The organism is Vibrio sp. Isolate22 (genome assembly GCF_022398115.1).
GTDB lineage: Bacteria > Pseudomonadota > Gammaproteobacteria > Enterobacterales > Vibrionaceae > Vibrio.
The window spans coordinates 57,672-115,342 of the sequence record NZ_JAKEUW010000008.1; the positions used below are offsets into that span (position 1 = coordinate 57,672).

The 57,671-nt window shown below is 45.6% G+C and carries 42 protein-coding genes and 1 other annotated feature (2 of these 43 cut by a window edge); of the genes, 28 read left to right on the plus strand and 14 right to left on the minus strand.

Going from position 1 to position 57,671, the window contains the following annotated elements; translation table 11 throughout:
• From murE to L1D55_RS07235, 17 genes are all read left to right on the plus strand, one after another.
• On the plus strand, window positions 1-405 hold the end of the coding sequence (gene murE, locus L1D55_RS07155; protein WP_239916978.1) for a UDP-N-acetylmuramoyl-L-alanyl-D-glutamate--2,6-diaminopimelate ligase. It extends 1,080 nt beyond the left edge of the window; only the last 405 of its 1,485 coding nucleotides appear in the window; its start codon lies beyond the left edge, outside the window; its stop codon occupies window positions 403-405.
• Window positions 405-1,778, plus strand: coding sequence for a UDP-N-acetylmuramoyl-tripeptide--D-alanyl-D-alanine ligase (gene murF / locus L1D55_RS07160; RefSeq protein WP_239916979.1), 1,374 nt, complete (start codon window positions 405-407; stop codon window positions 1,776-1,778). The genes murE and murF overlap by 1 nt, the downstream gene beginning before the upstream one ends.
• The gene (mraY, locus tag L1D55_RS07165) at window positions 1,775-2,857 is read left to right on the plus strand and encodes a phospho-N-acetylmuramoyl-pentapeptide-transferase (protein WP_008223690.1); all 1,083 of its coding nucleotides are present in this window, start codon (window positions 1,775-1,777) and stop codon (window positions 2,855-2,857) included. Before murF ends, mraY begins: the two co-directional genes overlap by 4 nt.
• A gap of 58 nt (window positions 2,858-2,915) precedes the next feature.
• Entirely contained in the window at window positions 2,916-4,232 is a 1,317-nt protein-coding gene (gene murD, locus L1D55_RS07170; protein WP_239916980.1) for a UDP-N-acetylmuramoyl-L-alanine--D-glutamate ligase, read from the plus strand.
• Between the two features lie 22 nt (window positions 4,233-4,254).
• Window positions 4,255-5,451: a cell division protein FtsW gene (ftsW, locus tag L1D55_RS07175; protein ID WP_239916981.1), complete on the plus strand. Its 1,197-nt coding sequence runs from the start codon at window positions 4,255-4,257 to the stop codon at window positions 5,449-5,451.
• A 12-nt stretch (window positions 5,452-5,463) separates the two neighbouring features.
• Entirely contained in the window at window positions 5,464-6,525 is a 1,062-nt protein-coding gene (gene murG, locus L1D55_RS07180; RefSeq protein ID WP_239916982.1) for an undecaprenyldiphospho-muramoylpentapeptide beta-N-acetylglucosaminyltransferase, read from the plus strand.
• Between the two features lie 13 nt (window positions 6,526-6,538).
• Window positions 6,539-7,999: a UDP-N-acetylmuramate--L-alanine ligase gene (murC, locus tag L1D55_RS07185; RefSeq protein ID WP_239916983.1), complete on the plus strand. Its 1,461-nt coding sequence runs from the start codon at window positions 6,539-6,541 to the stop codon at window positions 7,997-7,999.
• Between the two features lie 191 nt (window positions 8,000-8,190).
• Window positions 8,191-8,970, plus strand: a complete 780-nt coding sequence (locus tag L1D55_RS07190; protein ID WP_128162018.1) for a cell division protein FtsQ/DivIB — start codon at window positions 8,191-8,193, stop codon at window positions 8,968-8,970.
• The gene (ftsA, locus tag L1D55_RS07195; protein ID WP_004740737.1) at window positions 8,963-10,231 is read left to right on the plus strand and encodes a cell division protein FtsA; all 1,269 of its coding nucleotides are present in this window, start codon (window positions 8,963-8,965) and stop codon (window positions 10,229-10,231) included. The genes L1D55_RS07190 and ftsA overlap by 8 nt, the downstream gene beginning before the upstream one ends.
• Before the next feature lie 31 nt (window positions 10,232-10,262).
• Window positions 10,263-11,492 (plus strand): cell division protein FtsZ, encoded by a 1,230-nt coding sequence (ftsZ, locus tag L1D55_RS07200; protein WP_239916984.1) that lies wholly within the window; start codon window positions 10,263-10,265, stop codon window positions 11,490-11,492.
• A gap of 96 nt (window positions 11,493-11,588) precedes the next feature.
• Window positions 11,589-12,506, plus strand: a complete 918-nt coding sequence (lpxC, locus tag L1D55_RS07205; RefSeq protein ID WP_239916985.1) for a UDP-3-O-acyl-N-acetylglucosamine deacetylase — start codon at window positions 11,589-11,591, stop codon at window positions 12,504-12,506.
• A gap of 388 nt (window positions 12,507-12,894) precedes the next feature.
• Entirely contained in the window at window positions 12,895-15,621 is a 2,727-nt protein-coding gene (secA, locus tag L1D55_RS07210; protein ID WP_239916986.1) for a preprotein translocase subunit SecA, read from the plus strand.
• A 297-nt stretch (window positions 15,622-15,918) separates the two neighbouring features.
• A complete protein-coding gene (gene mutT, locus L1D55_RS07215; protein WP_004740733.1) occupies window positions 15,919-16,317 on the plus strand; it encodes an 8-oxo-dGTP diphosphatase MutT in 399 nt (132 codons plus the stop codon).
• A gap of 92 nt (window positions 16,318-16,409) precedes the next feature.
• Entirely contained in the window at window positions 16,410-17,234 is an 825-nt protein-coding gene (dapB, locus tag L1D55_RS07220; RefSeq protein ID WP_239916987.1) for a 4-hydroxy-tetrahydrodipicolinate reductase, read from the plus strand.
• Window positions 17,235-17,736: 502 nt separating this feature from the next.
• Window positions 17,737-18,876, plus strand: a complete 1,140-nt coding sequence (gene carA, locus L1D55_RS07225) for a glutamine-hydrolyzing carbamoyl-phosphate synthase small subunit (protein ID WP_239916988.1) — start codon at window positions 17,737-17,739, stop codon at window positions 18,874-18,876.
• Window positions 18,877-18,892: 16 nt separating this feature from the next.
• Entirely contained in the window at window positions 18,893-22,123 is a 3,231-nt protein-coding gene (gene carB, locus L1D55_RS07230; protein ID WP_239916989.1) for a carbamoyl-phosphate synthase large subunit, read from the plus strand.
• A 199-nt stretch (window positions 22,124-22,322) separates the two neighbouring features.
• A complete protein-coding gene (locus L1D55_RS07235) occupies window positions 22,323-23,102 on the plus strand; it encodes a TSUP family transporter (protein ID WP_239916990.1) in 780 nt (259 codons plus the stop codon).
• Here L1D55_RS07235 and L1D55_RS07240 read toward each other — a convergent pair.
• From L1D55_RS07240 to gltB (L1D55_RS07280), 9 genes are all read right to left on the minus strand, one after another.
• Window positions 23,053-23,898 (minus strand): LysR family transcriptional regulator, encoded by an 846-nt coding sequence (locus tag L1D55_RS07240; protein ID WP_128162008.1) that lies wholly within the window; start codon window positions 23,896-23,898, stop codon window positions 23,053-23,055. The two genes, L1D55_RS07235 and L1D55_RS07240, sit on opposite strands and share 50 nt — an antisense overlap.
• 62 nt (window positions 23,899-23,960) lie before the next feature.
• The gene (locus tag L1D55_RS07245) at window positions 23,961-24,542 is read right to left on the minus strand and encodes a flavodoxin family protein (protein ID WP_239916991.1); all 582 of its coding nucleotides are present in this window, start codon (window positions 24,540-24,542) and stop codon (window positions 23,961-23,963) included.
• A 208-nt stretch (window positions 24,543-24,750) separates the two neighbouring features.
• Window positions 24,751-25,368, minus strand: a complete 618-nt coding sequence (locus L1D55_RS07250; RefSeq protein WP_061033370.1) for a TRIC cation channel family protein — start codon at window positions 25,366-25,368, stop codon at window positions 24,751-24,753.
• Window positions 25,369-25,442: 74 nt separating this feature from the next.
• Window positions 25,443-26,297: a vitamin B12 ABC transporter substrate-binding protein BtuF gene (btuF, locus tag L1D55_RS07255; protein ID WP_239916992.1), complete on the minus strand. Its 855-nt coding sequence runs from the start codon at window positions 26,295-26,297 to the stop codon at window positions 25,443-25,445.
• A gap of 1 nt (window position 26,298) precedes the next feature.
• Entirely contained in the window at window positions 26,299-27,252 is a 954-nt protein-coding gene (locus L1D55_RS07260; protein WP_239916993.1) for a cobalamin biosynthesis family protein, read from the minus strand.
• 10 nt (window positions 27,253-27,262) lie between these two features.
• Complete coding sequence (gene mtnN / locus L1D55_RS07265; RefSeq protein ID WP_239916994.1) at window positions 27,263-27,958, minus strand: 5'-methylthioadenosine/S-adenosylhomocysteine nucleosidase; 696 nt, start codon at window positions 27,956-27,958, stop codon at window positions 27,263-27,265.
• Between the two features lie 126 nt (window positions 27,959-28,084).
• Window positions 28,085-28,513, minus strand: a complete 429-nt coding sequence (locus L1D55_RS07270) for a DUF1499 domain-containing protein (protein ID WP_239916995.1) — start codon at window positions 28,511-28,513, stop codon at window positions 28,085-28,087.
• Window positions 28,514-28,672: 159 nt separating this feature from the next.
• On the minus strand, window positions 28,673-30,085 hold the full coding sequence (locus L1D55_RS07275) for an FAD-dependent oxidoreductase (RefSeq protein WP_239916996.1): 1,413 nt from the start codon (window positions 30,083-30,085) through the stop codon (window positions 28,673-28,675).
• A gap of 16 nt (window positions 30,086-30,101) precedes the next feature.
• Window positions 30,102-34,565, minus strand: a complete 4,464-nt coding sequence (gene gltB, locus L1D55_RS07280) for a glutamate synthase large subunit (RefSeq protein WP_239916997.1) — start codon at window positions 34,563-34,565, stop codon at window positions 30,102-30,104.
• A gap of 411 nt (window positions 34,566-34,976) precedes the next feature.
• On the opposite strand from gltB (L1D55_RS07280), the gene L1D55_RS07285 reads away from it, so the two are divergent.
• Window positions 34,977-35,291 carry a transposase gene (locus tag L1D55_RS07285; RefSeq protein WP_239916998.1) on the plus strand — a complete coding sequence of 105 codons (315 nt, stop codon included), beginning with the start codon at window positions 34,977-34,979 and terminating at the stop codon, window positions 35,289-35,291.
• 194 nt (window positions 35,292-35,485) lie between these two features.
• Here the strand turns inward: L1D55_RS07285 and L1D55_RS07290 are convergent, their stop codons facing one another.
• Both L1D55_RS07290 and gltB (L1D55_RS07295) read right to left on the minus strand, forming a co-directional pair.
• Window positions 35,486-36,955 (minus strand): glutamate synthase subunit beta, encoded by a 1,470-nt coding sequence (locus tag L1D55_RS07290; RefSeq protein WP_102425685.1) that lies wholly within the window; start codon window positions 36,953-36,955, stop codon window positions 35,486-35,488.
• Complete coding sequence (gene gltB, locus L1D55_RS07295) at window positions 36,955-41,502, minus strand: glutamate synthase large subunit (protein ID WP_239916999.1); 4,548 nt, start codon at window positions 41,500-41,502, stop codon at window positions 36,955-36,957. Before gltB (L1D55_RS07295) ends, L1D55_RS07290 begins: the two co-directional genes overlap by 1 nt.
• A 529-nt stretch (window positions 41,503-42,031) precedes the next feature.
• Here gltB (L1D55_RS07295) and L1D55_RS07300 point away from each other — a divergent pair.
• The 4 genes from L1D55_RS07300 (at window position 42,032) to L1D55_RS07315 (ending at window position 47,781) form a co-directional block, all read left to right on the plus strand.
• Window positions 42,032-42,985 carry a TIGR01212 family radical SAM protein gene (locus tag L1D55_RS07300; protein ID WP_239917000.1) on the plus strand — a complete coding sequence of 318 codons (954 nt, stop codon included), beginning with the start codon at window positions 42,032-42,034 and terminating at the stop codon, window positions 42,983-42,985.
• A gap of 91 nt (window positions 42,986-43,076) precedes the next feature.
• On the plus strand, window positions 43,077-44,828 hold the full coding sequence (locus tag L1D55_RS07305; protein ID WP_239917001.1) for a diguanylate cyclase: 1,752 nt from the start codon (window positions 43,077-43,079) through the stop codon (window positions 44,826-44,828).
• A gap of 150 nt (window positions 44,829-44,978) precedes the next feature.
• Window positions 44,979-47,330, plus strand: a complete 2,352-nt coding sequence (gene arcB / locus L1D55_RS07310) for an aerobic respiration two-component sensor histidine kinase ArcB (protein WP_239917002.1) — start codon at window positions 44,979-44,981, stop codon at window positions 47,328-47,330.
• 7 nt (window positions 47,331-47,337) lie between these two features.
• Window positions 47,338-47,781 carry a hypothetical protein gene (locus L1D55_RS07315; protein ID WP_239917003.1) on the plus strand — a complete coding sequence of 148 codons (444 nt, stop codon included), beginning with the start codon at window positions 47,338-47,340 and terminating at the stop codon, window positions 47,779-47,781.
• Between the two features lie 126 nt (window positions 47,782-47,907).
• Here L1D55_RS07315 and arcA read toward each other — a convergent pair whose 3' ends face one another.
• Entirely contained in the window at window positions 47,908-48,624 is a 717-nt protein-coding gene (gene arcA / locus L1D55_RS07320; RefSeq protein ID WP_239917004.1) for a two-component system response regulator ArcA, read from the minus strand.
• Window positions 48,625-49,202: 578 nt separating this feature from the next.
• Between arcA and L1D55_RS07325 the strand changes: the two genes are divergently transcribed.
• Entirely contained in the window at window positions 49,203-49,688 is a 486-nt protein-coding gene (locus L1D55_RS07325; protein ID WP_008224339.1) for a putative 4-hydroxy-4-methyl-2-oxoglutarate aldolase, read from the plus strand.
• Window positions 49,689-49,716: 28 nt separating this feature from the next.
• On the opposite strand, the gene L1D55_RS07330 is transcribed toward L1D55_RS07325, so the two are convergent.
• The gene (locus L1D55_RS07330; protein WP_239917005.1) at window positions 49,717-50,175 is read right to left on the minus strand and encodes a ribonuclease regulator; all 459 of its coding nucleotides are present in this window, start codon (window positions 50,173-50,175) and stop codon (window positions 49,717-49,719) included.
• Between the two features lie 318 nt (window positions 50,176-50,493).
• Window positions 50,494-50,612 (plus strand) — a sequence feature (Thr leader region).
• 29 nt (window positions 50,613-50,641) lie between these two features.
• Between L1D55_RS07330 and thrA the strand changes: the two genes are divergently transcribed.
• The 4 genes from thrA (at window position 50,642) to L1D55_RS07350 (ending at window position 56,194) form a co-directional block, all read left to right on the plus strand.
• A complete protein-coding gene (gene thrA / locus L1D55_RS07335; RefSeq protein ID WP_239917006.1) occupies window positions 50,642-53,101 on the plus strand; it encodes a bifunctional aspartate kinase/homoserine dehydrogenase I in 2,460 nt (819 codons plus the stop codon).
• Between the two features lie 17 nt (window positions 53,102-53,118).
• On the plus strand, window positions 53,119-54,075 hold the full coding sequence (gene thrB / locus L1D55_RS07340; RefSeq protein WP_239917016.1) for a homoserine kinase: 957 nt from the start codon (window positions 53,119-53,121) through the stop codon (window positions 54,073-54,075).
• Window positions 54,072-55,358, plus strand: coding sequence for a threonine synthase (gene thrC / locus L1D55_RS07345; protein ID WP_102423582.1), 1,287 nt, complete (start codon window positions 54,072-54,074; stop codon window positions 55,356-55,358). Before thrB ends, thrC begins: the two co-directional genes overlap by 4 nt.
• A 176-nt stretch (window positions 55,359-55,534) precedes the next feature.
• A complete protein-coding gene (locus L1D55_RS07350; protein ID WP_239917007.1) occupies window positions 55,535-56,194 on the plus strand; it encodes an NAD(P)H-dependent oxidoreductase in 660 nt (219 codons plus the stop codon).
• Between the two features lie 95 nt (window positions 56,195-56,289).
• Here the strand turns inward: L1D55_RS07350 and grcA are convergent, their stop codons facing one another.
• Window positions 56,290-56,667 (minus strand): autonomous glycyl radical cofactor GrcA, encoded by a 378-nt coding sequence (gene grcA / locus L1D55_RS07355; protein ID WP_004739575.1) that lies wholly within the window; start codon window positions 56,665-56,667, stop codon window positions 56,290-56,292.
• 326 nt (window positions 56,668-56,993) lie between these two features.
• On the opposite strand from grcA, the gene nfo reads away from it, so the two are divergent.
• Window positions 56,994-57,671 carry the 5' portion of a deoxyribonuclease IV gene (gene nfo / locus L1D55_RS07360; protein WP_239917008.1) on the plus strand. It continues 231 nt past the right edge of the window, so only the first 678 of its 909 coding nucleotides appear in the window; its start codon is at window positions 56,994-56,996; its stop codon lies off the right edge, out of view.

Below are 57,671 nucleotides of genomic sequence, written 5' to 3' on the forward strand. Positions count from 1 at the left end.
ACACCAGACGCACTAGAGAAAGCATTAGCAGCACTGCGAGTTCACTGCTCTGGAAAACTATGGGCAATCTTTGGCTGCGGTGGTGATCGAGATACTGGCAAGCGTCCAATGATGGCGGTGACCGCAGAGCAGTTCGCCGACAACATTATTATTTCAGATGACAACCCTCGCAGCGAAGATCCTGCATTGATTGTTAAAGACATGCTGGCCGGCTTAAGTGAGCCTGAAGCCGCCTTTGTTGAACACGATCGCTATCAGGCGGTTAAGTTTGCTTTAGAGCAGGCGGGTAATAACGACATTATTCTTCTGGCAGGTAAAGGCCATGAGGATTACCAAGTACTGAAAGACAAAACGATCCACTATTCGGATCGAGAGTCTGCGCTACAACTTTTAGGTATTTCATAATGATTGATGTATCACTCGAGCAGATCTGCTCAGCGGTGAACGGTCAGCTGATAGAGGCTGGCAAATCGAGCAATAGTTTGATCAATGCGGTGTCTACCGACACTCGCACCGTTGAAGAAGGTGCGTTGTTTGTTGCTCTCGTTGGTGAACGTTTTGATGCGCATGATTTTTGCGGCCAGGCTGTTGAGGCCAATGCGAGTGCGTTATTAGTCCAACGAAAACTTGACCTAAATATTACTCAAGTTGTTGTTGAAGACACTAAACTTGCTTTAGGTCAGCTAAGTGCTTGGATTCACGAGCAATGTAATGTTCCAACTATGGCGATTACAGGCAGCTGCGGCAAGACAACTGCAAAAGAAATGGTTGCGAGCATTTTGCAGCAACGTGGCAAGGTGCTGTTTACAGCGGGTAACTTTAATAATGATATTGGGGTTCCGTTAACTCTGCTACGCAGTGAGCCAAGTGATGATTACGCGGTGATCGAATTAGGCGCCAATCACATCGGGGAAATTGCTTATACCACTCAGCTTGTTAAACCACAGGTTGCTTTGGTGAACAATGTCGCGGCGGCACACCTCGAAGGTTTTGGTTCTATTGATGGTGTGAAGCAAGCGAAAGGCGAAATCTTTCAGGGGCTTGCTGCTGCTGATACTGCTATTGTTAACCTAGAGAGCAATGGTGGTGACTTCTGGAAAGATGTGCTTGCAGATAAAAGCGTACTGACCTTTTCCGAAAGTGATGACACGGCAGATTACTTTGCGACGAATATTCGCATTAATGAGCAGGGTGAAGCTTGTTTTGATATGCAGACTCCGCAAGGTGCCATTGATGTCGAACTTGGCATTATCGGTCAGCACAATGTGGCAAACGCATTAGCGGCAGCTGCACTGAGCATTCAATTCGGTGCCACGCTTGCAGAAATTAAAAGCGGTTTAGCGAATCTTATCTCTGTGAAAGGCCGAGTTGAGGTTCAACAATTAAGTCAGAATATCAAGCTGATAGATGACAGTTATAACGCCAGCGTACCGGCAATGAAGGCTGCAGCTAAATTGCTGTCGAGCTTCAAAGGTCAGCGTTGGTTGATTCTAGGCAATATGGCTGAATTAGGCGATGAAAGCCTTGCACTTCACCGTCAAGTCGGTGAATATGCTGCCCCATTCGCTTTTGAGCATGTACTCACTTACGGTGATGATACCAAGGTGATTAGTGAAGTGTGTAACGGCACTCACTTTGCAACGCATGAAGCTATGATCGCGCACATAGAGCAGCACTTGAGCTTGCCAGAAAACGTGCCACATACCTTGTTGGTAAAAGGCGCCAATAGTGCAGGAATGAGTAAAATAGCCGCTGCTTTAAAGGAGAACTTTTCATGATAATTTGGCTTGCAGAGCTACTACAGCCACACTTTTCTTTTTTCCGTTTGTTCGAATACTTATCGTTTCGTGCAATCGCGAGCATTTTGACGGCTTTATGCCTGTCGCTGTGGATGGGACCTCGCTTAATTGAGCGTCTGCAAATGCTGCAAATTGGCCAAGTTGTTCGTAACGACGGCCCTGAGTCTCACTTCAGCAAACGTGGTACACCAACCATGGGTGGTGTGATGATCCTTGCTGCGATCATTATTACAGTATTGCTTTGGGCTGATTTATCAAACCCTTACGTTTGGGCCGTGCTTGTCGTGCTAGGCGGTTACGGTGCAGTTGGTTTTGTTGATGATTATCGTAAGGTTGTTCGTAAGAACACTGATGGTCTGATTGCTCGTTGGAAGTACTTCTGGCAGTCGGCGATTGCTTTAGTAGTGGCATTTGCTCTGTATGCTCATGGGCAAGACACTGCAGCAACACAATTAGTGGTGCCTTTCTTTAAAGATGTGATGCCACAACTTGGTTTACTGTACATTGTTCTAACTTACTTTGTTATTGTGGGTACCAGTAACGCAGTAAATCTAACTGATGGCCTAGATGGCTTGGCGATTATGCCAACGGTTATGGTTGCAGCGGGTTTTGCTGTTATCGCTTGGGCGACAGGTAACGTTAACTTCGCAGCATACCTACACATTCCATACATCCCATATACCTCTGAACTGGTTGTGGTATGTACTGCTATCGTTGGTGCTGGCCTTGGTTTTCTATGGTTCAACACATACCCAGCACAAGTATTCATGGGCGATGTTGGCTCTCTAGCACTGGGTGGTGCGTTAGGTGTGATTGCGGTACTTGTTCGTCAAGAGTTGGTATTAGTGATCATGGGTGGTGTGTTTGTAATGGAGACCTTGTCAGTAATCCTGCAAGTTGGCTCTTACAAATTACGTGGCCAACGTATTTTCCGTATGGCACCGATTCACCACCACTATGAACTGAAAGGTTGGCCGGAACCACGTGTTATCGTGCGCTTTTGGATCATCTCAATGGTGTTGGTACTGATTGGTTTAGCGACACTGAAAGTTCGTTAATCCTATGTGAGCCTCTGTTATAGGGGCTCTTTAAAACTATTAAGAGCATCTTGTTTAAATGGAACGTTGGCAAAATATTCAAAATATAGTGGTTGTGGGGCTCGGTATTACCGGGCTCTCTGTCGTTAAACATCTCGTAAAATATCAGCCTCATACGCATGTGAAGGTCATCGATACGCGAGAGCTGCCACCAGGAAAGGAATCTTTACCTGAATCGGTAGAGCTGCATTCTGGAAGTTGGAATAGCCAATGGCTAACTGAAGCTGACTTGGTAGTTGCTAACCCAGGCATTGCTTTAGCGACGCCGGAAATTCAAGATGTGCTTCAAGCAGGAACGCCTGTCGTTGGTGACATTGAGCTGTTTGGCTGGGCCGTCGATAAACCTGTTGTGGCGATCACTGGTTCAAACGGTAAGAGTACCGTGACGGATTTGACTGGTGTGCTTGCTAAAGCTGCTGGGCTTAATGTTGGTGTTGGCGGCAATATTGGTATTCCTGCCCTAGACCTCCTAGAACTTGATGCCGATTTATATGTTCTTGAACTTTCAAGTTTTCAGCTAGAGACGACATCGAATTTAAACCTTGCCGCTGCTGCATTCTTAAACCTGTCTGAAGATCATATGGATCGCTATCAAGGCATGGCTGATTATCGTGAGGCCAAGTTAAGAATCTTTAATAACGCGCAGTGTGCGATTGTAAATCGTGAAGACAAAGAGACTTATCCTGACCAAACAATGTCATTGGTAACTTTTGGCCTAGATAACCAAGAGTTTGGTGTATCAACGATTGATGGTAGTGAGTGGCTGGTCGATAACGGTAAACCTGTCCTTACTACTCAAGATTTAACATTGGTTGGACGTCACAATGTGGCAAATGCGTTAGTCTCACTTGCACTATTGAAGCAAGTTGGTATCGACTACAACACAAGTCTTGAGGCTTTGAAGGCCTATAACGGTTTGACGCATCGTTGCCATGTGGTGGCTGACAAGCGCGAAATTAAATGGGTTAATGACTCCAAAGCAACCAATGTAGCCAGCACATTGGCGGCTCTGTCTGGTTTGGAGTATCAAGGTACGTTATATCTTCTGGTTGGTGGAGTGGGTAAAGGTGCTGATTTTAGCGAGCTGGAACCAGTATTAGCGCAACTTGAACGTGTTCAATTGTGTTGTTTCGGTGAAGATGCAGATCAATTCATGCCACTATACCCATCGGCACAAAAGTTCGATACCATGCAGCAGATAATCGAATCCATCTCACCACAACTGGTGGCTGGAGATATGGTGATGCTGTCTCCGGCGTGCGCTAGCTTCGATCAATTTAATAATTTCATGGCAAGAGGTGATGCGTTCACTGAGCTTGCTCATGAGTATGCTTAACGTGTTGAAGGACTAACATTCAGTGCAAAGAGTCAAAGAGATTAATCAATCCATCTGGCAGTGGCTAAACCGTGCTACTCCTGAGGCGCTTTACGATCGTCAATTGGTATGGATTGCTCTTGGGCTAATGCTGACAGGTTTGGTGATGGTAACGTCTGCTTCGTTCCCAATCAGTGCTCGTTTAACCGATCAGCCGTTTCACTTTATGTTCCGTCACGCGATCTTCCTGTTGCTCGCATTGGGTGTATCCAGTGTGATATTGCAAATCCCGATGAAGCGCTGGTTTCAATACAGCATGTACCTGTTGGGTTTATCCTTCTTCTTGTTGGTCGTGGTACTAGCCGTCGGTAAGTCAGTTAACGGTGCATCTCGCTGGATACCTCTTGGGCTATTTAACTTACAGCCTGCCGAGGTCGCTAAGCTTTCCTTGTTTATCTTCATGGCGGGCTACTTGGTTCGTAAACAAGACGAAGTGAGAAAAACCTTTTTTGGTGGTTTTGCAAAACCCATCATGGTGTTTGGTGCTTTTGCTGTCTTGCTACTTGGTCAACCCGACTTAGGTACTGTAGTTGTAATGTTGGTGACCCTGTTTGGCATGCTGTTCATTGCTGGTGCCAAGTTGTCACAGTTTATTGCCTTGATGGTCGCTGGTATTGCCGCCGTCGTTGGTTTGATCGTAATTGAACCTTACCGTGTTCGACGTGTGACTTCATTCTGGGAACCATGGAATGATCCATTTGGTAGCGGCTACCAATTAACTCAATCGTTGATGGCATTCGGCCGTGGTGATTGGATGGGGCAAGGGCTTGGTAACTCGATTCAAAAACTCGAATACCTACCAGAAGCGCATACCGACTTTGTATTTGCGGTCTTGGCTGAAGAGCTTGGCTTTGTCGGTGTTACCTTAGTATTAATGTTGATCTTCAGCTTGGTGTTAAAAGCCATTCTGATTGGCAAAAAAGCCTTTGAACACGATCAAGTATTCAGTGGTTATCTGGCTTTTGGTATTGGTATTTGGTTTGCGTTTCAGACGCTTGTTAACGTAGGTGCTGCATCTGGCATCGTTCCGACCAAAGGTCTAACCCTACCGCTAATCAGTTATGGTGGCTCGAGTTTAATTGTTATGTCTGTGGCGGTATCAATGCTGCTGCGCATTGATCACGAATGCCGAATGCAACAAAAACAACAAGCTGATAATCAAAACGAATTAGTAGAATAAGAATCTAACGCGATGAAACAAAACAAAAAACTTTTAGTGATGGCTGGTGGTACTGGCGGTCACGTTTTCCCGGGGTTAGCAGTAGCTAAAAAGCTTCAGCAACAAGGTTGGGAAATTCGCTGGTTAGGCACAGCAGACAGAATGGAAGCGGATTTAGTGCCAAAGCATGGCATTGAGATCGACTTCATCAAAGTGAAAGGCCTGCGTGGTCAAGGCATTAGCAAGCTAATTAAAGCCCCATTCCAAATTATTAATGCCATACTTCAAGCAAAGCAGCATATCAAAGCGTGGCAGCCTGACGTGGTACTTGGCATGGGTGGCTATGTAAGTGGCCCGGGTGGTATTGCGGCATGGTTATCAGGCATTCCAGTGGTTTTGCATGAACAAAATGCAGTGGCGGGTTTAACCAACCAGTGGCTATCTAAGATTGCGAAAAAGGTTTTCCAAGCCTTCCCTGGTGCATTTCCTACTGCAGAGGTAGTGGGGAACCCAGTTCGTGAGGATGTGGTTGCTTTACCGGAGCCAGAGCAGCGCATGTCTGAGCGTGATGGCGATATCCGCATTTTAGTGATGGGGGGGAGCCAAGGGGCTAAAATCCTCAACGATACTTTACCTGTTGCGATGGCACAGCTTGGAGAAGGCTTCACTGTGATGCACCAAGCGGGTAAGAACAATCAACAGCAAGTGATTGAACAATATAAATCACATTCTGTAGATAATGTTCAAGTAACTGAATTTATTGATGATGTGGCGCAAGCTTATGAGTGGGCAGATCTACTAGTGTGTCGCTCCGGTGCGTTAACGGTATCAGAAGTGTCTGCAGCCGGTGTTGGTTCTATTTTTGTTCCGTTCATGCATAAAGACAGACAGCAAGCACTGAATGCCGACCATTTAGTTGAATGTGGTGCGGCGTTAATGATTGAACAGCCACAATTGACGGCTGAAAAGTTAGCGAACACCATCGCTGAGCTTGATAGAAATGAATTAAAAATGATGGCAACAAAAGCACGTAAAGCTGCCAAGCTTGATGCTGACGTTACCGTCGCTGAAGCGATTAAAGCTTTAGCAAAATAATGAGACTGAATTGATGACGATTGAACATACCCAAGACTTAGCGCAAATCCGTGCAATGGTGCCAGAGATGCGCCGTGTTAAATCTATCCACTTCATTGGTATTGGTGGTGCTGGAATGAGCGGGATTGCTGAAGTCTTGCTAAATGAAGGCTACCAGATCACTGGTTCTGATATTGCTCAAAACCCAGTGACAGAGCGTTTAGTTAGCAAGGGTGCGACCGTTTATATTGGTCACCAAGCAAGTAACGTTGCTGATGCAAGTGTGGTGGTGGTATCAACCGCTATCAACGAAGAGAACCCAGAGATTATTGCCGCTCGTGAAGCGCGCACGCCTATCGTTCGTCGTGCAGAAATGCTGGCTGAGCTGATGCGTTTTCGTCACGGTATTGCTGTGGCAGGTACGCACGGCAAGACAACAACGACTGCTTTGGTTACACAGATTTACTCTGAAGCTGGCCTAGATCCAACGTTTGTAAACGGTGGTTTGGTGAAAAGCGCTGGTACCAATGCACGCTTGGGTTCGAGCCGTATCTTGATTGCTGAAGCTGATGAGAGTGATGCATCATTCTTACACCTGCAACCTATGGTGAGTATCGTAACTAACATCGAAGCGGACCACATGGATACCTATGGCGGTGACTTCGAAACGCTAAAGCAGACGTTTATTGATTTCTTGCACAACCTACCATTCTATGGTCAGGCTGTGATGTGTGTGGATGATCCTGTTGTTCGTGAGCTAATTCCTCAAGTTAGCCGTCAAGTGATTACTTACGGTTTCTCAGAGGATGCGGATATCCGTATCGAGAACTACGTACAAGAAGGCCAGCAAGGTAAATTCACGGTGGTACGTGAAGGCAAAGCAAACCTTGATATCACGTTGAACATTCCAGGTCGTCACAATGCATTGAATGCATCGGCGGCGATTGCAGTGGCAACGGAAGATGACATCAGCGATGAAGCGATCCTAAAAGCGATGGCGGGAACCGAAGGTACTGGACGTCGTTTCGACCACCTTGGTGAGTACGAAACAGGTAACGGTGTTGCAATGTTGGTGGACGATTATGGTCATCACCCAACGGAAGTTGATGTAACAATTCAGGCTGCTCGTAGTGGCTGGGCTGATAAGCGTCTTGTGATGATTTTCCAACCACATCGTTATAGCCGAACGCGTGATCTATATGATGACTTTGCTAACGTTCTTGAGCAGGTTGATGTCTTAATCTTACTAGATGTTTATTCTGCTGGTGAGAAACCTATTGCAGGCGCAGACGGACGCTCGTTAAGTCGAACTATTCGTGGGCGTGGTAAGATTGACCCAATCTTTGTCGCTGATATTAATACTCTACCATCGGTTTTGGCTAACGTAATTCAAGGCGGCGACCTTGTACTGACGCAGGGTGCAGGCGATGTTGGTCGTGTTGCTAAGCAGCTAGAATCATTACAGTTAGACATTAATAAAATGAAGAACGTGTAGCAGAATACTGTCTACATACTGTGGTCAATCGCTCACTTCTTGCGATTGACCTAAAATTGACCAAAAATCTTATTATCAACGTTTGATAGTTTGATTTTGCTCAGTATAATTCATAGGTTAAAGTAAGTGCTTTTACCTCTATTACGAAGATAGGGAATAGAATTGCGAACCAACGACAGGGAAAGCGGGCTTTGGTAGAAAGTACTTTTAGCGAAAACCGCCACCTATTCAGTTTACCATCGCTCAAGAAACACGCTTTAGGCGGGTCTTTTTTTGTCATGGTATTGCTATTCATTGGGTTTCTTTTCTATACCACTCTGACTTGGATGTGGGACGATCAGCGATTGCCTCTCTCCAAAATAGTTATTCAAGGTGACTTAACTTATGTAACCGCTGGTGATGTTCAGCATGCTTTTGGCAAACTTGAGCATATTGGTACATTCATGTCGCAAGACATCGGTGTGTTGCAAGACAGTTTAGAAGCGTTGCCTTGGGTGTCAGTCGTCTCTATCCGTAAACAGTGGCCAGACACAATAAAAGTATTTTTGACTGAGTACCACGCAGCAGCAATCTGGAATGGCAACATGCTGTTGAATGATGATGGTCAGGTGTTTAATGGCGATATCGGCCTTCTGAAAGGCGATAGAGTTAAGCTTTACGGCCCAGATGGCACCAGCCAAGAAGTGATTGAAAAATGGCGACAGATAACCCCTTTGATTAACAGTCTTGGGTTAACCGTTACCTCGCTTGTTCTCAACGAGCGTCGCGCTTGGCAAATAATCCTAGATAACGGTATCCGTTTAGAGCTAGGTAAAGATTCTTTAGATGAGCGTGTTGAACGCTTCATTTCGCTTTACAACGAACTTGGTAGTAAGGCGAATCAAGTGAGCTACATCGACCTCAGGTATGATACGGGAGCCGCTGTAGGCTGGTTTCCAGAGCAAGAGTTAGAAGAGAGCACAGATGACTAAGACCGCAGATGACAACATAATCGTTGGTCTTGATATAGGCACTGCGACCATATCAGCTCTGGTTGGTGAAATACTGCCTGATGGTCAAATCAATATCATTGGCTCTGGGCAAAGCCCATCCAGAGGTATGGATAAAGGTGGTGTGAACGACCTAGAGTCGGTAGTTAAGTCGGTTCAGCGAGCGATTGATCAAGCAGAGTTGATGGCAGAATGCCAAATCAGCAATGTGTTTATCTCGCTGTCAGGCAAACATATCGCAAGCCGAATTGAAAAAGGCATGGGCACTATCTCTGATGAAGAGGTGTCTCAAGACGATATGGATCGAGCGATCCATACCGCGAAATCAATTAAAATAGGTGAAGAGCAGAGAATTCTGCACGTGATCCCACAAGAATTTACCATTGATTATCAAGAAGGGATTAAGAACCCACTTGGTCTGTCTGGTGTTCGAATGGAGGTGAGCGTTCATCTAATTTCTTGCCATAGCGACATGGCGAGAAACATTATTAAAGCTGTTGAACGATGTGGTCTCACAGTAGAACAAATCGTGTTTTCAGGACTTGCCTCAAGTAATGCGGTAATTACTGAAGATGAGCGAGAGCTCGGAGTGTGTGTGGTTGATATCGGCGCGGGTACAATGGATATTTCCATTTGGACTGGCGGTGCACTACGACACACAGAAGTCTTTTCCTACGCAGGAAATGCAGTAACCAGTGATATTGCCTTCGCTTTCGGTACGCCAGTGAGTGATGCCGAAGAGATAAAAGTAAACCATGGTTGCGCTCTGAGTGAGCTCGTTAGCAAGGATGACTCTGTTAACGTCCCAAGTGTTGGTGGTCGCCCATCGAGAAGTTTGCAACGACAAACTTTGTCGGAAGTGATTGAACCACGTTACACTGAACTTATGGGCCTCGTTAACCAAACTATCGATACGGTTCAATTACAGCTACGAGACGAAGGTATTAAACACCACCTTGCAGCTGGCGTCGTACTCACTGGTGGAGCGGCACAAATTGACGGGTTGGTAGAGTGTGCGGAACGTGTTTTCCGTAATCAAGTTCGAGTTGGTAAGCCATTAGAAGTTAGTGGCTTAACTGATTATGTTAAAGAGCCGTATCATTCTACGGCGGTTGGTTTACTTCATTACGCAAGAGATTGTCAGATCAGTGATGAAGGTGATTACAGCGAACCTAAGCGTTCAGCACCTTCGATGTCTGGTTTATTTGGTAAATTGCGTAATTGGATACAAAAAGAGTTTTAACCTGAGTTGCAGGAAAAAACGGAGATAACACATGTTTGAACCGATGATGGAAATGTCTGACGATGCAGTAATTAAAGTCGTTGGAGTTGGTGGCGGTGGCGGTAACGCTGTTGAGCACATGGTACGTGAATCAATCGAAGGCGTAGAATTCATCAGTGTTAACACTGATGCACAAGCACTTCGTAAAACAAGCGTGAGCAGCGTGATCCAAATTGGTGGTGATATCACTAAAGGTCTTGGCGCTGGTGCAAACCCACAAGTAGGCCGTGATGCAGCTCTCGAAGATCGAGAAAGAATTAAAGAAGTTCTAACTGGCGCCGATATGGTATTTATCGCAGCTGGTATGGGCGGTGGTACTGGTACAGGTGCTGCTCCAGTTATTGCTGAAGTTGCGAAAGAGTTAGGTGTGCTAACCGTTGCTGTTGTAACTAAGCCATTTAGCTTTGAAGGCAAAAAGCGTCTAGCGTTTGCTGAGCAAGGTATCGAAGAGCTTTCTAAACATGTGGATTCATTAATTACGATTCCAAATGAAAAGCTGCTTAAAGTACTAGGCCGCGGCGTTACACTGCTAGAAGCTTTTGCAAGTGCAAATGATGTACTTAAAAACGCTGTACAAGGTATCGCTGAGCTAATTACTCGCCCTGGTATGATCAACGTCGACTTCGCGGATGTTCGCACCGTAATGTCGGAAATGGGTCATGCAATGATGGGTAGCGGTATCGCAAAAGGTGAAGACCGTGCTGAAGAAGCTGCTGAAACGGCAATTTCTAGCCCACTACTAGAAGACATCGACCTAGCTGGTGCGCGTGGCGTTCTTGTGAACATCACAGCTGGCCTAGATATGCGTCTAGATGAATTCGAGACAGTAGGTAACACAGTTAAGGCATTCGCTTCTGATAACGCAACAGTTGTGATTGGTACTTCTCTAGACCCTGATATGACGGACGAAATCCGTGTAACTGTTGTTGCAACAGGTATCGGTACAGAGAGAAAGCCAGACATTACATTAGTTGCTGGTGGTAAAGCTAAGGTTGCACCAACTCCTCAACCACAAGTAGCGGCACAAGCTGCACCAAAAGTGGAAGATAAAGTGGCACAGCCATTGCAAGAAAAAACTGAGGTAAAACCTCAAGTTAAGCCGCAGCCAACAACGTCGCCTGTTTCTTCAGGTGCAGGCGCTAGCCAAAGTGCAGCACCTAAAGCTGAAAAAGAGAGCGGATACTTAGATATTCCAGCATTCTTACGACGTCAGGCTGATTAACAATTACCCAAAATTTGACTATCGTCGAATTAATGGTAAAATTCGCGGTCGGTAAATACTGACCGTGATTTGTAGCACTGATAACGAGGCAAGCAGATGATCAGACAACGTACTCTGAAAGAAATTGTGAAAACAACTGGTGTGGGTCTCCACTCTGGTCGTAAAGTCACACTTACTCTTCGCCCGGCAGCTGCAAATACAGGTATTGTTTATCGTCGTACTGATGTAAATCCACCTGTAGATTTTCCAGCTGATCCAGCATCAGTTCGTGACACTATGTTATGTACTGCTCTTGTGAATGACGAAGGCGTACGTATTTCTACAGTGGAACACCTTAACGCTGCTCTAGCGGGCATGGGCATCGACAACATTATTGTTGAAGTCGATGCACCAGAGATCCCAATTATGGATGGTAGCGCAAGCCCATTCGTATATTTGCTACAGCAAGCGGGTGTTGAAACACTGAATGCACCAAAACGTTTCATTCGCATCAAAAAGCCAGTTCGTTTTGAAGACGGTGATAAGTGGGCAGAGTTTGTACCATTTAACGGCTTCCGTATGGACTTTGAGATCGACTTTAACCACCCTGCAATTGAATCTGATGAGCAACGTTTGTTGTTTGATTTCTCTTCACAAGGTTTTGTGAAAGAGATCTCTCGAGCTCGTACTTTCGGTTTCATGCGTGATATTGAGTATCTACAATCTCAAAACCTAGTGCTTGGTGGTAGCTTCGATAATGCAATCGTACTAGACGAATACCGCATTCTTAATGAAGAAGGTCTACGTTTTGACAATGAGTTCGTAACTCATAAAGTCCTAGATGCGATTGGTGACCTATACATGTGTGGACACGCTATTATCGGTGAGTTCCGTGCATACAAATCAGGTCACGGTCTAAACAACCAACTACTACGTGCAGTACTTGCTGACGCAGAAGCTTGGGAATGGGCAACATTTGAAGAAGAAGCTGGCTCGCCAGTGGCTTTTGCTGAACCTGGAATGGTTCTAGCGTAATTGTTGTTTTCAACAATGTAAGATTTCGAAAACCAGGCTATCGGCCTGGTTTTTTTGTATCTATTTTCCAGATACAGTGTCATCAACATCCGAAAGTCATCGACTAATGGGCGCCAGTCTGGCTAATCCATCAGCAATTAGAAAGAAAAGTTCCAAGCACATCAAACAAATGGGGTTATAAATGGTCGTTGGTGTGAAAATTACTTACACTAAGGGGCATTAATTTTAACTCAAGCCTTGAAAACTCTACTCTCAAGTACAATATCAGAAATACTAGATTTATCTCAGTATCCTTGGTTAGTAACTGAAGACTGGTTCATCGCTAGTAGAGACTGACGGCATTTAAAATAGATCGCGGACGATCTGAGAACGAAGAGATTCCAAGCACATGATTACTAAGCTGCTGACAAAGGTAATTGGCAGTCGCAATGACAGAACACTGCGCCGCCTTAGAAAAATTGTAAAAGAAATTAATAACTACGAGCCAACGTTTGAAGCGCTTTCTGACGAAGAGCTAAAAGCGAAAACTGTTGAGTTTCGTGAGCGCTTAGATAAAGGTGAATCGCTAGACCAACTTCTACCGGAAGCATTTGCTACGGTACGTGAAGCGTCTAAGCGTGTTTACGGCATGCGTCACTTTGACGTGCAATTGATTGGTGGCATGGTTCTAAATGCTGGCCAAATTGCAGAGATGCGTACTGGTGAGGGTAAGACTCTTACAGCAACTCTACCAGCTTATCTTAACGCCCTACCAAGCAAAGGTGTTCACGTAGTAACGGTGAACGACTACCTAGCTAAGCGTGATGCGGAAACGAACCGCCCATTATTTGAATTCCTTGGTATGACTGTTGGCGTGAACGTGCCAAACATGGCTCCGCCAGAGAAAAAAGAAGCATACCAAGCGGATATCCTATACGGAACAAACAACGAGTTTGGTTTCGATTACCTACGTGACAACATGGCTTTCCGCGCTGAAGATCGTGTTCAACGCGAACGCTTCTTTGCTGTAGTCGATGAGGTTGACTCAATCTTAATCGATGAAGCGCGTACACCTCTTATTATCTCTGGCCCGGCTGAAGATAGCTCAGATCTTTACACGCGTATTAACACATTGATTCCTCATCTTGAGCGTCAAGATAAAGAAGATTCTGAAGAGTACCGTGGTGAAGGTCACTACACCATGGACGAAAAATCTAAGCAGGTTCACCTGACTGAAAACGGTCAAGAATTTGTTGAAGAGCTAATGGTGAAAAATGGCCTGATGGAAGAGGGCGATACGCTTTACTCTCCAACAAACATCAGCCTACTGCACCATGTTAATGCTGCACTTCGTGCACACGTATTGTTTGAGAAGAACGTAGACTACATCGTAACTGAAGAAGGCGAAGTGGTTATCGTTGACGAACATACTGGTCGTACAATGCCAGGTCGTCGTTGGTCTGAAGGTTTACACCAAGCTGTTGAAGCAAAAGAAGGTGTGAAGATTCAGAATGAAAACCAAACGCTAGCTTCAATTACCTTCCAAAACTTCTTCCGTCTGTACGAGAAACTGTCAGGTATGACAGGTACAGCCGATACTGAAGCTTTCGAATTCCAGTCTATCTATGGCCTAGAAACGGTTGTTATCCCAACTAACAAACCTATGGTTCGTAACGATATGCCAGATGTGGTTTATCGTACAGAAGAAGACAAATTCAATGCGATCATTGAAGACATTAAAGACCGTGTTGCTGCAGGTCAGCCATCATTGGTTGGTACGGTTTCTATCGAGAAATCAGAGCTACTGTCTAACGCACTGAAAAAAGCAAAAATTAAGCACAACGTACTTAACGCGAAATTCCACGAGAAAGAAGCGGAAATCGTAGCGCAAGCAGGTACACCTGGTGCAGTAACCATCGCAACTAACATGGCCGGTCGTGGTACCGATATCGTGTTAGGTGGTAGCTGGCAGTCTGAAGTTGAGAAACTACAAAACCCAACTCAAGAGCAGATCGACAAGATCAAAGCGGATTGGAAAGTGGTTCACGACAAAGTACTAGAGTCAGGTGGTCTACACATCATTGGTACAGAGCGTCACGAATCTCGTCGTATCGATAACCAGCTACGTGGTCGTTCTGGTCGTCAAGGTGATGCAGGTTCTTCACGTTTCTACCTATCTATGGAAGACTCGCTACTACGTATCTTCACATCTGATCGTATGGCTGGCCTTATCCAGAGTGGTATGGATGAAGGTGAAGCGATCGAATCTAAGATGCTATCTCGCTCTATCGAAAAAGCACAACGTAAAGTTGAAGGCCGTAACTTCGATATCCGTAAGCAGCTTCTAGAGTACGATGATGTAGCGAATGACCAACGTAAAGTGGTTTACGAGCTGCGTGATGAGCTAATGGGCTCTGACGACATCAGCGAAATGATCGAACACAACCGTGAAGACGTGTTTACGTCGGTTATCGATGAGTACATTGCTCCGCAATCTCTGGAAGATATGTGGGACATCGCTGGTCTACAAGATCGTCTGAAGAACGACTTCGACCTAGACTTTGATATCCAAGGTTGGTTGGACGAAGACGACAAGCTTTACGAAGAAGCACTACGTGAACGTATCCTAGGCATGGCTGTTGATGCTTACAAACAGAAAGAAGAAGTGGTTGGCGCGCAAGTGCTACGTAACTTCGAGAAGTCTGTAATGCTGCAAACGCTAGATGGTCTATGGAAAGAGCACTTGGCTGCGATGGATCACCTTCGTCAAGGTATCCACCTACGTGGTTACGCTCAGAAGAACCCGAAACAAGAGTACAAGCGCGAGTCGTTTGAACTGTTTGAAGGTCTACTGGATGTACTGAAGTCAGACGTTATTACTATCCTTTCGAAAGTTCGCGTTCAGCAACAAGAAGAAGTAGAAAAGATGGAAGCGCAGCGTCAGGCTCAAGCTGAAGAAGCAGTGCGTCGTGCACAAGCGCAACACGCAACAGCAGAAAACCAGCTAGGTGATGATGAAGCAGAAGCAGCGTCGCCACAAACTGTAGTTCGTGATGAGCGTAAAGTTGGTCGTAACGAGCCTTGCCCATGTGGTAGTGGCAAGAAGTACAAACAGTGCCACGGTAAAATTAATTGATGCTTTGCTGTAAAGGCTGATTACTGCGTCGGCGATGCTCATTTACACTTGTAAACTCCGCGTCGCCTCCTTGTTCTCAACTATTACAGCTTTGCCTAAATATAATTTTATTTATTCAAGAGTCGCTTAGGCGGCTCTTTTTTGTATGTGAAAACAATACGGTTTCGATAGCGTCATCCTTGAGAGTGAGGGACGAGCGAGTCGGGGATCTTTCGGACTAACAAAAGAGCAGATTCCCTATCTAATTCGTTCCTCATTGTAGGGAATGACGGTAGAGACATAGAAGGAACACCATCAATGAAAAGAATTCATATCGTAGCGGGTATCATCTTCAATCAAGATAAGTCACAGGTATTTATCACGAAGCGCCCAGATGATAAGCACAAGGGCGGTTTCTGGGAATTTCCAGGTGGCAAGGTTGAAGAGGGTGAAACTATTGAGCAAGCGATGACTCGCGAGCTTGATGAAGAGATCGGTATCAAGGTGACTGAGCAGTCTCTGTTTGAGCACCTTGAATTTGACTACACGGATAAGTCACTTAAGTTCGATTTTATTCTCGTGACTGATTTTGAAGAGCAGCCTTATGGCAAAGAAGGTCAGCAAGGTGAATGGGTCAGCCTTCAATCATTGAATCAGTACGCTTTCCCTGAAGCAAATGTGCCAATTTTAGAGCGAGTGGTAAAAGAGTTTTCTTAATTGCTAGCCTGAGTTTGAGATTGTTGTTAGTTTAAAGAGATTAATCGAATGAACGTTGCCACAAGAGAACTGTGGTGACGGAAACCAAAACAATGGAGATATTCGCAGTGGTAAGAATTGCAATAGCAGGAGCAGCGGGTCGTATGGGCCGCAACTTGGTGAAAGCCGCTCATCATAACTCAGAAGCTAGCGTTGGTGCTGGCTCTGAACGTCCTGAGTCATCATTAGTTGGCGTTGATGTTGGCGAGTTATGTGGGGAAGGTCGTTTTGATGTTGCTCTTGTGGATGACTTGTCTAAAGCCATCGAAGAGTTTGATGTGATCGTCGACTTTTCCGCACCTGTTAGCACGTTAGCGAATATTGAACTTTGTAAACGCCACGGTAAAAAACTCATCATCGGTACGACAGGCTTCTCTGAAGAAGAGAAGCTGGTGATTGATGCAGCCTCAAAAGAGATGCCTATCGTAATGGCACCAAACTACAGTGTAGGCGTTAACCTGGTATTTAAGCTGCTAGAAAAGGCCGCTAAAGTGATGGGTGATTACTGTGATGTTGAAATCGTTGAGGCTCACCACCGTCATAAAGTAGATGCACCATCAGGTACTGCTATTGGTATGGGCGAAGCGATCGCCGGTGCTATGGGTAATGAGCTGAATGATGTGGCGGTATGGTCACGTGAAGGCATCACGGGTGAACGTACGAAAGATGAGATTGGCTTCGCAACGATTCGTGCTGGTGACATCATTGGAGAGCATACTGCGATGTTTGCAGATATCGGTGAACGAGTAGAGATTACTCATAAAGCGACGGACCGAATGACCTTTGCGAATGGTGCGATCAAAGCAGCAGTTTGGCTCAATGACAAACCAGCGGGCTTTTATACCATGACAGATGTCCTTGGTTTGAATGACCTATAAATAGATAATTATGCGCTGGCGATTGCCGGCGCTTTCTTTATTTGCTACCTTTAACGCTGTATTCTTGTTTCTCATCCCTTTCTTAAATCTACCTTTTAACATCGTTTTTACCTCACTTTTCTTGTTGTTTTGTTCTTTTGGTCTTATTTTTGGCTTAGATCTTTAAATCTTCACGTTTTCTACTTGTATTTATCGATTGCTTTTTGTTGGTGATGTTTTTAGTACTTAAGGGCAGACAAAAGTAATGGGATAAAATTGGAAAATCTCAATATCGTGCTTAATTGACCATGAAAGTTGAACTTTTGGAGCTTTGGAAGGGTAAATTGAATTAGTGCGTACAAATCTTTAATTTCTTTTGCGTTAAATGTTGACACGTATCACGCACATCACTAAAATACCGCCAATTTGTCTAATTTCCATAAACACGCAGTTTCTGGTGTTACAGGAAGGTAGATTTGCAAATTAAATCAATTTTAATGCATATTTATTTCTGGAGGTTGTCTTGAAAAAGTCAGCACTACTTGTCCTAGAAGATGGGACAGTATTTCACGGTGAAGCCATTGGCGCTGTAGGTTCTGCAGTTGGTGAAGTCGTTTTTAATACCTCGATGACGGGGTACCAAGAAATCCTCACTGATCCTTCCTATTCTCAACAAATCGTTACCCTTACTTACCCTCACATTGGCAATACCGGAACCAATTCCGAAGACGAAGAATCCTCTTCAATCCACGCTCAAGGCCTTGTGATTCGCGATCTCCCTCTTATCGCTTCTAACTTCCGTAATGAACAATCCCTTTCTGATTACCTTAAATCGCAAAACGTTGTTGGTATCGCTGATATCGATACTCGTAAGCTGACGCGTATTCTTCGTGAAAAAGGCGCACAGAACGGTTGTATTGTAGCGGGTAACAACCTAGACGAAGCTTTGGCTCTAGCTAAAGCAAAAGAATTCCCTGGCCTGAAAGGTATGGACCTTGCGAAAGAAGTTACAACAAAAGAAGCGTATCAATGGAAACAAGGTTCGTGGACGCTCACGGGTGGACTTCCTGAAGCGAAAGCAGACTCAGAATTGCCATACCACGTTGTTGCTTATGACTTCGGTGCAAAACGAAACATCCTACGAATGCTCGTTGACCGCGGCTGCCGCCTAACGGTTGTTCCTGCTGAAATTTCTGCTGAAGAAGTGCTTGCACTAAACCCAGACGGTGTATTCCTTTCAAATGGCCCTGGTGACCCAGAACCATGTACTTACGCAATTGAAGCGACAAAAGTGTTCCTAGAAAAAGGCTTACCAATCTTCGGTATCTGTCTAGGCCACCAAATTCTTGCTCTTGCGTCAGGCGCTAAGACAGTGAAGATGAAGTTTGGTCACCACGGTGCAAACCACCCAGTTAAAGATTTAGATCGTGATGTTGTGATGATTACTTCGCAAAACCACGGCTTTGCTGCTGACGAATACACACTTCCTGAAAACCTACGTGCAACGCACAAGTCTCTATTTGATGGTTCTCTACAAGGTATCCACCGTACAGATAAACCAGCATTTAGCTTCCAAGGTCACCCAGAAGCAAGCCCAGGTCCAGAAGACGCAGCGCCGTTATTCGACCACTTCATTGAACTAATTAAAAAGCACACAGCGTAATTCGGAGTAGTAGACAATGCCAAAACGTACTGACATTAAAAGTATTCTAATTCTAGGTGCTGGCCCGATCGTTATCGGCCAAGCATGTGAGTTCGATTACTCTGGTGCTCAAGCTTGTAAAGCGCTTCGAGAAGAAGGTTACCGAGTTATTCTTGTAAACTCGAACCCAGCGACCATCATGACTGACCCTGATATGGCTGATGCAACTTACATCGAGCCTATCCAGTGGGAAGTTGTTCGCAACATCATTGCGAAAGAGAAGCCAGATGCAGTTCTACCTACAATGGGTGGCCAAACAGCACTTAACTGTGCACTAGACCTAGAGAAACACGGTGTTCTTGAAGAGTTCGGTGTAGAAATGATTGGTGCAACGGCTGACGCTATCGATAAAGCAGAAGACCGTTCTCGTTTCGATAAAGCGATGAAGTCTATCGGCCTTGAGTGTCCACGCGCTGATACTGCTAAAACAATGGAAGAAGCTTACGGCGTTCTAGATATGGTTGGCTTCCCATGTATCATCCGTCCATCATTTACTATGGGTGGTACTGGCGGTGGTATCGCATACAACAAAGAAGAATTTGAAGAAATCTGTCGTCGTGGTCTGGATCTATCTCCAACCAACGAGCTTCTAATCGATGAATCTCTTATCGGTTGGAAAGAGTACGAGATGGAAGTGGTTCGTGACAAAGCGGACAACTGTATCATCGTATGTGCGATTGAAAACTTTGACCCAATGGGCATCCACACGGGTGACTCAATCACAGTTGCACCAGCACAGACACTAACAGACAAAGAATACCAACTGATGCGTAACGCATCTCTAGCAGTACTGCGTGAGATTGGTGTTGAAACAGGTGGGTCAAACGTACAGTTTGGTATCAACCCGAAAGATGGCCGTATGGTTATCATCGAGATGAACCCACGTGTATCTCGTTCTTCTGCACTAGCGTCTAAAGCGACAGGTTTCCCAATCGCTAAGATTGCAGCGAAACTGGCTGTGGGTTACACATTAGATGAACTGCAAAATGACATCACGGGTGGCGCAACACCAGCATCATTCGAACCAACAATCGACTACGTAGTAACTAAGATTCCTCGTTTTAACTTCGAGAAATTTGTAGGTGCTAACGACCGTCTAACGACGCAAATGAAGTCTGTTGGTGAAGTTATGGCTATCGGCCGTAACCAGCAAGAGTCTCTACAAAAAGCACTTCGCGGCCTAGAAGTTGGCGCGACAGGCTTTGACGAAATGGTTGACCTAGATGCGCCTGACGCACTAACAACAATCCGTCACGAACTAAAAGAAGCTGGCGCAGAGCGTATTTGGTACATCGCGGATGCATTCCGTGCGGGTATGTCTGTAGATGGCGTATTCAACCTAACGCAAATCGACCGTTGGTTCCTAGTTCAAATCGAAGACATCGTTAAGCTTGAGCAAGAGCTTAAAGCGAAAGGCTTTGCTGGTCTGAACAAAGACGAGCTAAACAAGCTTAAGCGTAAAGGTTTTGCGGATGCACGCCTATCTAAGATTCTGGGTGTAGCAGAAAGCGAAATCCGTCGTCTACGTGACCAATACGATATCCACCCAGTGTACAAGCGCGTTGATACGTGTGCGGCTGAGTTCTCTTCAGATACGGCTTACATGTACTCATCTTACGATGACGAATGTGAAGCAAACCCAACAGACAAAGACAAGATCATGATTCTTGGTGGCGGTCCAAACCGTATCGGCCAAGGTATTGAATTTGACTACTGTTGTGTACACGCATCGCTAGCTCTACGTGAAGATGGCTATGAAACTATCATGGTTAACTGTAACCCTGAGACTGTTTCAACGGATTACGACACTTCTGACCGTCTGTACTTCGAACCAGTAACTCTGGAAGATGTACTAGCAATCGCTCGTGTTGAGAAGCCAAAAGGCGTTATCGTTCAGTACGGTGGTCAAACGCCACTTAAACTGGCTCGCGCACTTGAAGCGGCTGGCGTGCCAATCATCGGTACTAGCCCTGACGCAATCGACCGTGCAGAAGACCGTGAGCGTTTCCAAGTTGCTGTTGACCGTCTAGGTCTTCTACAACCAGAGAACGCGACAGTAACAACAATGGAACAAGCGGTAGAGAAATCTCGCGAAATCGGTTTCCCATTGGTTGTACGTCCTTCTTACGTGCTTGGTGGTCGTGCGATGGAAATCGTATACGACGAGCAAGACTTACGTCGCTACTTCAACGAAGCTGTAAGCGTATCGAACGAATCTCCAGTTCTTCTTGATAGCTTCCTAGATGACGCGGTTGAAGTGGATATCGATGCTATCTGTGACGGTGAGCGCGTAGTTATCGGCGGTATCATGGAGCACATCGAACAAGCGGGTGTTCACTCAGGTGACTCAGCATGTTCTCTTCCGGCTTACACGCTAAGCCAAGAAATCCAAGACGTAATGCGTGAGCAAGTTGAAAAGCTGGCGTTCGAGTTGGGTGTTCGTGGCCTGATGAACACGCAGTTTGCTGTGAAGAACAACCAAGTCTACCTAATCGAGGTTAACCCTCGTGCAGCACGTACGGTACCGTTCGTATCTAAAGCAACTGGCGCACCAATCGCTAAGATTGCAGCACGTGTAATGGCGGGTCAATCGCTAGAGTCTCAAGGCTTTACGAAAGAAATCATCCCACCTTACTACTCAGTGAAAGAAGTGGTACTTCCATTCAACAAGTTCCCAGGTGTTGACCCACTATTAGGCCCAGAAATGCGCTCTACTGGTGAAGTTATGGGTGTTGGTGCAACGTTCGCAGAAGCTTACTCTAAAGCTGAATTGGGTTGTGGCAACATCTACCCAGAAGGCGGTCGTGCACTTCTTTCTGTTCGCGAAGGCGACAAAGAGCGTGTTGTAGACCTAGCATCTAAGCTATCTAAGCTTGGCTACCAGCTAGACGCAACACACGGTACAGCAGTTATTCTTGGCGAAGCGGGCATCAACCCACGTCTAGTAAACAAGGTACACGAAGGCCGTCCTCATATTCTTGACCGTATCAAGAACAACGAGTACACCTACATCGTGAACACTGCAGCTGGCCGTCAAGCGATTGAAGATTCTAAAGTTCTTCGTCGTGGTGCACTTGCTGAGAAAGTGAACTACACAACAACGCTAAACGCAGCGTTTGCAACGTGTATGGCTCACACAGCTGACGCGAAGACGACAGTAACTTCTGTTCAAGAGCTACACGCTCAGGTGAAAGCTTCTCAAGCTTAATTTGTCTTAGCTAACTGAACTGAAGTTAGCGGATATAAATGCTCAAAGCCCACTCTTCGGAGTGGGCTTTTTTATGTCTGTGATACTGCGTTAGTTAAATGATGAATATTTGGAATAGGTTAAAATCTTGTGTTTCGTTATTGATCGCCTGCTCAGGATGGTAAGTTGTCGCTACACGAGACTTTGAGGCGTTGGGTATATGGAAATCACTCTGGAAATATTGGCTATCTTATTTGTTGTCGCAACGGCAGCAGGCTTTATCGATGCGATGGCTGGCGGTGGCGGGCTACTGACTTTGCCAGCATTACTCGCAGCGGGAGTTCCACCGACACAAGCCCTAGCAACTAACAAGCTTCAAAGCTCTTTTGGCAGTTTTTCCGCAAGCTGGTACTTCGTGCGTAACGGTATCGTTAGTATCAAGGAGATGCGTCTTGCCATTTTGTGTACCTTCGTTGGCTCGGCGATTGGTGCAGAACTCGTTCAGTTCATTGATGCGAGCTTATTGACCAGCGTGATCCCACTGCTGCTGATCGCTATCTCACTCTATTTCTTATTAGCACCACAAACTAAAGCCTCTGAAGGTAAACAGAAGATCTCTGAAGCCATGTTTGCTTTGTGTGTTGGCGGTGGTGTTGGCTTTTACGATGGCTTCTTTGGGCCAGGTACCGGCTCTATCTTCACTGTCTGCTTTGTCGCAATTGGTCATTTCTCATTAGTCGATGCGACTGCTCGTACTAAGGTGTTGAACTTCACCTCTAACATCGCTGCACTGATCTTCTTTATTTTGGCAGGCTTGCCAATTTGGGAACTCGGCTTAGTGATGGCAATTGGTGGCTTTATGGGGGCTCAGCTAGGCGCGAAAGTGGTGGTGACAAAAGGGCAGAAGTGGATTCGCCCCTTAGTGATTGTGATGTCGATGCTCATGGCGTTTAAACTGCTTTGGGAACAGCATCAACAATGGATTCTATCAGTGTTTTAACCCGTGGAGACTGGTAGCTATTTGGCCTCACGCAGATATGAATCGGTCGAATTAAGCCCGCTAATTCTGGGAAACTATACAGATATTGAGATTCAATATTGAGTGTTTTTACGATCGAGAGTGGGATCAAAGCAGGTCCTGTCCCACCTAATGCAAGCTGCGCCGCTGCGGTGTAAGCGTCCATTTCCATCAAAGGCTTAATGCCAAATTTTTCTAGTACTGAGAGCTGGTAAGAGTTGGCTGGATTAGTCATGTCATTCGTGATGACTTTGGGTGGAAGCCCGTTCAGCGGCAACTTACTTACAATGTAAAAGGGCTCGTCGAACAGGTGAAATGTCATCAACCCATGATGTGGCGGCAACAAGCCTGCGCATAAACCTAGGGTTGCCTTACCGGACTGAACTCGCTCGATGATTCTGGGCGTGTGGTTGGTGGTTATGGTGATGTATTTATCCTGTTGAATAAACTGCCCCATCATTTCACCTAAATAGCCGGCTATCAGAGACTTAGAGCTATCTAAGGTGATGAGAGTGGTATCTTCCAGTTCTTGCTGTTCATAAATAAGACCACGAAGTTCATTGAACGTAGGACCAATACTCTCGATCAGTGCTATCGCATCTGGCGTGAGTTTTATCTGACGACCGCTCGGCTCAATAAGCTTTTTACCCAACTTCTTTTCTAAGTTAGCAATCCGTTTGCTTACCGCTGATTGGCTGATATACAGCAAACTGCCAGTGCGGCTCATGGTTTTGGCTTTACTCAAAACCAAGAGAGTTTCGATTCCTTCGAGTAGCATTTGATGGTATTCATGAAAGTTGGGAATGATACCTCCAACTTATCTCAATCAAGGCCGTTGCTCTAGCTTTTGTTTATGAGTTCTTGAACCAAGCTGGCGATTCTTGAACCGTAGTATTGAGCAGTGAGCAAGTCATTGTGGTTAACGTTATCTTCACCATCATCGATACTAGACACTAAACCAATGTTTGAGCCAGTGCGGTTTAACCCTAAATTATCTGTGTGTCTTGATGCGTCTAAGCCAACCCAAAGCATTCCGTGCTGGCAAGCTAGAGTGAAAAAGCTAAGCAAGGTTTGTTGTTGCTCTCCATTAAGACTTCCGCCAGAGGTGAAGCCAGCAGCGAGCTTGTTTCGCCATAGCTTCTTGCAGTAGTTATCACTACTCGCATCCATAAAACTTTTAAACTGAGCGGCAGGTGAACCCATGTAGGTTGGAGCGCCAAAAACGATCGCATTACAACTGTCTAGGAGTTTGAGCTTTTTGTCATTGTCATATCGGCCTTCAATGATCTCCGAAGGCAGCACTTCGATGAGTAGGGCTGAGTCAGGTAGCTGTGTGTTTATGCCCTCTGCGAGCAGTTCGGCGACCTGCTTAGTTGCGCCGCATTTAGAAAAGAAAACAATTCCAATTTTATTACTGCTCATCCTAGAGCCCTCATTGTTAGTAAATGAATATGTTTATAAAGTCATTCGTTTACTAATATAGCTCGTCAATCAATTAAGTAAATAAAAAACATTACTAAGTTAAAGGTGGATATGTGGAAGTGACTTGAAGGGGAGAGGAAGGGCAAATGGCTGAGGTGGTAAGATTAAAAAGGCCCCTAAGCGGAGCCCTTTTCTTTTTAGCGATAGCTTATTTTATCGCGAAAGTTGGTAACGATAAGTGCCAACGAATGGCGCCAAGTCTGATCAACAATGTAGAGAATACGCCAGCTAGGAAGGCTGTCTCTGAATCGTGGCCCATGCGAATAGCCATAGTGTGGAATGCTCCGCCGATGATACAAGCGGTCGCGTAGACTTCGCTTCGCAGGATCATCGGTACTTCTCGGGCAAGTACGTCACGAATAATGCCGCCGCCACAGCCTGTAATTACGCCCATGATGATGGCAACCAATGCTGAGTCTTGATAAGCCAATGCTTTTTCAACACCAATACCAACGAACACGGCTAAACCTATGGCGTCACAGACGGGTAGGATCCACCATGCCAAACGCTTGGGGCGTCTCACGATGATCATAGTTAATAAACAGGTAACGATAATGACCCAAAGATAGGTGGTATCGGTTATCCAAAAAACAGGAGTAGCACCCAGTGCCATGTCTCGAATTGTACCTCCGCCAATAGCGGTTACACTGCCGAGAACGGCGACACCAAAAGGGTCCATTTTTAGGCGTCCAGCAACAAATACGCCTGAGATAGCAAAGATGGCAGTGCCAAATAAATCGATAATATAAAGCAGCATGGAGTCCATGATACTGGTGCTCTTATTGTTAAAATTGTAGGGACAGGTCGGTGGCGAATTGTACGAAAAAACAGACTAAAAAGTTAGTGATTTTCTCGGACTCTATCGAAGTAATCGCACACTTGCTGGATAGCTTGCAAAGTTCTTGTGGTTGGTCGGTTAATCCAGTCTGAATTGAGCGACCATATCTGATTTTTAGCGACGGCTGGGATCTCTTCCGCCCACGGTTGCCACATGGTTCCATTCTCAATAGCGTGCTGAGAAGTGAAGATCACTTGCGGTTTATTCAGCACAACTTGCTCAATACCGACTTGCGGGTAGGGTGAAGCGCTGTCTTCAAAAATATTTCGGCCGCCACAAAACTCAAATACTTCACTTGGCCAGTGTCCTTGTGCCACGGTGATAATAGGTTTTTCACTTAGCTGGTAGAAGTAGCTGACAGGCTCCGCATCTTTGTATTTTAGCCTTAATGCGTTGAGCTGCTCTTTGTATTGCTTAGCATTGTTCTCACCGATACTCGGATCGCTGGCGTATTGGCTAAGTTGCTCTATATTGGTCGCGATGCTGTCTAGGCTTTTGGTTTTCGAGTAATAAATATTAAAGCCAAACTGCTCCAGTTTCGCCAGTTCTCTCGGTGGGTTACCCGCTGGCCAAGCAAGGATAAGATCTGGCTGAAGCGCGATGATTTTCTCAACCTTGATACCTTGATAGTTTGCCACTTTTTCTAGCTTATCGGCTTGTGGTGGGTAATCACTTCGTTCACTCACAGCAACTAAGTTATCGCCTAAACCCGCACTGTATGCGAGCTCTGTGGCGTGAGGGGCTAAGCTGACCACGCGTTTTGCCTTAGTTACTTCGGTTGCAAGCGTGCTTGGTATCCATAAGCTAAAGCTGATCGCGAAAGTTGCACATGATGTAACAAGTTGAGAGGGTTTCACTTTAAATCCCTTGGTGAATAATGAGTAAGGCTAAGCTTTGTAAGAATATCCAAATAGCGATGCGTCCAAATAGCAGCTTTTGAACCTGTGATAAGTGCAGTGCGGATGGGGCGATTCTTCCGCCTAATTTTGCGCGAATGGCTTTGGTATCGTTGTAAATAGCCGGACCACCGAGTGATAGCTCAAGCTTATTGCCTACTGCTGTAATCAACCACGCAGGGCCTGGCAGAGGCCAAGAGCGACTTTGAGTTAGCATCATCTTAAGTGTGTGAGACGCTTTATCACCGCATACGATCATCAAGGCAAATAAACGCATTGGGATAAATTCGAGGATAGCGACAATCTTGATTGCCGTTGAGCCAAAAGGAGAGAACTGCTTGCGGCTTGGTGACCAAGCTCGGGCTAATTCGACAATCAGACGATACATTAATGCCGCGATTCCGCCTCCGATGGCGTACCAAAATAGGACACAAACCACATTACGACCGTAGCCCATGATGATAGTTTCAGCTCCAGCTTTCCCAAGCCCTAACGATGATAGTGAATCGGTTTGGCGATTGACAATCGGAGCCAGTAATTGACGCGCTGTCGCTTTATCTTCTTGGCTAAGTGTTTTGATGAGCTGACTCGCTAGCTTTTCATTGTTACGCCAATCGATAGCGAGCAGTAACAAAGGCAGTTGGAACAGTTGAGTCTGCCAAACCAGAGGTTGCAGTGCCAAGAGAATAATCAGAGTTGGAAGTACCATTAACCCCCAGGCTAAGGTACCGGAGATAAGGCTTTGGGAGTAACTCTGATTGTTGTTGACCTTAGTTGCTAGTAGCTCAGCAAACTTATGCCATAAGGTCGTGGGGTGTGCGGCATGAGGGATAGGTAGAATCAAATGAAAAAGCAGTGCTCCCCACATTACAAGGAGCACGCCATTTGCAAATACCTGATCAAACAGTGTTTGCATGCTTAGTCGCCTACTTTAGTAGGGCAACCATTTTGATAACCATTTCAGAAGAGCTTTGTGCTGCTAGTGGCAGGAACTCTTCAAAGCTCATTGGTGATTCTTTGTCTGCAACATCAGAGATTGCACGAACAACCACAAATGGTACCTGGAACTGGTGACAAGCTTGAGCAATTGCAGAAGCTTCCATTTCTACAGCTACTACTGATGGGAAGTGCTTACGGATGAACTCTTGGCGTTCTGCAGTGCAAACAAACGCGTCGCCAGTACAGATAAGACCACGAACCGCGTGCTTGTCTTCCATTTGAGCTAGCGCTTGCTCAGCGACTTTCATTAGGTTCTCGTCTGCTCTGAATGCCGCTGGTTGACCTGCCATTTGACCGATTTCGTAACCGAAAGCTGTTACGTCTGCGTCGTGGTGACGCACTTCGGTAGAGATAACCACATCACCAAGGTTTAGAGTTGAATCAAAACCGCCAGCAGAGCCAGTGTTTAGAACGACATCTGGTTGGTATTCGCTTAGTAGGATAGAAGTACCAACTGCTGCAGCTACTTTACCAATGCCTGATTGAAGCAAAACAACGTCAACACCATTTAGCTGACCAGAGAAAAAGGTACAACCGCCTTTATTAACTTCAGTAATGTCTGAAATAGCTGCTTTTAGGATCGCAACTTCTTGCTCCATTGCGCCAATGATGCCGATTTTCATGTGTAGTCTCTTAATTAAAAATATTTAAACAGTAGAGCGAAATTGTAGCATGGATAAGAAGCGTCGAGCGACTGCCCAGAAGCACTTCTCATCCGAATAGTGTGGATTTACTCCAGTATTCTTTGTCTATTTGATTAGACCTTCGCTTTGCAAGCTAGCACGGAGTTGTTCTGCTCGTTTACGGTTCACACCAAAATCAGAGTAGCCTGTACGAGACTCGGAGCGAACGATGAGCTTGTCTCCATCGACTTTTAGCTCAAGGTCATCGACAAAGCGCATGATGCGTAAGGTGCACTCAACACGCAGGTAATCATCGGTTTTGTTGGCCGTTTTCGCGCCCGGCAAAGTTAGAGCAACTTGCTCAATGGCATCAAGGTTTGCTGAATCGGATAGTTCGTACGCAGCCAAAGCATGTTGTTCACGGTCATCTTGTGTTGATACGCAATTAGGTTTGTCACCACAAGGTGATGAGGTTCTGTCTTTCATGTCCGTGATTCCTTGGCTGCAAGCGGTCAATGTTAAAAGTGATAGCGAGAGGAGAGCGGCTTTTTTCATTGTGTTTCCTATGGCTTGTTTTTAATTCTAATTGTAGTTATCAGAATTGGCTTGTTTGCTGTTTTTTGTTCCGCTTGTGATAAACGTATCTAATTCAAAAAAGGATCCATAATTGGATCCTTTTTTATAGTAACGAACTGAGTAATAAAGGAAACCCACTCACACTTCTAGGTAATCTAATATCCCTTCAGCGGCTTTGCGGCCTTCATCGATAGCGGTCACCACTAAGTCAGAGCCGCGAACCGCATCGCCACCTGCAAATATTTTGCTGTTGGTGGTTTGGTACTGAAACTCTTGCTGACCGGGCGCTTTAATACGGCCCCATTGATCAAGTTCGACACCGAAAGGTTCTAACCATTCCATAGCGTGAGGTTGGAAACCAAATGCCATGATCACGGCATCGGCTTCAAGAATGTGCTCACTGCCTTCAACCGGTTCTGGGCGACGACGACCTGCTTCATCAGGTTCACCTAATGCGGTTTTCACGACTTTAACGCCAGCAACATGCCCAGAGCTATCAAGCTCTAAGCCGATAGGCTGGAGGTTAAACTTGAATTTCACGCCTTCTTCACGTGCATTCTTCACTTCACGGCGAGAGCCTGGCATGTTGGCCTCATCTCGACGATAAGCACACACCACATCAGCCGCATTCTGACGAATAGAGGTTCGAACACAGTCCATTGCGGTATCACCACCACCAAGCACGACGACTTTCTTACCTTGCATATCGATGAATGGGGTTGGGTTTTCCAGCTCCATGACCTTGTAGGTATTCGAAATTAAGAATGGCAGAGCGTCATAAACACCCGGTGCATCTTCATTATCTAGACCGGCGCGCATGTTTTTATAAGTGCCTACACCAAGGAAAACAGCGTCGTAATCATCGACCAGCTCTTGAAGTTGAATGTCTTTGCCAACTTCGGTATTCATTCGGAATTCAACGCCCATCTCGCTAAAGATGCGGCGACGATTCTCCATGATACCTTTCTCAAGCTTGAACGATGGAATACCAAAAGTGAGGAGACCACCTATCTCTGGGTAACGATCAAACACAACGGCTTTCACACCATTACGTACTAAGATATCAGCCGCCGCAAGACCAGCTGGACCCGCACCGATGATTGCGACCTTTTTATCGGTCCATTCAACGTGAGACATGTCTGGCTTCCAACCCATCTCAAAGGCTTTATCGGTAATGTACTTTTCAATGTTACCTATGGTGACGGCACCAAAATCGTCATTGAGGGTACAAGAGCCTTCACACAAGCGGTCTTGAGGGCACACACGGCCACATACTTCTGGCAGGCTGTTGGTCTGGTGAGATAGTTCAGCTGCTTCGATAATGCGCCCTTCATTGGCAAGCTTAAGCCACTGAGGGATGTAGTTGTGAACTGGACATTTCCATTCACAATAAGGGTTACCACAATCTAAACAGCGGTCTGCTTGTGCTTTGGCTTGCTGTTTAGTGAACGGTTCGTAGATCTCTACAAACTCAATCTTACGTATCTTGATTGGTTTCTTCGCTGGGTCTACGCGATTCACATCAATAAATTGGTATACATTCTGGCTCATTATTGGCTCCTTCCAATTATTGCGCTTGAACACGAAGTTCAGCTGAGCTGCGGCTTTGGTGGCCGAGCAAGGTGTTGAGATCCGCCGTCTTTGGTTTCACTAGATAGAACTTCGGAATCCATTCATCAAAGTTCGCCAGAATAGCTTCAGCATGTACTGAGCCCGTCTCTTCTAAGTGCTCTGCAATTAAGCCACGCAGATGTTCTTGGTGGATATATAAGTCAGATAGGGAAAGCGCCTCAACTGACTCGTTGTTCACTCGACCTTGGAAGTCTTCATTCTTATCCATGACATAAGCGAAGCCGCCCGTCATACCAGCACCGAAGTTAACGCCAGTTGCGCCAAGAATGGCAACAATACCGCCTGTCATGTATTCACAAGCGTTGTCACCCGCCCCCTCAATCACGGCAACCGTGCCTGAGTTGCGTACGCCAAATCGTTCGCCTGCGGTACCTGCTGCAAATAACTTGCCTCCGGTTGCCCCATACAAGCAGGTGTTACCTATGATGGTTGCTTCGTTACAAGTAAATGCGGTGCCTTGGTGAGGCTTAATGACTACCTTACCGCCAGCCATGCCTTTACCAACATAGTCATTGGCATCGCCTGTTAGATACAGCTCAACGCCGCCAGCATTCCAAACTGCGAAAGATTGGCCTGCAGTACCGTCTAAGTACAATTTGATTGGTGAGCCTGCCATGCCTTGGTTGCCGTATCGCTTAGCAATTTCGCCAGAGATACGAGCACCAATCGAACGGTCTGTATTAATAACGTTGTAGTAAAGGCTGGTGGATTGTCTTTTCTCAATCGCATCGAGTGCATCGTCTAGGATCTGCTGGTTGAGCTGAGCCTTATCAAATGGCGCGTTTGGTTCGGTCCAATACAGAGGATGCCCCTCTGGTGATACCGGAGCTTCCAGTATCGATGAGAGATCCAGTTTACTCTGTTGCGCAGTCAGGCCTTCAACAGCCTCCAGTAAATCTGTGCGTCCGATTAGGTCAGTGAGTTTTTCTACACCAAGGTCAGCAAGGTGTTGGCGAACTTCATCGGCTAAGCCTGTAAAGTAGTTCACCACCATGTCTGGTAGCCCTTTGAAATATTCGCGGCGCAATGTTTCATCTTGAGTCGCAACGCCTGTCGCACAGTTATTGAGGTGGCAGATTCGTAAGAATTTACAACCCATTGCCACCATCGGTGCAGTACCAAAGCCAAAGCTTTCAGCACCGAGAATCGCGCCTTTAATCACATCGAGACCGGTTTTCAGACCACCATCAACTTGCAGGCGGATCTTATGACGAAGGCCGTTAGCAACCAGTGCTTGCTGAGTTTCTGCTAACCCAAGTTCCCAAGGGCAACCCGCGTATTTTACCGAGGTTAGTGGGCTAGCTGCGGTACCGCCATCGTAACCAGAAATAGTGATCAGATCGGCGTAGGCTTTTGCTACACCAGTCGCGATAGTACCAACACCTGGTTCAGACACTAACTTCACAGAAACCAAAGCTTTAGGGTTAACTTGCTTAAGGTCGAAAATCAGCTGAGCCAAATCTTCGATTGAGTAGATATCGTGGTGTGGAGGAGGAGAGATCAGAGTGATACCCTGAACCGAGTATCTCAGTTTGGCGATTTCTGCCGTCACCTTATGACCTGGCAGTTGGCCACCCTCTCCAGGTTTAGCGCCTTGTGCGACCTTGATTTGCAGAACATCTGCATTGGTTAGGTAATGTGGTGTGACACCAAAACGACCAGACGCAATCTGCTTGATGCGTGAGTTACGGTCGGTACCAAAGCGTCGTGGATCTTCACCACCTTCGCCAGAGTTTGAGTAACCACCCAAGCGGTTCATCGCCATCGCTAATGCTTCATGCGCTTCTGGGCTCAGAGCACCAATCGACATTGCAGCTGAGTCAAAGCGCTTAAAGAGATCGCTACTCGGCTCGACTTGCTCAAGGGCTAATGGTTTATCGGCTTTCTTCAGGCTCATTAAGTCACGTAACATAGCCGCAGGGCGAGCATTGACTTGCTTTGCAAAAGAGAGGTAATCCGATGTTTCGCCAGTTTTTACTGCGGTTTGCAGTGTACCGACCACGTCTGGGTTATAAGCGTGATATTCACCACCATGGACGTATTTCAGTAAACCACCGTGCTCGATTGGCTTACGCTTGGTCCATGCTTTACGCGATAGGTTGTAAATATCTTGCTGGAAATCGCTAAAGCTTGCGCCTTGGATTCGAGTAGTGACTCCACGGAAACAGAGCTCAACGACGTCAGAATGTAGGCCAACGGCTTCGAAAAGCTGCGAACAGCGGTAAGAAGCAATGGTTGAAATACCCATCTTCGACATGATCTTATACAGACCTTTGTTGATGCCGTTTTGGTAATTCTGCATCGCTGCGCGATAGTCTTTGTCTAAAGAGCCATCATCGAGCATCTTGCCTAAGGCTTCATAAGCAAGGTACGGATAAACCGCAGTCGCACCAAAGCCAAGTAGTACCGCGAATTGGTGTGGATCGCGAGCGGTTGCTGTTTCCACTACGATGTTGGCATCACAACGTAGGTTGGTATCAGCAAGGCGAGCCTGCACTGCACCAACCGCCATTGCTGCTGGAATTGGCAGTTTACCTTTCTCTAAACCTTTATCTGACAACACAACTAAAACCGCACCGTCACGTACTTCTTGTTCCGCACGATCACATACGGCATTGATGGCTTGTTCGAGATCTTGCTGAGCTGGATCGTAGTGCATGCTTAGGATCGCATGGCGGTAGTGCTTTTGATTCAGTTGCAGAAGTTGCTGCATGTCTGAGTAAAGAAGAACAGGAGAATCAAATGTCACACGATAGGCGTGACCATCTGTTTCACAGAACACGTTCATCTCTTGGCCAATGCTGGTGGCGAGCGACATCACGTGCTTTTCACGTAGAGGATCAATCGGTGGGTTGGTGACTTGGGCAAACTTCTGACGGAAATAATCAGTGACTAGTCGCTCTTTCGAAGAGAGTACTGCCATTGGCGTGTCGTCGCCCATTGAGCCGACCGCTTCCTGTCCCATGTCACCAAGCACGCGTAATACTTGATCGGACTCTTCGTTGCTCATCGCAAACTGTTTTTGGTAGGTTTTGAGCGTGTCATCGTCGAAGCTACGCTTACCCACCTGGTCATCATCGAGTTCTGAAAATGGTGTTAGCTTGTGAACGTTCTTTTCCATCCACTCCTTATATGGGTGACGGCCTTTGAGGTCATTGTCGATCTCATTAGATTGCCATAGCTTGCCGCGGCGAGTATCGATAACCAGTAGCTCACCTGGCCCAACACGGCCTTTTTCTGCGACTTCATCTGGCGCATAGTTCCAGATACCAACCTCTGATGCCAGCGTGATTAGGTTGTCTTTGGTAATGACATAGCGCGCAGGACGCAGGCCATTTCTATCGAGGTTACATGCAGCGTAACGACCGTCAGACAGAACGATGCCAGCAGGGCCATCCCACGGTTCCATGTGCTTGGAGTTGAAGTCGTAAAATGCGCGCAGATCTGGATCCATATCTGGGTGGTTCTGCCAAGCGGGCGGAACCAGCATACGCATAGCTCGGAACACATCCATACCACCGGCTAGGAATAGGTCGAGCATGTTATCTAGGCTTGAGGAGTCAGAGCCCGTTTCATTCACGAAAGGTGCGGCGGTCTGCAAATCTGGCAGCAGTGGTGAAGCAAATTTATAGGCACGAGCCTTGGCCCACTGACGGTTACCCTCGATGGTATTGATCTCACCATTGTGCGCTAAATAACGGAATGGCTGCGCGAGAGGCCAACGTGGTTGTGTGTTAGTCGAGAAACGCTGGTGGAACAAACATATTGCTGATTCCATACGTAAGTCTGCAAGATCGAGGTAAAATCGCGGAAGATCGGCAGGCATACACAAGCCTTTGTAGACCATCACTTGTGTTGAAAGGCTACAGATATAGAAATCTTTGTCTTCGGTGATCTGTTTTTCAATTCTGCGACGCGCGATGTATAAGCGGCGTTCGATATCACGCTCACGCCAACCGGCCGGCGCAGAGATAAATACTTGCTGAATATTTGGAACAGAATCTTTTGCGATAGGACCTAATACTTCGGTATTGGTCGGAACTTCACGCCAACCAGCAACGGTCAATGTCTCTTGGGCGAGCTCTTTATTGACGATCTCTTGTGCTGATTGAGCTTTGATTGGATCTTGGCTGAAGAAAATCATGCCAATAGCGTATTGCTTGCCGAGATTAAAATTATTCTCTTCTGCAATAATTCTTAGATAGGAATCGGGCTTCTGTAGTAGTAAGCCACAGCCATCTCCAGTTTTACCATCCGCGGCGATACCACCACGGTGTGTCATGCGATCTAGGGCTGAAATAGCAGTTCTCACCAACTTATGACTAGGTTGGCCTTCCATTTGCGCTATTAAACCAAATCCACAGTTGTCTTTTTCAAGACTAGGATCATATAGAGCCATTGCAATTCTCCCTTTTGCTTCTCTGTCATCCAGACAGTAAATGACTAACTATTCATGTACTTGTTATTTTTTATAAACTTACCATTTTTTAGCTAGTTCAACGTTATCCTTTGTGTTAACAAAACCCAGTGGCTTTATTTTCACCAGTTTTACAACGTATAGCTAATTGTGTTTAAGGTCAAGTTCATGGTTAATTATCATGCATAAACGCGATTAACCACGTAATAATCTAAAATACTCGATTGATATCAATTAGATATGAATAGGAAATGTTAATGATATTTAACATTTATTTTCAGCCCTAAACCACCTACTTCAGTAGGTGGTTATCATTCAGTTTGGCTTTGCCTGTAGTTCTACCCATGTTAAATGCTCCCTTGATTTTTAGCGAAGTCAAAGAGGACAAATAACATGAGCAGATATAATCAAGCTTCCCACGTATTTTGGAGATGTCAATATCACATAGTGTGGACACCAAAGTATCGATTTAGGATTTTGAAAAACAATGTAGGTAAAGAAGTTTATCGATGTATAAACGGCAAAATAGCTTTAAAACTCTTTAGTAAATTTCCATATTTAAGGAGAAACAAACTCTGGGGTAACCACTTTTGGCAAAGGGGCTATTTTGTCGATAGCGTAGGGGTTAATGAAGAAATCATTCGACGCTATGTAAGACATCAAGAGAAAAAAGAGCGCGTGGAGCAGCAGCAACTGGCGTTGGACTAAACAAAGGCCCCCTTTTAGGGGGCTCACACAAAGCCACCTTCTTTAGAAGGTGGTAATTTACAGTAAGGGCGCATCTGTAGTAACAAAATGCTAGATAGAAAAAAGGCTAGCATCGAGTGCTAGCCAAATATAAAAGTTAGGAAGGGTGTTGCTTTTCCTCTAGGCTAACGTCATTGACGTTAGCCTGAGAAATATTATGCGGAAAGCATGAGTGAATCGGCTTTCGCTTCTAGGTTTGAGTTGCCCATTAAGAAGTCATCAATCGCAATTGCACATTCACGACCTTCGTTAATGCAGCGAACGACTAAAGACTGACCTGTACGCATATCACCAGCGGCAAAAACGCCTTTCTGGTTTGTTGCATAACCTTCAGAAGCAACGTTACCGCGCTCGTCCAGTTTGATATCAAGTTGAGCAAGTACACCGGTTGGCTCTGGGTGTAGGAAACCCATCGCTAGGAATGCTTGGTCACATGGAATCACACGCTCTGAGTTTGCTACTTCGTCAAAAGTAGGGCGCTCACCTGGTGCTGCATCTTTCCACACGATATCGGCGATACGTAGACCGGTCACTTCGCCTTGATCGTTACCGATGAACTCTTTGGTCAAGATGTTCCAGTGACGTTCACAGCCTTCTTCGTGAGAAGTCGTGGTCTTCATGATCATCGGGTATTGAGGCCAAGGCATGTTTGCAGGACGCTTCTCTGGTGGGATCGGCATGATCTCAACCTGAGTAATGCTCGCTGCTTTGTGACGGTTTGATGTACCTACACAGTCAGAGCCAGTATCACCGCCACCGATAACCACAACGTGCTTATCTTTAGCGTGAATCTCTTCACCTTTTAGGTCCATGTCGTTTGCACGGCGGTTGTTTTGGCCAAGGAATTCCATAGCAAAATGAACGCCTTTCAATTCACGGCCTGGGATTGGTAGGTCACGAGGAACCGTAGAACCACCAGTTAGCAATACCACATCAAACTCTTGGCGTAGCTGTTGAGCGTTAACATCAACACCAATGTGTTGATTCACTTTAAATTCAACGCCAGCTTCAGCCATTAGGTTGATCTTACGATCAATCACGTCCATGCCCAGTTTGAAATCTGGGATACCGAAACGCAGTAGGCCGCCAACTTTCTCGTCACGTTCAAATACCGTCACTGAGTGGCCAGCGCTGTTTAGCTGCTCAGCTGCGGCTAGACCTGCAGGGCCAGAGCCAACGATCGCTACGGTTTTACCTGTGCGAGAGCGAGGCGTTTTTGGTTTTGCGTACCCTTCACGGTACGCAGTTTCTACAATCGTTTTCTCGATATTACAGATGGTGATTGGGTCTTGGTTAATACCTAGTACACAAGCACTCTCACAAGGAGAAGGACACACACGACCTGTAAACTCAGGGAAGTTATTGGTCGAGCTTAGGATGTTCCAAGCTTCTTCCCAGCTGTCACGGTAAACCGCGTCATTAAATTCTGGGATGATGTTACCAATTGGACAACCGCTGTGACAGAAAGGTACGCCACAGTCCATACAACGAGATGCTTGAGTATTGATCTTGTCGCCAAACTCTTCGTTAAGTACGAACTCTTTGTTGTCTTCAATACGAACCGATGGATCGAGCTTCTTTGGAAGCTCGCGACCGTGTTCTAAAAATCCAGTAGGCTTACCCATTATACTGCCTCCACTTCTTCCGTTTGTGCCTGTTGTGCTTCAGCTTTACGCTTCTCAAGAACTGCTTTGTAGTCGCGTGGCATTACTTTAATTAGTGATGCAACACTTGCTTCAAAGTTGTCTAGGAAAGACTGAGCAACTTCACTTCCTGTGAATTCAACGTGCTTGGTTAGCATATCTAGTAGAAGATCTTTATCTTCTTGTTCAATTGGATCTAGGTCTACAAGTTCTGGGTTAAGCTTGGTTTCGAAGTCACCGCCTTTATCCCAAACATAAGCGACACCGCCACTCATACCCGCAGCAAAGTTACGACCTGTTGAGCCAAGGATAACGGCAACACCGCCAGTCATGTATTCACAACCGTGGTCACCAACGCCCTCAACAACAACCTTCGCACCTGAGTTACGAACACAGAAACGTTCACCAGCCATACCGCGAATGAAAGATTCACCGGAGGTCGCACCGTAGAAACATACGTTACCAACCACGATGTTATCTTCAGCAACGATAGATGATTTCGCATCTGGGTACAGTACCAAAGTACCGCCAGACAGACCTTTACCCCAGTAATCGTTCGCGTCGCCTTCTACTTCGAACTTAACGCCTTTCGCAAGGAACGCACCGAAAGATTGGCCAGCACTACCGTGGAACTTAACGCTCATTGGTTGTGGTAAACCTTGGTCTTTGTAAACCTTCGAGATTTCGTTCGACAGCATGGTACCCGCAGAGCGGTCCGTGTTGATGATTGGGAAGGTCGCATTTACAGCTTCACCTTTCTCAAGTGCAGGAATCGCAGCTTGGATCAACTTGCGGTCTAGAACATCTTCTAGGTTGTGGTTTTGTTGAGTCTGGTTGTAGATACCATCTTCTTCACGAGCCTGCTCAATGTGCAGTACAGGTGTTAGATCTAGGTTTTTGTACTTCCAGTGGCCGATGTCGTCACGAACTTTAAGTTTGTGCGATTGACCAACCATCTCATCGATAGAGCGGAAGCCAAGTTCAGCCATTACTTCACGTAGACCTTCAGCCATGTATTGGAAGAAAGTCACTACGTCCTCTACGCGGCCGTCGAAACGCTCACGCAGTGTTTTGTTTTGTGTCGCGATACCAACAGGACATGTATTCTTGTGACACTTACGCATCATGATACAGCCTTCAACGACCAATGCTGCTGTTGCTACGCCCCACTCTTCAGCACCAAGTAGTGTTGCTACTGCAAGGTCACGTGGTGTTTTCATCTGACCATCAGACTGAACAACGATACGGTTACGTAGGCCGTTTTTCAGTAGTGTTTGGTGCGTTTCCGCTAGACCCAGCTCCCAAGGCAGACCTGTGTGACGGATAGAAGACATCGGAGATGCACCCGTACCGCCATCAAAACCTGCGATCAGTACTACGTCAGCTTTCGCTTTTGCTACACCCGATGCAATCGTACCTACACCAGCTTCTGATACTAGCTTCACGTTGACACGACCGTTACGGTTCGCGTTTTTCAGATCGTAGATTAGCTGAGCCAAATCTTCGATTGAGTAGATATCGTGGTGTGGCGGTGGTGAGATTAGACCTACGCCTGGAGTCGAGTGACGCGTCGCACCGATCCAGTCATCAACCTTATCACCAGGTAGTTGACCACCTTCACCAGGTTTCGCACCTTGAGCCATCTTGATTTGCAGCTCATCAGCGTTCGATAGGTAGTAAGACGTTACACCAAAGCGACCAGAAGCCACCTGTTTGATAGCAGAACGTTCCCAGTCACCGTTTTCTTTGCGTTCGAAACGTGCTGGATCTTCACCACCTTCACCTGAGTTTGATTTCGCACCGATGCGGTTCATTGCAACAGCCAGTGTTGAGTGAGCCTCATGCGAGATAGAGCCAAAGCTCATTGCGCCAGTAGCGAAACGCTTAAGGATATTCTCAATTGGTTCTACTTCTGCTAGAGGAATAGAGCCTGCTGGGTTTTTGATGAAATCAAGTTGACTACGTAATGTTGCTGCGTTGTCGCCTTGGTCATCGACTGCTTTTGCGTACTTCTTGAACTGACCGTAATCTTTGTTACGCGTCGACTCTTGAAGTAGAGAGATGGTTTCTGGGTTAAATAGGTGTTTCTCACCACGTTGTTTCCACTGGTAAACACCGCCAACATCAAGGATTTGAGCTGGGATTTCACGAGCTGGGTAACCAACACGGTGACGAACAAGCACTTCACGTGCGATGTCGTCGATGGTTAGACCTTGAATACGAGAAACCGTACCTGTGAAGTATTTTTCAACTACTGACTTGCTGATACCAAGTGCTTCAAAGATCTGTGCACCGTGGTAAGACTGCAGTGTCGAGATACCCATCTTAGAGAAGATCTTCAGTAGACCGCCGTTAACACCTTTACGGTAGTTATCGAAGAACTCACGTGGGTGAACGTTCGGGTCTAGTTTCTTAGTACGTTGTAGTTCAACAATCGTTTCAATCACTAGGTATGGGTTAACTGCGTTTGCACCATAGCCAAGAAGCGTTGCGAAGTGGTGTGTTTCACGAGCATCACCCGTTTCAACCACGATGTCACACTTAGCACGTAGGCCTTTACGGATTAGGTGGTGGTGTACCGCGCCAACCGCCAGCATTGCTGGAATTGCAGCGTGGTTAGAGTTAACCGCACGGTCAGTCAGTAGGATGATAGAGTAACCATCAATCACGGCATCTTCTGCGTATTGGCAAATACGTTTTAGTGCACGCTCTAACTTACCTTGGTCTCCATTTGCTTGGAATACGATATCCAGCGTCTTCGCTTGAAGGTGCTCGTTATCGATAGCACGCAGCTTTTCTAACTCAGAGTTAGACAGTACTGGAGACTCAAGCTCTACCTTTTGACAGTGTTCAGGTGTTTCTGAGAGTAGGTTCTGATCTTTACCTAGGTAAGTGTTCAGAGACATAACCATACGCTCACGGATCGGGTCGATCGGTGGGTTAGTTACCTGTGCAAACAGCTGCTTGAAGTAGTTTGAAAGGTGCTGCGATTGGTGAGAAAGAATCGCTAGCGGCCAGTCAGCACCCATTGCAGAAAGTGGCTCATAGCCGGTTTTCGCAAGGGGTAGAATGATTTCGTTCACTTCTTCAGAGCTCACACCAAACGATTGTTGTTTGTGGAGAAGTTTCTCTGGAGAAGGTTGGCTAAATTCGTTGCTCGCGTCTGGTAGCTTTTTCAGGCTCAGAAGGTTCTCTTCAACCCATTTTTCGTAAGGTTGAGATTTCGCGATGCCATCTTTCACTTCTTCATCAGAAATGATGCGGCCTTGCTCAAGGTCAGCAACGAAGATACGACCTGGTTGTAGACGACCACGGTATTCAACGTTTTCTGGTGCAATTTCAACAACGCCAGATTCAGACGCCATCACTAGGAAGTCGTCTTTTGTCACTGTGTAGCGAGAAGGGCGCAGACCGTTACGGTCGAGAGTTGCACCTACTTGAACACCATCAGTGAAACATACCGAAGCTGGGCCATCCCATGGTTCCATTACGTTCGCGTGGTACTGGTAGAATGCGCGACGAGTTGGGTCCATGTTTTTGTTTTCTTGCCATGCTTCCGGGATCATCATCATCAGCGCATGTGGCAGAGTACGACCAGACAGAACTAGAAGCTCCAATGCCATATCGAAGTTTGATGAATCCGAGCTACCTTCCTGACAGATAGGCAGTAGCATGTCGATTTCAGCTTGTGTGAATAGATCCGATTCTAGGATCGCTTCACGCGCTTTCATCCAGTTTAGGTTGCCGCGAACCGTATTGATTTCACCGTTATGTGCGATGTAACGGAAAGGCTGAGCTAGACGCCAACGTGGGAATGTATTGGTAGAGAAGCGAGAGTGTACTAGTGCTAGAGCCGTCACCATAGTTGGGTTTTGTAGGTCTAGGAAGTACTGAGGAACTTGTTCTGTTGTTAGCTGACCTTTGTACACCAACGTCTTGTAAGACATAGAGTTGATGTAGAAGTCATCACCGATATTTGAAACGCTTTCTAGACACACGCGAACGGTGTAGTTACGTAGAACGTACAGTTTGCGCTCAAGCTCTTCTGGAGTAATACCAGGGCCGCCAGAGATAAATACGTGTTCAAATTGAGGTTCAGTGCTTAGTGGGTCAGCACCAATCATTGAATTGTCCGTCGGAAGTTCACGGTAGCCGATCACTTCTAACTCTAGGCGTTGTGCATTGCGTTCTAGAATGTCGCGACACTGTGCACGTTTGTGTTCATCTTTAGGGAAAAGTACAACACCAACACCATATTTTTCAAAAGACGGCAGTTTAATTCCAAGCTTAACGGCTTCTTCAAGTAAGAATTCGTGCGGCTTCTGTAGCAGGATACCTGCACCATCACCAGAACACGGATCGCAGCCTTGGCCGCCACGGTGTTCCATACGTGCAAGCATATCGAGTGCTTGAGTTACTACATCATGAGATTTGCGATTCTTTAGATGCGCAACAAAACCGATACCACAAGCGTCATGCTCCAGTTCAGGAGTATACAGACCCTGTGAGTTCTGCTCTTGATCTACCATAGATACATCCTTCCAGTTAAATCTAGGCGCAACTTCTTTGTATAAAGTCAGCCTTGTCCTTTTATATTTATGAGTCTAAACCGGCCTGTGTTGGCGGTTTGAATCCTTTCCGTATCTCGCAGGAAAAGTATTGCGAGAAAAACAATCCTTGGTGATATCCGTTTATTTTTAGCCACAAACTAGTGGTTTATATAGGTGGGAGTTAGATATCACCGACTTATTAGCAAGTTTTCGTTGTAAGAAATTACACAAAAATAGCCAATATGTGTAAGTATCCTACAATTTTGTCTAGGCGAATTGCAATGAAAGTTGAACCGTGTAGACCATTTTTTTCGTTTTATTTTGAATTTTATGTCTAACAAATGTGCAACATTAGGCAAATAGAGCGACTTTTTTGCATGTTTATTGATATTTGATAGGTTGCTCGCAAAAAGCCTTGAGTAAACTAATTGGTCGAATTTTGCAGGGATGTAATTTTTTTTCAAAAAAGACTGATATTCATTCTTATTTACTTGAGCGCTTTGAAAATATGCAATTACATGAGTTGGTCAATACTATCGGCCAAGATCTTCAACGCCGTTATGGCGAAAAGGTTCACAAACTAACACTGCACGGCGGTTTTAGTTGTCCAAACCGAGATGGCACCATTGGCCGCGGAGGCTGCACTTTTTGCAATGTGGCTTCCTTTGCTGATGAACAAACTCAGGTTCAAAGTATTGCAGACCAACTAAAAGATCGTGCGGGTGAAATTGCTCGTGCTAAGAAGTATCTTGCTTATTTTCAGGCGTACACCAGTACTTATGCTGAGGTGCAAGTGCTCAAGAATATGTACGAAGAAGCGCTAAAAGCACCGGGCGCCGATATTGTAGGGCTCTGTGTTGGTACAAGACCTGACTGTGTGCCTGATTCTGTTTTGGAATTATTGGCTGGTTATGTTGAGAAAGGGTACGAGATCTGGCTAGAGCTCGGCTTACAAACGGCTAATAATGATACTCTTAAGCGCATCAATCGCGGTCATGATTTTGCGGTGTATGAAACGATCACCCAACGTGCACGTGCTCTCGGAATTAAGGTGTGTACTCACCTAATTGTTGGACTACCAAAAGAGACCAAAGCCGATAATCTTGAAACTTTAGATAAGGTATTAGCAGTCGATACAGATGGCATCAAGCTTCATGGCCTTCATATAGTAGAGGGAAGCACTATGGCCAAAGCATGGAAAGCCGGCAAGCTAGAAGCACCAAGCCTTGAAGAGTATGTCGAGATTGCTACTGATATTATCCAACGCACCCCTGCGAACGTGGTTTACCATCGTGTTTCATCTGCGGCAAGACGTCCTACGTTACTCTCTCCTTTATGGTGTGAGAACCGTTGGCTAGCGATGACAGAGATAGGTCGATCACTGGATAAAACCGGTGCACAAGGCATTAAAACAGGCTCTGCATTCGAGTACACATTACCTGTTTTAAACGCAACTGATTGATAGAAATGAGTGAGAGTAGGTAACAGCAGATAAAACCAACAAATAGTGGTAACATTTCCCTCACAGATTTTATGGTATAGATTGAGAGTAGATGGAACTGGTAATGACTTGGTTGTGGGATAGAGCGTATGGCTACGGTATTTATATCGTTCTCATACTGCTGTTTGCCCTGATCTGCTGGCATCTTTATGCTCGTTATCAGTCGCACATTGAACAACTGCTACTCTCTACGCCATCTCCTCTCTTTTTCGTTGATGTCCGAACCGGCGAGATCTTGTATGCCAACCGCCAAGCGATGCAATTGCTTGGTATTCGCCAGATTGGTATTCACTTTCGTTTTCCAACAGTAGAGAGCGAGAACAGCTTTCGCCATTACCTTACCAATCACATCAACTCTCGATCATTTGAGCAGAACTCGTTGTGGGCGCTGTCTGAGTTTGAATCTTTCAAGATCAATCTTGTGGGGCGTAAGATCCGCTTTAGAAGCAAAAAGTCATGGATGATTCACGCATCCCCCTATAAGAACACTAATGAAGAGTTGTCCCAAGAGCTGCGTGAACTGAACGTTGCACGAACGGCTTTGGACTCTTTGTCTGAACTGATCTACGTAAAAGATCAAAAGGGTGAACTGCTCGCGAGTAATCGCTCGTTTAAAAAGTTTTGGCATGGCCGCCCGGAAGAGGGCACCTTGAGCGTTTCAGGTGGTGCACTGAAAGGGCGCGTTAGTGAGCGTTCATGGACAACTGACCAAGATGGTAAAAGCTGCCTACTCGAAACGTACCAAAGCGTCTTACTTTCTCAAGATGGGGAAAATATAGGGACACTTTCTATTAGTCATGATGTGACCGATTGGCATGACATGCAGCAACAACTACGTGGCGAAATGGAGAAGCGGAAAGACACCGAGGTGGCACTTGCGCAAAGAGACACTATCTTACAAAACATCTTGGAAGCTAGCCCAGATTCGATCGGTATCTTTAATGAAAACATGGTTTATCAAGCGTGCAATAAACCTTTTGTTACAGCGCTCGGGATCTCTGAAGTCAGTGACTTGATTGGTAAGCGACTACAAGATGTCGTGCCAAACAGTATGTATGTACGGATCTCTGAAACCGACCACCAGGTTCTTCATCAAGGTAAATCGCTGCGCTATATCGATAAGGTGATCTCTAGTGATGGTGAATACACTTGGTATGACGTGGTGAAGTCGCCATTTAGAGACCCTGCATCTAGCACCAATGGGGTGTTGATCATGGCTCGTGATATCACCGAGCGTTACCTTGCAGAGCAGAAGCTCGAAGAGGCGAACTTGGAGCTTGAACGTCTCAGCTTTATGGACAGTTTGACTCAGGTTTCTAACCGACGCCGCTTTGATGAACAGTTGTCGACACTGTGGCATTACCATGTGCGAGAGAAGTTGCCGTTGACCATCATGCTTTGTGACATCGACTTCTTTAAAGGCTACAACGACTACTACGGTCACCAACAAGGTGATGATGCGCTGATTCAAGTCTCTCAGGCGTTTAAGAAGGTACTTAACCGTTCGTCAGATTGTGTGGCTCGTTATGGTGGTGAAGAGTTTGGTTTTATTCTGCCAAACACAACCGCGGACGGAGCATTGATGGTCGCACAGCGAATTCATGATGAAGTGCTAAAGCTGGGGCTGATCCATGAAAAATCGACCGTTTCTGAGTTTATTACCGTCAGTATTGGTGTTATCTCTTATGTACCGACTCCTGAAGATGAGATGGAGTCTGCGGTAGCGTTAGCCGACAGTGCGCTTTATCAAGCGAAGTCTGATGGTCGAAATCGTTCGAGCGTGCATCCATCGTCGATTCGCTAAACAAATTTATCACTGACTTAGCCTTTATTTACTTGGGTTATCTGTTTTAAACAATATAACCCAGCTCTCTTGCTGCATGTGATGTAGCTAGCTTACCTCCTATCTTCAAACAGGGTAGAATGTTGCTAGTCTTATCGCATGGAGCGCTAAATGAAACCCATGAAAAATCTCGCCCAGTATTACGTGGATCTACTCGTAAAGCTTGGGATTGTCCGCTTTTCTATCTTACTCGCCTTAGCGCTTGTTGCCCTCGCTGTTGTCGTGCAAGTCGGTATCACTCTCGCACTTAAAGGTAATGTTGATGACATCGACATTGTCCGCTCAGTATTCTTCGGTTTAGTGATCACACCTTGGGCCGTTTACTTTCTGTCAGTGGTTGTTGATCAGCTGGAAGAGTCTCGTCAACGGTTGGCGAAGTTAGTCTCTAAACTTGGTGATATGCGAGAGCGCGACCAAGAGCTGAATAATAAGTTGCAGCTTAATATCGAGAAGCTCAATCAAGAAATTGAAGAGCGTGAGAAGGCCGAAGAGGCGCGTGCTGAAGCGATGCATGACCTAGAGAATGAAGTATTTCAGCGTGAGCGCACTCAGCTTGAACTTGCAGAGCGAACGGCACTGCTGCGCTCGTTTATCGATGCCTCGCCTGACCTTATTTACTACCGTAATGAGGACGGCGTGTTCTCGGGTTGTAACCGAGCAGTTGAGGAGCTCACTGGCAAGACAGAAAAAGACTTGGTGGGTTTGACGCCGTGGGATGTGTACAGCAAAGAAATCGCTCAGCAAGTTGTTGAAACCGATAAGAAAGTTTTTGCCGACAACCAGGCACTCACCTACGATCAATGGCTCGAATACCCAGATGGGCGTAAGAGCTACTTCGAACTGCGTAAGGTGCCTTTCTACAGTAAAGATGGTCGCCACCTTGGTTTGGTGGGCTTTGGTCGTGATATTACCGAACGCAAAGAACACCAAGAGTCTATCGAGAAAGCGAGTCGCGATAAGACCACCTTTATTTCTACTATTAGCCACGAGTTAAGAACACCGCTTAATGGCATTATTGGCTTAAGCCGCATGTTGCTTGATAGCCAGCTGACCAGTGAGCAGCGCAAACAGATGCAAACCATCAAAGTGAGCGCTGTAACACTGGGTAATATCTTCAACGATATTATCGATATGGATAAGTTCGACCGTCGCAAGCTTGAGCTATTCCCAACCCCGATCAACTTTGAAGACTTTGTTGTGGAGATCGAAAGTATCTCGGCACTGATGGCTGAACAGAAAGGTTTGAGGTTCGACTTAGAACGATTGTCTGATCTTCCTGTGGCTGTTGAAGTTGATGGTACTCGTTTGAGACAGGTGCTGTGGAACCTTGTTAGTAACGCGATGAAGTTCACCAAAGATGGTGGCGTGGTGATGACGGTTAGCGCCGATATTGATGGTGACTTTGCTAACATCACTATGGAAGTTGAAGACACAGGCATTGGTATTCCTGAAAGTGAGCTCGAGAAAATCTTCGCGATGTACTATCAGGTGAAATCAGGCACCGATAACTTGCATGCAGTGGGAACCGGTATTGGTCTTGCTGTCTCTAAACAGTTGATCAACATGATGGATGGTGACATTGAGGTAACCAGTGAAGAGGGCTTTGGTAGTACCTTCACGGTTTCGATTCGTGTGCCTGTTAATCATGATACTCAAGCCTTGATTAAGACACCTCGAAAACAGTCGAACCTTAAGATCTTCATGGTTGAAGATATCGAACTCAATATCACGGTTGCGCGCTCTCTGTTGGAGAGCCTAGGTCATGAAGTGACGGTGGTGATGACTGGTAAAGAGGCACAAATTGCCTTCAACCCAGAAGACTATGACTTGGTATTGTTGGATATCCAGCTACCAGATATGACAGGCTTCGATATTGCCCAGTACTACCGTGAGAAATACACCCAATTACCGCCGTTAGTGGCATTGACTGCGAATGTACTAAGTAACAAGCAAGAGTACTTCCAGAAAGGTATGGATGAAGCGATCAGTAAACCGCTATCCGTGAGAGCGATTCAAGATGTGATCAGCGAACTTATCGAGGATGCACCAGAGGCTGTGAAAGAAGCCGGAGCGACCAAAAAGGTAGAGGAGAGTAAGCCGACGATTTCTTCGATTGACACCAGTTTGCTTGATATTGATATGCTAGAGTCTTATGTTGACATTGTTGGGCCGAAGCCGGTTTTAGATAGCATCGTGATGTTTGAAGATATGATGCCGGAGTATATGGAAATATTGAACTCCAATATGGTCGCGAAAGACCAAGCCAGTATCGTTTCTGAGGCGCACAAGATTAAAGGTGCTGCAGGTTCAATTGGTTTGAAGCGCATCCAGCAAGTGGCTCAGAAAGCTCAATCTCCAGACCTACCAGCTTGGTGGGAAAACATTTCAGATTGGGTCGATGAGATTAATAACGAATACCAGAATGACATTGAAGTCTTAAAGAGTTGGTTAAACCAAAGGTAGAAGAATAATGAAAAAATTAGCATTTGCCGCATGCGTAGTGGCATTAGCGGGCTGTGCTGCACCACGAGTTGAGTGGCAGCAGGACAACCAAGTTGAAGTATCTGCAGCGACAGTCACAATGAAAAGCAACCTTTGGCACAACAAGATGCCAACGATCGGAGAGACTCAAGACAAGACTCTGCATGGCGCTATTTACCTAGAGTCAGATTCTGAATTACCAGCAACACTAGCGGTGGAGAGTGTGACCGTTAAGCAAGGTGCAGATACCTTGTTAGTAACGGCTGACGATCTTGATCTAAGAACGCACAGCGAGACTCAGTGGGAAGTTGCGTTTGTATGGCAGCTAGAGATTGACAGCGAAAAGCCTGTTGATGTTGCGGTTGAACTGAAAGACGGTGAAACGGTGAAGTGGCTGGTGGAGAAAGAGGTTAAGGTCGATACGGTTTACTAAACCTTATTCAATCCAGAACTACAAAAAAGGGAGAATGCGCTAGCATTCTCCCTTTTTAATAACTATTGATTGCGCTTCTACTGTAATAAAACACTCAGTGTTTAATGATTAGAAACGCCAATCTAATTAGTCTTCTAGGTCACCACAGAAGCGGTAGCCTTCACCGTGAATCGTAGCGATGATTTCTGGTGTACCAGAAACAGATTCAAAGTGCTTACGAATACGACGGATTGTTACGTCTACAGTACGATCGTGTGGCTTAAGCTCACGGCCTGTCATCTTCTTAAGAAGGTCTGCACGTGTTTGGATCTTACCTGGGTTCTCACAGAAGTGAAGTAGAGCACGGAACTCTGAACGAGGTAGCTTGTAGCCTTCGCCATCTGGGCTAACCAGAGAACGACTGTTGATATCTAGTACCCAACCGTTGAACTCGTACTTCTCAACGCTGCGCTTCTCTTCTTGAACAGAGCTTGTGCTCATTGAACGGTTAAGAAGGTTGCGTGCACGGATAGTCAGTTCACGAGGGTTGAAAGGCTTAGTGACGTAATCATCAGCGCCGATCTCTAGGCCTAGGATCTTATCAACTTCATTATCACGACCAGTTAAGAACATAAGCGCTACATTTGCTTGCTCACGTAGTTCACGCGCAAGTAGTAGGCCATTCTTACCTGGAAGGTTGATGTCCATAATTACAAGGTTAACTTGGTTGTCAGATAGCACTTGGTGCATCTCTTCACCGTCGCTAGCCTCAAAAACAGCATATCCCTCTGCTTCAAAAATACTCTTTAGAGTGTTACGAGTTACTTGCTCATCTTCAACGATAAGAATCTGCGGGGTTTGCATTTGGCGGTACCTAAATTTGTGACGAAACTGTGCTAATAGAATAAATTCTAGGCAAAAACATAACATACAGGTAATGTATTTTTGATGATAACTTAAAGTTTTCAAAAAAACACTTACTTCCAGCTATCTGCCTTCCTTGAAGTATTGCCCAATAACGTAGATCCAGTACGCCTTTCAATCATTCTTTTAGTGATTGCACCGGATTCTATAATGTTAACAGCATGCTAACAACGCGAGAATGTTAATTCCATTCACTTTGTTGATTTACATCAATTGCCGTATCGCAACAAACTTTAATAGTATGGCTACAACTTAACCAGTGGTATGGTGACTATTTAGCAGGAAAACCAGAATGATTATTCGAGATAGTAATCACATCTCGCCTGCTAACGAACTGATTATGAACCAAGGAAGCCGAAAGCTGTCTTGAGATTCTAGTAGATAAATATGTTCAATCAAGCCTAATTCAGTATTAGATTGAGCATAGAACAATGAAAAAAAAGGAATAATTTTTAATAACAATATAAAAGCATAGGGGCTCGCCTGATTTACAGGTTTGCCTTACTCATGGAGGATATATGCACGATATAACACCTGACTTATGTGATGAGTTTGAAAGCAAAGTCACCCTACTTAACCTACCTTTGCAGAACTTCGGACAACGTGGTGCGTTCTGGGGAAAAATTGTAACAGTTCGTTGTTATCACGATAATTCCAAGGTTCGTGAGGTTTTAGAGACCGACGGCAATGGTAAAGTGTTGGTAGTTGACGGAAATGGTTCGTGTCAAAAAGCGCTACTTGGCGACCAACTCGCTATTCTTGCTATAGAAAATGGTTGGGAGGGCGTGATTGTTAACGGCGCTGTGCGTGATGTTGGCATGATGTCGCAAATGGACTTGGGTGTTCAGGCGCTAGGTGCATCACCATTCAAAACAGAGAAGCGCGGTGTGGGCCAAGTGAATGTAACATTGACAGTGCACAATCAATTGATTCAGCCTGGTGATTACATTTATGCAGATTGGAATGGTGTGTTAATTTCATCTGAGCTGCTGCTCGAATCTTAGGTTATTTACCTATATCAAGCTTACTGGGTTAGAAGCGAAATCCTAATCCTACTTCGACACCTTGCTGCCACTCTTCGTAATCAAGGGTGGCATGCAAATCCAAGTTGTCCGTCAGTTGTACTCGGCTCGATACTTCAGCTGCGACAGACTTCTCATTCTCTTCAGTTTCATCTTTATAGGTATGAAGAGAACTGTTGAAAGAGATCCTTTCTGAGAACTGGTAACTGACACCGCTCAAGAATCCACTTTCGTGTTTCAATGATGCACTGTTGATCCGCGTACCGACATAAAGATCCACATCGTCAAACAAACTATAGGCGTAGCCACTGTCGACTTTCCAAGTATCGAAACTCTCATTGGACGCATTTTGGGATGAGATAAAGAATTTGTGTGCCGAACGATCAATCTGACCAGGCAATAAGGGCAAGCTATTCGCAGAACAAACGATAGGCATAGCAAAGGCTAAAAGAATAAGTAATCTCTTCACTTCCCACTCCTGATGTTATTTATTATTGTTCTTTGAACGTTATCGTTCAATTAAAGCACAGTTCTTGTACGCTTGCTGAACAATCGATATAGCATTTTGTTATGACCCTATATGAAATTGATTGCTTTTCTCTGTTCGTTAATCAAACTGCATCTTCGAATTGTCGGTGCACACTGGATGTTTTATCACTGAAATGACGGTTTGCTCTGAAAAACGCTTCGAATGTAAAAAAAACGCAACTTTTCATTGACGTCTAGTGGTAAAAATTGATACACGTAGAGTAAAGCACAAGCAGAGAATTTGATATGCAGCACGTAAGCCACCTAGTAATGACCACAACCATTATTATTACCGACATTAACATTGTTGGGGCAGGCTGCTAAGTAACGGATTTTAAAAAAAAGGCCTGTATCCAACAAGATACAGGCCTTTTTTTGTACCATTTTTATGACTTATGGAGAAAGGGATGCGCGTTTTAAAGTTTGGAGGTTCATCATTAGCTGATGCAGATCGTTTTTTACGAGCGGCTGATATCATCGCTAATAATGCCCAGCAAGAAGAGCTAGCCGTTGTACTATCGGCTCCAGGAAAAACAACCAATAAGTTGGTCGCTGTTATTGAGGCTGCACTGAAAAATGGTGAAGCTGAAGCACAAATTACAGAGATCGAATCTTCATTTAATACTCTGTTTGCAGAGATCAAAGCGGTTGTGCCTTCTATTGATGGTTCAGCGTTTCAAGAGCAGGTCGATACCTCTCTTACTCAGTTAAAGCAGTTCGTGAACGGCATCAACCTACTTGGTATGTGCCCGAACCACGTCAATGCTCGTATCATCAGTAAAGGTGAGCGAATCTCTATCCAGTTAATGAAAGCGGTACTGGAAGCGAAAGGCCAACCTGCAAGCCTGATTGACCCTGTTCAATACCTATACGCTAAAGGTGATCACCTAGAAGCTATGGTCGATGTGGATGTCTCTACTCAGAACTTCCAACAATCACCACTTCCGAAAGGCCACGTTAACATCATGCCTGGTTTTACTGCTGGCAATGAGAAAGGTGAGCTAGTCACGCTTGGTCGTAATGGCTCTGACTACTCAGCAGCTGTGTTAGCGGCGTGTCTACGTGCTGATTGCTGTGAAATCTGGACTGATGTAGATGGCGTTTACAACTGTGACCCGCGCTTAGTTGATGATGCTCGTCTGCTTAAGTCATTGAGCTACCAAGAAGCGATGGAGCTTTCTTACTTCGGTGCTTCGGTTCTACACCCTAAAACCATTGCGCCTATCGCACAATTCCATATTCCTTGTCTGATCAAAAACAGCTTTAACCCTCAAGGTGCGGGCACACTTATTGGTCAAGACACTGGTGAAGATAACCTAGCGATCAAAGGTATTACGACGCTAAGTGACCTAACGATGGTTAACGTATCTGGCCCTGGTATGAAAGGCATGGTTGGTATGGCGAGCCGTGTATTCGGTGCAATGTCTTCAGCGGGTGTGTCTATTGTTCTTATTACTCAGTCGTCTTCTGAGTACAGCATCAGTTTCTGTATCGAATCAGCTGACAAGTTAAAAGCTAAGCAAGTACTATCAGAGGCATTCGAACTTGAGCTTAAAGATGGCCTATTAGAGCCAGTTGAGTTCATGGACGACGTTGCTATCGTGACTCTGGTGGGCGATGGTATGCGTACTTCACGCGGCGTTGCTTCTCAGTTCTTCTCTTCTTTAGCTGAAGTGAACGTTAACATTGTGGCGATTGCACAAGGCTCATCTGAGCGTGCTATCTCGGCGGTTATCCCTGAAGACAAAATTTCAGAAGCAATCAAAGCGTGCCACGAGAACCTATTTAATTCTAAGCACTTCCTTGACGTATTCGTTGTTGGTGTTGGCGGTGTTGGTGGTGAACTTGTTGACCAGATCCAACGTCAGCAGGGCAAGCTGGCTGAAAAAGGCATCGTGATCCGCGTATGTGGTTTAGCAAACAGTAAAGGCTTATTGCTAGACAGTGAAGGCCTACCACTAGAACAGTGGCGTGATCGCATGTCGAGCGCGCCAGAAGAGTTCAGCCTAGCTCGCTTAGCGGCACTTGTTCAACGTAACCACATCATCAACCCTGTGTTGGTTGACTGTACGTCTAGCGAAGATATTGCAGCGCAGTATGCTGACTTCCTAGCGGCAGGTTTCCACGTAGTCACACCGAACAAGAAAGCAAATACAGCAAGTATGGCTTACTACCATCAGTTACGTGAAGTCGCACGTAACTCACGTCGTAAGCTGATGTACGAGACAACCGTAGGCGCAGGTCTACCAGTAATCGAAAACCTACAGAACCTAATCTCTGCAGGTGATGAGCTTGAGAAATTCAACGGCATTCTGTCTGGTTCTCTTTCTTACATCTTCGGTAAGCTTGATGAAGGCATGACGCTAAGCCAAGCAACGAACATTGCTAAAGACAACGGCTTTACTGAACCTGACCCACGTGACGATCTATCTGGTATGGATGTGGCGCGTAAGCTGCTTATCCTTGCTCGTGAAGCTGGCATGGCACTTGAGCTTGAAGATGTAGAAGTTGACCAAGCCCTACCACCAGGTTTTGATGATTCAGGTACGGTTGAAGAGTTTATGGCTCGCTTACCTGAAGCGGACGCTTACTTCCAAGAGCAATCAGCTATCGCAGCAGAAGAAGGCAAAGTACTTCGTTATGTTGGTGAAATCGCGGAAGGTAAGTGTAAGGTTCGTATCGCAGCTGTTGATGGCGACGATCCAATGTTCAAGATTAAAGATGGCGAGAACGCGCTAGCATTCTACAGCCGTTACTACCAACCAATCCCACTTGTTCTTCGCGGCTACGGTGCCGGTACTGAAGTAACAGCAGCAGGCGTATTCTCTGATGTGATGCGTACTCTTGGTTGGAAATTAGGAGTTTAGGAATGAGTTCAAGTGATATGGATGTTGTCGTTTATGCTCCTGCATCAATCGGTAATGTCAGTGTAGGCTTTGATGTACTGGGGGCCGCTGTGTCTCCAGTGGATGGCACATTGCTGGGTGACCGAGTTATGGTTAAAGCCGGTGATGAACCATTCTCGCTTAAAACCGCAGGCAGCTTTGTTTCTAAGCTGCCAACTGAAGCGAAAGAAAACATCGTCTACGACTGTTGGGTGGTGTTCTCTAGAGAGCTAGATAAAAAAGGCGTTGCGCTTAAGCCATTAGAAATGACGTTAGAAAAGAACATGCCTATTGGTTCCGGTTTAGGTTCAAGTGCATGTTCAATCGTAGCGGCGCTTGATGCGCTAAACCGTTTCCATGGTCAGCCACTGGATGAAACTGAACTGCTTGCCCTAATGGGTGAAATGGAAGGTAAAATTTCAGGCGGCGTGCACTACGATAACGTAGCACCTTGCTACCTAGGTGGTGTGCAATTGATGCTTGAAGAGCTAGGCATCATTAGCCAAGAAGTCCCATGTTTTGATGACTGGTATTGGGTAATGGCTTACCCGGGCATTAAGGTTTCAACGGCAGAAGCGAGAGAGATTTTACCGTCTCAGTACCGTCGCCAAGATATCATTGCGCATGGTCGCCACTTAGCGGGCTTTATCCACGCGTGCCACTCAGGCCAACCTGAACTGGCAGCGAAGATGATCAAAGACGTGATCGCTGAACCATATCGTGAGAAACTGCTTCCAGGGTTTGCTGACGCACGTAAATATGCGTTGTCGGCTGGTGCATTGGCTACTGGTATTTCCGGTAGTGGCCCAACTCTATTTAGCATTTGCAAAGAACAAGATGTCGCCGAGCGTGTTGCACGCTGGTTAGAACAAAATTACGTACAAAATGAAGAAGGATTCGTTCACGTTTGTCGCCTAGATAAGCAAGGTTCGATCGTTACAGGAAGTGAGTTATGAAACTGTACAACATCAAAGAAAATGATGAACAAGTCTCTTTTGGCCAAGCCGTTCGTCAAGGCTTAGGTCGCAATCAAGGTCTATTTTTTCCATCTGAACTGCCAAAGTTTGATGATATCGATGCGCTGCTAGCAGAGGATTTTGTCCCTCGTAGCTCAAAGATTTTGTCGGCACTTATCGGTGATGAACTACCGAAAGAGCAGATCGACCAAATGGTGGATGCAGCGTTCCAATTTCCTGCGCCTATCAATCAAGTAAAAGATGGTGTTTACGCACTTGAGCTTTTCCATGGTCCAACACTGGCGTTTAAAGATTTTGGTGGTCGCTTTATGGCGCAATCTCTAGCGGCAGTTTCGAATGGTGGTCAAATCACTATTTTGACAGCAACATCAGGTGATACTGGTGCAGCCGTTGCGCATGCTTTCTACGGTATGGAAGACATCAACGTTGTGATCCTTTACCCGAAAGGCAAGATTAGCCCGCTACAAGAAAAGCTATTCTGTACGCTGGGTAAGAACATTCACACGGTAGCGATTGATGGCGACTTTGACGCGTGTCAGGCACTAGTAAAAGATGCATTTGATGACGCAGCACTGCGTGAAGAGATTGGTCTTAACTCAGCAAACTCTATCAACATCAGCCGCTTGATGGCGCAGATCTGTTACTACTTTGAGGCAGCTTCTCAACTAACCAAAGAGCAGCGTGAAAACCTGGTTATCTCTGTACCAAGTGGTAACTTCGGTAACCTAACTGCAGGCTTATTGGCGAAAGCGCTTGGCTTACCAGTGAAGCGTTTCATTGCCGCTACCAACGAAAATGACACGGTTCCACGCTACTTAGAAACAGGCGAGTGGGCTCCAAAGCCGACGGTTGCGACAACATCGAACGCGATGGATGTGAGCCAACCAAACAACTGGCCTCGTATCGAAGAGCTTTGCCAACTGAAAGGTTGGGGCTTAGATACTCTGGGCAAAGGTAAAGTATCTGACGAACAGAGTGCTGAATCAGTACGTGACCTTAAAGCGCAAGGTTACCTTTGTGAACCACATGGTGCTATCGCTTACCGTCTATTGGATGAACAGTTGCAAGAGGGTGAAACAGGCTTGTTCCTATGTACAGCTCACCCAGCTAAGTTCAAAGAAGTGGTCGACGATATCCTAGGTTCAGATATTGAATTACCAGGCCCGCTAGCAAAACATGCTGCAATGGAGCTATTGTCTGAAGATTTAGATAACGATTTTGAAGCGCTAAAAGCAGTACTTCGTCGTGTTCAACCTGCGTAATCTGTTATAGATAAAAGCAATAGAATTTAGACCATAACAAGAAAGGTGAATGAGCAATCATTCACCTTTTTTATTGCCCGATAGCTTATAAAGTTAACTTTATTTAGGTCATCTCTTAAGGTTAAATGGTTTATCTGGTTAATAGATTTAATCCAAGCTCAACGGAAAGGGATAGTATGAATTTTTTGATTTTCCTTGGCTCTGTACGTGAGAGTACACCGCCAAGACCAGCTCGATTAGGGATGAGAGTCAGTAAGGCGTGTGCAAAACTACTAACGAATAAACACTCTGAGCATACGGTTGAGATCATCGATCCACTGGATTATGACTTTGGCGAGGTGTTTAAACCTGAATTTTCTTACCATCGCTCCAAAGTACCTGCACACCTTGCTGAGTTAGCGGACAAGATTGCCAAAGCTGATGGCTACGTGATGGTAAGCCCGGAATACAATCATTCAATGAGCCCGGCATTGGCCAATATTCTTAATCATTTTGGTAGCTCGCTATTTTCGTATAAGCCAAGTGCGATTGTGACGTACTCTGCGGGGCAGTGGGGCGGGGCAAGAGCATCGGTCTCGATGCGTACCTTCTTATCTGAACTCGGTTGTTTACCGGTTTCTGCGATGATTCATCTACCTAAAGCGCAAGAAGTCTTTGATGAAGAGGGTTGTGTTGCCCAAGACTCAGAGCAAGCTCAATGGGATGAATACATGAACCGAACCTTTCATCAGTTGATGTGGTGGGCACAAGGTGCAGCGATACAGAGAGATAAGGTGGATCCAACGACGTTAGCAAAAGCCTTCACTAAAGATCCTTCTCAACGAAATGCGCCATAGCCAGTCTTTAGGTAAATGTGAGCAGCATAAAAACGAAAAAAGCTTGGCCATTTCTGACCAAGCTTTTTAAATCTTTAACACTCTAGTTTCTGAGATTATAGAGACTCAGTGAACGTACGTGCGATAACGTCACGTTGCTGTTCAGTTGTTAGAGAGTTGAAACGTACAGCGTAACCCGATACACGGATAGTTAGCTGTGGGTAGTTCTCTGGGTGAGCAACTGCGTCTTCTAGTGTTTCACGCTTAAGAACGTTAACGTTTAGGTGTTGACCACCTTCGATACGTGGTGCTGCTTCGATAGCAACTTCACGGCTCTCGTATTCACCTAGGTCTGCAGCTGGGATAACTTGGTCAGCTTCGAAACCAGCAGTAGCTGCAACACAACGAGCTTCATTCTTTTCGCTGTCTAGTAGCCAGATTGAGTTTAGTAGGTCGTCGTTTGCTGCTTTAGTAATTTGAATACCTTGGATCATAACTATCTCCTAGTCCACTGAATGTGGTTTGATTATGGTGTTAACTTTCGATTTTTATTGAGCTGGGTAATATATACCTAATATTTGTGAGGTTAACATTGATTTAAGTCAAAAAACAACCAAAAACCATATTTTTACAAAGGTGATTATTTTGAGGTAAATCAATAAAACCTTTGAAAACAAACTAATTACAAAATATTTTAAAGTATAAAAAATATTTAACGGTTATATTTGTTGTAATTTTACTACATTTATTGCGCTTTTATTGAGCAGTAACCGATACGACCCTTTATTTATGATGCATTCTGAAAGTGTGAAGTGATTTAATGACAAACAAAATTTCATCGTCAAAACCTGAAACAAATATTAAGTTTATTGGCGCTCATGTGTCGGCCGCTGGTGGTGTTGATCAGGCTCCTATGAGGGCTCGAGAGATAGGCGCTAATGCGTTCGCACTGTTTACTAAAAACCAGAGACAATGGGCAGCAAAGCCGTTAGAGGCGAAAACCATTAGTGCCTTTAAAGCCAACTGTAAGATGCTAGGCTTTTCAGCAGAGCACATTCTTCCTCACGACTCCTACCTGATTAACCTCGGCGCACCAGAAGAAGAAAAGCTAGAGAAATCGCGCGCTGCCTTTATTGACGAAATGGAGCGTTGTAATCAGCTTGGTCTAACGCTACTGAATTTTCATCCTGGGAGTCATTTAAAGAAAATCTCAGAAAGCGAATGTTTGGCTAAGATCGCTGAGTCTATCAATCTCGCTCATCAAGCGGTTCCTGATGTGATTGCGGTGATTGAGAACACCTCAGGTCAAGGCACTAACTTAGGTTGGAAGTTCGAGCATCTCGCTGAGATTATTGATCAGGTGGAAGATAAGTCTCGTGTTGGCGTATGTTTGGATACTTGTCATACCTTTACAGCGGGTTATGACCTAAGAACAAAAGAGGCGTGCGAGCATACTTTCGCTGAGTTCGACCGCATCGTGGGTATGCACTATCTCAGA

Bases quoted from the DNA above. Each gene is read 5' to 3' on its own strand.
- grcA (WP_004739575.1), bottom strand. From the start codon at position 56,667: ATGATCCAAGGTATTCAAATTACTAAAGCAGCAAACGACGACCTACTA.
- L1D55_RS07305 (WP_239917001.1), top strand. From the start codon at position 43,077: ATGGAACTGGTAATGACTTGGTTGTGGGATAGAGCGTATGGCTACGGT.
- gltB (WP_239916997.1), bottom strand. From the start codon at position 34,565: ATGGCTCTATATGATCCTAGTCTTGAAAAAGACAACTGTGGATTTGGT.
- L1D55_RS07290 (WP_102425685.1), bottom strand. From the start codon at position 36,955: ATGGGTAAGCCTACTGGATTTTTAGAACACGGTCGCGAGCTTCCAAAG.
- thrB (WP_239917016.1), top strand. From the start codon at position 53,119: ATGGATGTTGTCGTTTATGCTCCTGCATCAATCGGTAATGTCAGTGTA.
- L1D55_RS07275 (WP_239916996.1), bottom strand. From the start codon at position 30,085: ATGAGCCAGAATGTATACCAATTTATTGATGTGAATCGCGTAGACCCA.
- ftsA (WP_004740737.1), top strand. From the start codon at position 8,963: ATGACTAAGACCGCAGATGACAACATAATCGTTGGTCTTGATATAGGC.
- L1D55_RS07245 (WP_239916991.1), bottom strand. From the start codon at position 24,542: ATGAGCAGTAATAAAATTGGAATTGTTTTCTTTTCTAAATGCGGCGCA.
- L1D55_RS07285 (WP_239916998.1), top strand. From the start codon at position 34,977: ATGAGCAGATATAATCAAGCTTCCCACGTATTTTGGAGATGTCAATAT.
- arcA (WP_239917004.1), bottom strand. From the start codon at position 48,624: ATGCAAACCCCGCAGATTCTTATCGTTGAAGATGAGCAAGTAACTCGT.
- mraY (WP_008223690.1), top strand. From the start codon at position 1,775: ATGATAATTTGGCTTGCAGAGCTACTACAGCCACACTTTTCTTTTTTC.
- L1D55_RS07250 (WP_061033370.1), bottom strand. From the start codon at position 25,368: ATGGACTCCATGCTGCTTTATATTATCGATTTATTTGGCACTGCCATC.
- L1D55_RS07350 (WP_239917007.1), top strand. From the start codon at position 55,535: ATGAATTTTTTGATTTTCCTTGGCTCTGTACGTGAGAGTACACCGCCA.
- murG (WP_239916982.1), top strand. From the start codon at position 5,464: ATGAAACAAAACAAAAAACTTTTAGTGATGGCTGGTGGTACTGGCGGT.
- secA (WP_239916986.1), top strand. From the start codon at position 12,895: ATGATTACTAAGCTGCTGACAAAGGTAATTGGCAGTCGCAATGACAGA.
- thrC (WP_102423582.1), top strand. From the start codon at position 54,072: ATGAAACTGTACAACATCAAAGAAAATGATGAACAAGTCTCTTTTGGC.
- gltB (WP_239916999.1), bottom strand. From the start codon at position 41,502: ATGGTAGATCAAGAGCAGAACTCACAGGGTCTGTATACTCCTGAACTG.
- murC (WP_239916983.1), top strand. From the start codon at position 6,539: ATGACGATTGAACATACCCAAGACTTAGCGCAAATCCGTGCAATGGTG.
- L1D55_RS07300 (WP_239917000.1), top strand. From the start codon at position 42,032: ATGCAATTACATGAGTTGGTCAATACTATCGGCCAAGATCTTCAACGC.
- murD (WP_239916980.1), top strand. From the start codon at position 2,916: ATGGAACGTTGGCAAAATATTCAAAATATAGTGGTTGTGGGGCTCGGT.
- mtnN (WP_239916994.1), bottom strand. From the start codon at position 27,958: ATGAAAATCGGCATCATTGGCGCAATGGAGCAAGAAGTTGCGATCCTA.
- L1D55_RS07270 (WP_239916995.1), bottom strand. From the start codon at position 28,513: ATGAAAAAAGCCGCTCTCCTCTCGCTATCACTTTTAACATTGACCGCT.
- L1D55_RS07325 (WP_008224339.1), top strand. From the start codon at position 49,203: ATGCACGATATAACACCTGACTTATGTGATGAGTTTGAAAGCAAAGTC.
- lpxC (WP_239916985.1), top strand. From the start codon at position 11,589: ATGATCAGACAACGTACTCTGAAAGAAATTGTGAAAACAACTGGTGTG.
- L1D55_RS07315 (WP_239917003.1), top strand. From the start codon at position 47,338: ATGAAAAAATTAGCATTTGCCGCATGCGTAGTGGCATTAGCGGGCTGT.
- thrA (WP_239917006.1), top strand. From the start codon at position 50,642: ATGCGCGTTTTAAAGTTTGGAGGTTCATCATTAGCTGATGCAGATCGT.
- carB (WP_239916989.1), top strand. From the start codon at position 18,893: ATGCCAAAACGTACTGACATTAAAAGTATTCTAATTCTAGGTGCTGGC.
- murF (WP_239916979.1), top strand. From the start codon at position 405: ATGATTGATGTATCACTCGAGCAGATCTGCTCAGCGGTGAACGGTCAG.
- L1D55_RS07240 (WP_128162008.1), bottom strand. From the start codon at position 23,898: ATGCTACTCGAAGGAATCGAAACTCTCTTGGTTTTGAGTAAAGCCAAA.
- mutT (WP_004740733.1), top strand. From the start codon at position 15,919: ATGAAAAGAATTCATATCGTAGCGGGTATCATCTTCAATCAAGATAAG.
- L1D55_RS07235 (WP_239916990.1), top strand. From the start codon at position 22,323: ATGGAAATCACTCTGGAAATATTGGCTATCTTATTTGTTGTCGCAACG.
- ftsZ (WP_239916984.1), top strand. From the start codon at position 10,263: ATGTTTGAACCGATGATGGAAATGTCTGACGATGCAGTAATTAAAGTC.
- L1D55_RS07260 (WP_239916993.1), bottom strand. From the start codon at position 27,252: ATGCAAACACTGTTTGATCAGGTATTTGCAAATGGCGTGCTCCTTGTA.
- dapB (WP_239916987.1), top strand. From the start codon at position 16,410: ATGGAGATATTCGCAGTGGTAAGAATTGCAATAGCAGGAGCAGCGGGT.
- arcB (WP_239917002.1), top strand. From the start codon at position 44,979: ATGAAACCCATGAAAAATCTCGCCCAGTATTACGTGGATCTACTCGTA.